Source organism: Streptococcus suis (assembly GCF_046032535.1).
In the GTDB taxonomy this organism is placed as follows: Bacteria; Bacillota; Bacilli; order Lactobacillales; family Streptococcaceae; genus Streptococcus; species Streptococcus suis_AK.
In genome coordinates, this window is the sequence record NZ_JARQPL010000016.1 from 1 (window position 1) to 46,281 (window position 46,281).

At 38.8% G+C, this 46,281-nt stretch carries 44 protein-coding genes, 3 tRNA genes and 1 other annotated feature; of the genes, 17 read left to right on the top strand and 30 right to left on the bottom strand.

The features are described 5' to 3' along the window. Nucleotides 1-115: 115 nt before the first annotated feature. From P7J58_RS06195 to P7J58_RS06240, 10 genes are all read right to left on the bottom strand, one after another. Nucleotides 116-367: a Veg family protein gene (locus P7J58_RS06195; RefSeq protein WP_408555892.1), complete on the bottom strand. Its 252-nt coding sequence runs from the start codon at nt 365-367 to the stop codon at nt 116-118. A 3-nt stretch (nt 368-370) separates the two neighbouring features. After that, on the bottom strand, nt 371-1,726 hold the full coding sequence (gene dnaB / locus P7J58_RS06200) for a replicative DNA helicase (RefSeq protein WP_002938217.1): 1,356 nt from the start codon (nt 1,724-1,726) through the stop codon (nt 371-373). 33 nt (nt 1,727-1,759) lie between these two features. After that, nucleotides 1,760-2,212, bottom strand: a complete 453-nt coding sequence (rplI, locus tag P7J58_RS06205; protein ID WP_002941865.1) for a 50S ribosomal protein L9 — start codon at nt 2,210-2,212, stop codon at nt 1,760-1,762. 10 nt (nt 2,213-2,222) lie between these two features. Continuing rightward, nucleotides 2,223-4,184 carry a DHH family phosphoesterase gene (locus P7J58_RS06210; RefSeq protein ID WP_408555893.1) on the bottom strand — a complete coding sequence of 654 codons (1,962 nt, stop codon included), beginning with the start codon at nt 4,182-4,184 and terminating at the stop codon, nt 2,223-2,225. An 80-nt stretch (nt 4,185-4,264) separates the two neighbouring features. Beyond that, entirely contained in the window at nt 4,265-6,181 is a 1,917-nt protein-coding gene (gene mnmG / locus P7J58_RS06215) for a tRNA uridine-5-carboxymethylaminomethyl(34) synthesis enzyme MnmG (RefSeq protein WP_172037507.1), read from the bottom strand. Further along, nucleotides 6,178-6,639, bottom strand: a complete 462-nt coding sequence (locus P7J58_RS06220; RefSeq protein WP_408555894.1) for an NUDIX hydrolase — start codon at nt 6,637-6,639, stop codon at nt 6,178-6,180. Before P7J58_RS06220 ends, mnmG begins: the two co-directional genes overlap by 4 nt. Then, nucleotides 6,629-7,060, bottom strand: coding sequence for an NUDIX hydrolase (locus tag P7J58_RS06225; RefSeq protein WP_408555895.1), 432 nt, complete (start codon nt 7,058-7,060; stop codon nt 6,629-6,631). Before P7J58_RS06225 ends, P7J58_RS06220 begins: the two co-directional genes overlap by 11 nt. Nucleotides 7,061-7,076: 16 nt before the next feature. After that, nucleotides 7,077-7,529: an NUDIX hydrolase gene (locus P7J58_RS06230; protein ID WP_044774091.1), complete on the bottom strand. Its 453-nt coding sequence runs from the start codon at nt 7,527-7,529 to the stop codon at nt 7,077-7,079. Between the two features lie 129 nt (nt 7,530-7,658). Continuing rightward, complete coding sequence (locus P7J58_RS06235) at nt 7,659-8,291, bottom strand: RpiB/LacA/LacB family sugar-phosphate isomerase (protein WP_408555896.1); 633 nt, start codon at nt 8,289-8,291, stop codon at nt 7,659-7,661. 329 nt (nt 8,292-8,620) lie between these two features. Then, a complete protein-coding gene (locus P7J58_RS06240) occupies nt 8,621-8,947 on the bottom strand; it encodes a winged helix-turn-helix transcriptional regulator (RefSeq protein WP_002938209.1) in 327 nt (108 codons plus the stop codon). 125 nt (nt 8,948-9,072) lie between these two features. Between P7J58_RS06240 and P7J58_RS06245 the strand changes: the two genes are divergently transcribed. Beyond that, on the top strand, nt 9,073-9,462 hold the full coding sequence (locus tag P7J58_RS06245) for a nuclear transport factor 2 family protein (RefSeq protein ID WP_002941856.1): 390 nt from the start codon (nt 9,073-9,075) through the stop codon (nt 9,460-9,462). Nucleotides 9,463-9,504: 42 nt separating this feature from the next. Here the strand turns inward: P7J58_RS06245 and mnmA are convergent, their stop codons facing one another. Then, nucleotides 9,505-10,629, bottom strand: coding sequence for a tRNA 2-thiouridine(34) synthase MnmA (gene mnmA, locus P7J58_RS06250; RefSeq protein WP_029173413.1), 1,125 nt, complete (start codon nt 10,627-10,629; stop codon nt 9,505-9,507). 217 nt (nt 10,630-10,846) lie between these two features. Between mnmA and sdaAB the strand changes: the two genes are divergently transcribed. Continuing rightward, nucleotides 10,847-11,518 (top strand): L-serine ammonia-lyase, iron-sulfur-dependent subunit beta, encoded by a 672-nt coding sequence (gene sdaAB / locus P7J58_RS06255; RefSeq protein ID WP_044689967.1) that lies wholly within the window; start codon nt 10,847-10,849, stop codon nt 11,516-11,518. A gap of 12 nt (nt 11,519-11,530) precedes the next feature. After that, the gene (gene sdaAA, locus P7J58_RS06260) at nt 11,531-12,403 is read left to right on the top strand and encodes an L-serine ammonia-lyase, iron-sulfur-dependent, subunit alpha (RefSeq protein WP_408555897.1); all 873 of its coding nucleotides are present in this window, start codon (nt 11,531-11,533) and stop codon (nt 12,401-12,403) included. A 194-nt stretch (nt 12,404-12,597) separates the two neighbouring features. On the opposite strand, the gene P7J58_RS06265 is transcribed toward sdaAA, so the two are convergent. From P7J58_RS06265 to yfmF, 12 genes are all read right to left on the bottom strand, one after another. Further along, nucleotides 12,598-13,203, bottom strand: coding sequence for a hypothetical protein (locus tag P7J58_RS06265; RefSeq protein WP_408555898.1), 606 nt, complete (start codon nt 13,201-13,203; stop codon nt 12,598-12,600). Between the two features lie 111 nt (nt 13,204-13,314). Beyond that, entirely contained in the window at nt 13,315-13,983 is a 669-nt protein-coding gene (locus P7J58_RS06270; protein ID WP_044774075.1) for a response regulator transcription factor, read from the bottom strand. Beyond that, nucleotides 13,980-14,957 (bottom strand): ATP-binding protein, encoded by a 978-nt coding sequence (locus P7J58_RS06275; RefSeq protein ID WP_408555899.1) that lies wholly within the window; start codon nt 14,955-14,957, stop codon nt 13,980-13,982. The genes P7J58_RS06270 and P7J58_RS06275 overlap by 4 nt, the downstream gene beginning before the upstream one ends. A gap of 15 nt (nt 14,958-14,972) precedes the next feature. After that, a complete protein-coding gene (locus P7J58_RS06280; RefSeq protein WP_408555900.1) occupies nt 14,973-15,362 on the bottom strand; it encodes a hypothetical protein in 390 nt (129 codons plus the stop codon). A 121-nt stretch (nt 15,363-15,483) separates the two neighbouring features. Next, nucleotides 15,484-16,038 carry a LysM peptidoglycan-binding domain-containing protein gene (locus P7J58_RS06285; RefSeq protein WP_099876213.1) on the bottom strand — a complete coding sequence of 185 codons (555 nt, stop codon included), beginning with the start codon at nt 16,036-16,038 and terminating at the stop codon, nt 15,484-15,486. 131 nt (nt 16,039-16,169) lie between these two features. Then, nucleotides 16,170-16,964: an energy-coupling factor transporter transmembrane component T family protein gene (locus P7J58_RS06290; RefSeq protein ID WP_002938197.1), complete on the bottom strand. Its 795-nt coding sequence runs from the start codon at nt 16,962-16,964 to the stop codon at nt 16,170-16,172. Beyond that, nucleotides 16,957-17,799: an energy-coupling factor ABC transporter ATP-binding protein gene (locus tag P7J58_RS06295; protein ID WP_002938195.1), complete on the bottom strand. Its 843-nt coding sequence runs from the start codon at nt 17,797-17,799 to the stop codon at nt 16,957-16,959. The genes P7J58_RS06290 and P7J58_RS06295 overlap by 8 nt, the downstream gene beginning before the upstream one ends. Beyond that, a complete protein-coding gene (locus P7J58_RS06300; protein ID WP_002941820.1) occupies nt 17,775-18,611 on the bottom strand; it encodes an energy-coupling factor ABC transporter ATP-binding protein in 837 nt (278 codons plus the stop codon). The genes P7J58_RS06295 and P7J58_RS06300 overlap by 25 nt, the downstream gene beginning before the upstream one ends. After that, nucleotides 18,608-19,147, bottom strand: a complete 540-nt coding sequence (gene pgsA, locus P7J58_RS06305; protein ID WP_029179670.1) for a CDP-diacylglycerol--glycerol-3-phosphate 3-phosphatidyltransferase — start codon at nt 19,145-19,147, stop codon at nt 18,608-18,610. The genes P7J58_RS06300 and pgsA overlap by 4 nt, the downstream gene beginning before the upstream one ends. A 9-nt stretch (nt 19,148-19,156) precedes the next feature. Further along, nucleotides 19,157-20,014: a cytoskeleton protein RodZ gene (gene rodZ / locus P7J58_RS06310; protein WP_029179669.1), complete on the bottom strand. Its 858-nt coding sequence runs from the start codon at nt 20,012-20,014 to the stop codon at nt 19,157-19,159. A gap of 81 nt (nt 20,015-20,095) precedes the next feature. Then, entirely contained in the window at nt 20,096-21,379 is a 1,284-nt protein-coding gene (gene yfmH, locus P7J58_RS06315) for an EF-P 5-aminopentanol modification-associated protein YfmH (protein ID WP_029179668.1), read from the bottom strand. Continuing rightward, entirely contained in the window at nt 21,376-22,629 is a 1,254-nt protein-coding gene (gene yfmF / locus P7J58_RS06320) for an EF-P 5-aminopentanol modification-associated protein YfmF (protein WP_029174212.1), read from the bottom strand. Before yfmF ends, yfmH begins: the two co-directional genes overlap by 4 nt. 73 nt (nt 22,630-22,702) lie before the next feature. Here yfmF and yaaA point away from each other — a divergent pair, with 73 nt between their 5' ends. Together yaaA and recF are read left to right on the top strand one after the other, a co-directional pair. Next, nucleotides 22,703-23,086, top strand: a complete 384-nt coding sequence (yaaA, locus tag P7J58_RS06325; protein WP_029186223.1) for a S4 domain-containing protein YaaA — start codon at nt 22,703-22,705, stop codon at nt 23,084-23,086. Nucleotides 23,087-23,088: 2 nt separating this feature from the next. Then, on the top strand, nt 23,089-24,183 hold the full coding sequence (recF, locus tag P7J58_RS06330; RefSeq protein ID WP_408555901.1) for a DNA replication/repair protein RecF: 1,095 nt from the start codon (nt 23,089-23,091) through the stop codon (nt 24,181-24,183). Nucleotides 24,184-24,267: 84 nt separating this feature from the next. Here recF and guaB read toward each other — a convergent pair whose 3' ends face one another. Together guaB and trpS are read right to left on the bottom strand one after the other, a co-directional pair. After that, entirely contained in the window at nt 24,268-25,749 is a 1,482-nt protein-coding gene (gene guaB, locus P7J58_RS06335) for an IMP dehydrogenase (RefSeq protein ID WP_408555902.1), read from the bottom strand. A gap of 231 nt (nt 25,750-25,980) precedes the next feature. After that, nucleotides 25,981-27,006 (bottom strand): tryptophan--tRNA ligase, encoded by a 1,026-nt coding sequence (gene trpS / locus P7J58_RS06340; RefSeq protein ID WP_408555903.1) that lies wholly within the window; start codon nt 27,004-27,006, stop codon nt 25,981-25,983. Nucleotides 27,007-27,052: 46 nt separating this feature from the next. Beyond that, nucleotides 27,053-27,259, bottom strand: a binding site (T-box leader). A 101-nt stretch (nt 27,260-27,360) separates the two neighbouring features. Between trpS and P7J58_RS06345 the strand changes: the two genes are divergently transcribed. From P7J58_RS06345 to P7J58_RS06355, 3 genes are all read left to right on the top strand, one after another. Further along, nucleotides 27,361-28,233, top strand: coding sequence for a YitT family protein (locus tag P7J58_RS06345; protein ID WP_275601109.1), 873 nt, complete (start codon nt 27,361-27,363; stop codon nt 28,231-28,233). A 64-nt stretch (nt 28,234-28,297) separates the two neighbouring features. Next, nucleotides 28,298-29,920 (top strand): ABC-F family ATP-binding cassette domain-containing protein, encoded by a 1,623-nt coding sequence (locus P7J58_RS06350; protein ID WP_408555904.1) that lies wholly within the window; start codon nt 28,298-28,300, stop codon nt 29,918-29,920. A gap of 36 nt (nt 29,921-29,956) precedes the next feature. Further along, nucleotides 29,957-32,536 carry a YfhO family protein gene (locus P7J58_RS06355; RefSeq protein WP_408555905.1) on the top strand — a complete coding sequence of 860 codons (2,580 nt, stop codon included), beginning with the start codon at nt 29,957-29,959 and terminating at the stop codon, nt 32,534-32,536. 408 nt (nt 32,537-32,944) lie between these two features. On the opposite strand, the gene P7J58_RS06360 is transcribed toward P7J58_RS06355, so the two are convergent. Continuing rightward, nucleotides 32,945-35,659, bottom strand: a complete 2,715-nt coding sequence (locus tag P7J58_RS06360) for an SEC10/PgrA surface exclusion domain-containing protein (protein WP_408555906.1) — start codon at nt 35,657-35,659, stop codon at nt 32,945-32,947. Nucleotides 35,660-35,804: 145 nt separating this feature from the next. Between P7J58_RS06360 and P7J58_RS06365 the strand changes: the two genes are divergently transcribed. The 4 genes from P7J58_RS06365 (at nt 35,805) to P7J58_RS06380 (ending at nt 39,421) form a co-directional block, all read left to right on the top strand. Next, nucleotides 35,805-36,140: a helix-turn-helix domain-containing protein gene (locus tag P7J58_RS06365; protein WP_014638870.1), complete on the top strand. Its 336-nt coding sequence runs from the start codon at nt 35,805-35,807 to the stop codon at nt 36,138-36,140. Between the two features lie 451 nt (nt 36,141-36,591). After that, a complete protein-coding gene (locus P7J58_RS06370) occupies nt 36,592-37,836 on the top strand; it encodes a replication initiation factor domain-containing protein (RefSeq protein WP_408555907.1) in 1,245 nt (414 codons plus the stop codon). 62 nt (nt 37,837-37,898) lie between these two features. After that, nucleotides 37,899-38,237, top strand: coding sequence for a DUF771 domain-containing protein (locus tag P7J58_RS06375; RefSeq protein ID WP_408555908.1), 339 nt, complete (start codon nt 37,899-37,901; stop codon nt 38,235-38,237). A 62-nt stretch (nt 38,238-38,299) separates the two neighbouring features. Continuing rightward, nucleotides 38,300-39,421 carry a site-specific integrase gene (locus tag P7J58_RS06380; protein ID WP_014638877.1) on the top strand — a complete coding sequence of 374 codons (1,122 nt, stop codon included), beginning with the start codon at nt 38,300-38,302 and terminating at the stop codon, nt 39,419-39,421. 172 nt (nt 39,422-39,593) lie between these two features. On the opposite strand, the gene P7J58_RS06385 is transcribed toward P7J58_RS06380, so the two are convergent. Then, nucleotides 39,594-39,666: transfer RNA gene (locus tag P7J58_RS06385), tRNA-Asn, on the bottom strand. 5 nt (nt 39,667-39,671) lie between these two features. Then, nucleotides 39,672-39,743: transfer RNA gene (locus P7J58_RS06390), tRNA-Glu, on the bottom strand. 112 nt (nt 39,744-39,855) lie between these two features. Here P7J58_RS06390 and P7J58_RS06395 point away from each other — a divergent pair. Continuing rightward, nucleotides 39,856-39,929 (top strand) — tRNA-Arg (locus P7J58_RS06395). Here the strand turns inward: P7J58_RS06395 and P7J58_RS06400 are convergent. Further along, nucleotides 39,927-40,610: a YoaK family protein gene (locus P7J58_RS06400; RefSeq protein WP_029171250.1), complete on the bottom strand. Its 684-nt coding sequence runs from the start codon at nt 40,608-40,610 to the stop codon at nt 39,927-39,929. The two genes, P7J58_RS06395 and P7J58_RS06400, sit on opposite strands and share 3 nt — an antisense overlap. A gap of 24 nt (nt 40,611-40,634) precedes the next feature. Continuing rightward, nucleotides 40,635-41,114, bottom strand: a complete 480-nt coding sequence (gene rlmH, locus P7J58_RS06405; protein ID WP_023371894.1) for a 23S rRNA (pseudouridine(1915)-N(3))-methyltransferase RlmH — start codon at nt 41,112-41,114, stop codon at nt 40,635-40,637. A gap of 191 nt (nt 41,115-41,305) precedes the next feature. On the opposite strand from rlmH, the gene P7J58_RS06410 reads away from it, so the two are divergent. The 4 genes from P7J58_RS06410 (at nt 41,306) to dnaN (ending at nt 46,175) form a co-directional block, all read left to right on the top strand. Beyond that, a complete protein-coding gene (locus P7J58_RS06410) occupies nt 41,306-42,484 on the top strand; it encodes a S1C family serine protease (RefSeq protein ID WP_180273318.1) in 1,179 nt (392 codons plus the stop codon). Nucleotides 42,485-42,544: 60 nt separating this feature from the next. After that, entirely contained in the window at nt 42,545-43,309 is a 765-nt protein-coding gene (locus tag P7J58_RS06415; RefSeq protein ID WP_099833035.1) for a ParB/RepB/Spo0J family partition protein, read from the top strand. Nucleotides 43,310-43,511: 202 nt separating this feature from the next. Continuing rightward, entirely contained in the window at nt 43,512-44,885 is a 1,374-nt protein-coding gene (gene dnaA / locus P7J58_RS06420) for a chromosomal replication initiator protein DnaA (RefSeq protein ID WP_024376047.1), read from the top strand. A 153-nt stretch (nt 44,886-45,038) separates the two neighbouring features. Continuing rightward, nucleotides 45,039-46,175: a DNA polymerase III subunit beta gene (gene dnaN / locus P7J58_RS06425; protein WP_099833037.1), complete on the top strand. Its 1,137-nt coding sequence runs from the start codon at nt 45,039-45,041 to the stop codon at nt 46,173-46,175. Nucleotides 46,176-46,281 lie beyond the last annotated feature (106 nt).

Here is a 46,281-nt window from a genome sequence, read left to right on the forward strand (position 1 = left end):
GGAACTGAGGTGCAGGCTGTACTAGAGTACGGCAAGCCGAAAGTGACGATGTATCAAAGTTAATTCAAATGACTATAAATCATACAAAAAAGCCTGCAATCACAGGCTCCCATTCCTAATCCAAATAATGAATCAAAATCTTTTCTGTCAAAATGTCTGAGTAAGTATAAGATTCCACAAAGGTATTGTTTGAATCTTCAAATTCAACGATAAAGAGAGACTGATAAACCTCCACAATACGCCCCTGCTTATTCTTCTCACGCTTACGGCCATTTTCAAGGGTCAATTCAACGATCTGTCCCTCATGGTCCTTAATATCTTGTTTGATTTGCTTCATTTTAGCAACATCTGTAAATGCATCACTCATTCTCTATCCATCCTCCCTCTTGGAAATACTTGCAAATTTATTGTATTCTTTTTGGAACATCAGTTCCACGGTACCACGCGCACCGGAACGGTTTTTCTCGATGATGACTTCAACCGTATTGTTTGGAATGCCACCATCCTCTTGCTCACCGCGCTCATAGTAATCATCACGATACAAGAAGGCAACGATATCGGCATCTTGCTCGATAGACCCTGACTCACGGATATCAGACAAAACAGGACGCTTGTCCTGACGCTGTTCAACGCCACGAGACAGCTGACTGAGGGCGATAACTGGAACTTTTAATTCCTTGGCCAAAATCTTCAACTGACGGGAAATCTCAGAAACCTCTTGTTGTCGGTTTTCCCGACCTGTTCCCGTAATCAATTGAAGATAGTCAATCAAAATCAAGCCTAGATTGCCCGTTTCCTGAGCCAACTTGCGTGACCGCGAACGAATCTCCGTAATCTTGATACCTGGTGTATCATCAATGTAAATGCTAGCCCGTGCCAAATTAGCCTGAGCCACCATATACTTATTCCACTCTTCCTGCGTCAAATGCCCCGTACGAATAGCCCTCGAATTGATAACTCCCTCTGAAGCGAGCATACGGTCAACCAAGCTTTCTGCACCCATCTCCAAAGAGAAGATAGCAACTGTCAAACCCAGTTTTGTACCGATATTTTGCGCAATATTGAGAGCAAAGGCCGTCTTACCAACCGCAGGACGAGCCGCAAGAATAATCAACTCTTCCTCATGCAGACCCGTTGTCATAGCATCAAGAGCAGGATAACCAGTTGCAATCCCTGTAATATCCGACGTCTGCTTAGCACGAGTTTCAAGGTTGTCAAAGTTGATATTCAAGACATCATCAATCCGCTTGAAACCACTTCGACTGGCTCCCTCACTGACATCAATCAAAGCTTTTTCAGCATTGGCAATAATGTCATCTGAACCATCCGCACCCTCATAAGCCTGATTAACTGCATCCGTCAAACGGGCAATCAGTTTACGGAGATTAGACTTTTCAGCAACAATCTTGGCATAGAATTCCGCATTGGCCGCCGTCGGCACGGAACTAATGATTTCAGCCAAATAGGCCAAGCCACCAATATTTTCCAAATCACCATGGTTCACTAAATAGTTACGCATGGTAGTTGCATCAATTGCCTCATTTCTATCAGAAAGAGCAATCATAGCTTTAAAAATTAGCTTATGAGCATGTTTGAAAAAATCTTCAGCTTCGATGTATTCACGAACGAAGACCAGCTTGCCTTCATCAAGGAAAATAGCTCCCAAGACCGACTGTTCAGCCAGAATATCCTGCGGTTGCACCCGCAATTCATCCAACTCTGCCAAGATCTCACCTCCTCACTGATAATGATAACTCTTCTAAGCTTCTTTAATGCTCAAATTGATAACACCTGTCACATCTTGATAAATTTTGACTGGTACATCAATCAAACCAAGGGCGCGAATTGGGTGGTCTAATTGGATATGACGTTTGTCAATCTTAATACCAAATTGTTTTTCCAATTCTTCAGCAATTTTCTTGCTGGTAATAGAACCAAAGGTACGACCATCTGGACCAACTTTTTCGACAAATTTCACTAAAGTAGCTTCCTCAGCCAACTTAGCCTTGATAGCCTCTGCTTCTGCAATCATCTCTGCATGAGCCTTTTCCTTAGATTTTTCCTGACCACGAAGGGCGCTAATCGCTTGGTTTGTTGCTTCCTTAGCCAAATTTTTCTTAATCAAGAAGTTTTGGGCGTAACCTGTTGGAACTTCCTTAATCTCACCCTTTTTACCTTGACCTTTAACATCTGCTAAAAAGATTACTTTCATATCTGTTCTCCTAATTTCCATTTATTTCTTCGCGGATTTTATCCGTCAACTTTTCACATACTTCTGCGATTGTCTGGTCATATACCTGAGCGGCAGCTAGGTTAAAGTGGCCACCTCCACCCATTTCTTCCATAATGCGTTGAACATTGATTTTACTATGACTCCTTGCAGAAATAGATACATACCCTTTTGTATTTCTTGTTACAACGAATACCGCCTCAATTCCTGCCATGTCCAATATTGTATTGGCAGCCTTGCTCGGAATAATATTATCATATTCTTTAGTATCATCTGCACACGCAATAACAACATTGGACTCAATTCTCTGCCCACTTAAAATCAGTTCATTGATTTGACGATATTCCTCAAAATCTGTCGCAGCAATCTGCTGGATTTCCAAGCTATCGCTACCACGAGTCCGCAAGTAACTAGCCACATCAAAAGTACGACTAGTCACACGAGAGGTGAAATTTTTTGTATCAAGCATAACCCCAGCCATCAATAAACTAGATTGAATGCGATTAAGTTTATGGTGTTTGTCATTCTGGAACTGAATTAATTCCGTTACTAACTCACTCGCAGAACTAGCACCACTCTCTATATAAGTCAAAACTGCATTATTTGGGAAATCCGTATCGCGACGATGATGATCAACCACCACAACCTGGGTAAATTGTTCATAGAAATCCTTATCCAAAGTCAAGCCAATCTTTGAATGATCTACCATGATTAACAACGACTGGAAAGTGACCATCTTCATGGCTTCCTCAACCGTTAGCAAATTAGAACAATTTTCATCACTCAACTTCTTGATAGCACGTGCAATATCTGGTGCCATTTCATCTGGATTATACACCGTATAGGCATTGTTCATAATATTTTGAGCAAAGTACTGCATGCCGACCGCGGATCCAAGCGCGTCCATATCTAAATTACGATGCCCCACCACAAAAACAGCATCAACCGATTTGAGTTTATCTGATACAGCAGTCATCATAGCACGAGTCCGCGTACGTGTTCGTTTAACGGAAGAAGCCGAGCCACCGCCAAAGAAAAGTGGCTGTTTACTCTCATCATTTTCCTTGACCACAACCTGGTCTCCACCACGAACCTCAGCCATATTGAGATTTTGAAGCGCAACCTGTCCGATTTGGTGATGATTTTCATTACCATACGCCAATCCCATACTCAAAGTCAAACCTAAATCTAACTTTTTAGCCTCCTCGCGGAACTTATCAATAACTGAAAATTTATTCTCTATCAATTTTTCCAATACAGCATAATCTGTAAAGAAATAGAATCGATCCATTGTGCCGCGTCGGTAGTAGATACCGTAATCATGGCAAAATTCCGAAACAAATTGAGCCAAGAAGGAATTGACTTGGCTAATCTGTGAATCAGATACCGTGTCCTCGAGTTCATCATAATTATCAACTGAAATAATCCCTATAACAGGACGGCTTCCGATCAAACTATTTGTCGCTGAATACTCTGTCGACGCATCAAAAAAGTAAAATAACCCTTGATCAAAATCAACGTTAACAGCGTATCTCTTGCCTGAAAAGTTTGCATAAATTCGCTCCTCATCCAGACCAACGTCAATAATTTCACGTAGTTTTTTTTGATCAAACTCACCATTTTCTTGAGCAAAAATCAGCTCAGCAAAGGGATTAAACCATTCTACCTGATTACTATCTGGTTGAACTTTGATAACTCCCACTGGCATTTTATCCAAGAGCATCATCAAACCAGAATTGGCCTGATTATTGAGATATTCAATCTGTTCTATCTCACTAAATTCATAAGAATGTTTTTGATAAATAAACAGCGCAATCAACACTAATAGGCTGATGAGTAGCGCAAAAACTGTACTGGCACCAATTGGAAAAAATCGGTGGACAAGAGCCACCAACCCAAATAAAATGACACCTATCATGACAAAGTGAATTGTCGAAAATCGAAATCTTTTCATCACTAACCTCTGCCTGCCATTCTACCATAAATCACAAGAAATTGCTAGTTTTCGCTAGCACGCATAAGAAAAGAACAGCCTTAGTGACTGTCCTTTGATTTGTTTTTAGAAATGGAACGACTGCGTCCTTCCAGATAAACCATGAGAATGGAAATATCGGCTGGATTGACACCGGAAATCCGACTAGCTTGGCCAATGGTTTCTGGTGAAATCAGCTTGAATTTCTGACGAGCCTCGGTCGCAATGGAATCAATATCATCCCAGTCAATGTCGGCTGGAATTCGTTTTTCTTCCATGCGTTTCATCTTCTCCACCTGATCCAAGGCCTTGGCAATATAGCCCTCGTACTTGACCTCTGTTTCAATCAACTCAATGGTCTTGGCATCCAAGTCCTCTGCCGCAGGGCCGATAAAGGCTACTGCATCTGCGTAGGTCACATCTGGACGACGCATGAATTCCTTGGCAGTCAAGGCATCTGTCAGAGGTTTGAAGCCCATAGCTACGACTTTTTCATTGGTTTCCTTGATTGGCTTGAGTTTGATAGACTCCAAGCGTTTCATTTCGTTGTCAAACTGGTTTTTGTGAATCTGGAAAACCTGCCAGCGTTCATCATCCACCAAGCCTACCTGACGACCAATCTCCGTCAGTCGCATATCGGCATTGTCATGACGCAAAATCAAGCGGTACTCTGCCCGACTGGTCAAGAGACGATAAGGTTCCACCGTTCCCTTGGTCACCAAGTCGTCAATCATAACGCCGATATAACCGTCACTTCGTTTCAAAATCAATTCAGGCTTGCCCTGTACCTTGAGGGCGGCGTTAATACCAGCGACAATTCCCTGACCAGCTGCTTCTTCATAACCTGATGTTCCGTTTGTCTGACCTGCTGTAAAGAGCCCTGAAATCTTCTTGGTTTCAAGCGTCGCCCGCAACTGATGAGGCATAACCATATCGTACTCAATGGCGTACCCTGTCCGCATCATCTGGGCATTTTCTAAACCTTTAATAGAGTGAATCAAGTCCTGCTGCACATCTTCTGGCAGACTGGTTGACAGCCCTTGAACATAGATTTCATCGGTATTGCGACCTTCTGGCTCTAGGAAAAGCTGGTGGCGTTCCTTATCCGCAAAACGAACAATCTTGTCCTCAATGGACGGACAATAACGGGGACCAATCCCCTTGACAATACCTGAAAACATAGGTGCTCGGTGAAGATTGCTATTGATAATCTCGTGGCTGGTCGCGTTGGTATAGGTCAGCCAGCAAGGAATTTGATCCTGCAAATAGTCCTCATCCTTGGACAAGAATGAAAAGTGATTTGGCTTTTCATCACCTGGTTGAATCTCCGTGTCTTCGTAGTTAATGGTACGAGCATTGACACGCGGTGGTGTCCCTGTCTTGAAACGACCGATTTCAAGACCCAATTCTTTCAGATTATCCGCCAACGTGATAGAAGCCAGACTATTGTTAGGCCCTGACGAATACTTGAGGTCACCGATGATAATCTCACCACGCAAGGCTGTACCCGTCGTCACCACAACTGCCTTGGCTGAGAATTTCTGGTTGGTAGCCGTACGGACACCAATCACCTTGCCCTCTTCCACCAAAATCTCATCAATCATGGTTTGACGCAGGGTCAGATTTTCCTGACGCTCCACCGTCCGCTTCATCTCTGCTGCGTACTCTGCCTTATCTGCCTGAGCCCGCAAGGCACGAACAGCTGGCCCCTTGCCCATATTGAGCATTTTCATCTGGATATAGGTCTTGTCAATGTTGCGGCCCATTTCGCCACCCAATGCATCGATTTCCCTTACCACAATCCCCTTGGCAGAGCCACCAATGGAGGGATTACAAGGCATAAAGGCCACCATATCCAAGTTAATAGTTGCAAGCAGGGTTTTACAGCCCATCCGACTGGCTGCCAATCCCGCTTCTACACCCGCATGTCCCGCACCAATCACGATGACATCATAGTTTTCTGCAAATGTGTGTGTCATGTTGTTTTCTCCTTCATGTTCATAATGTGTTTAACTTGTCCATTCCAAATTGGTAATTCCTGTGTCAGAAAAGCAGGCACGACATCAAGGTTTACAAGCTTGTCAACTTCAATCCATTCACAAGGTTGCTTCAACTTATCTTCAATCATCTTCTCAGGCAATTCTCCAATAGGCTCTACGATAAAATGAAATTCGATATTGTGAAAATCTATGCCTTCATGTGTAAATTGATTTTCAACGGCAAAAGCTAGTTGATTGACACGGCTGTCAACCCCTAATTCTTCTCTGACTTCTCGAACAACCGCATCTTGCGCAGTTTCGTTGACTGCAATCGCACCACCAATGGTATAATAACGCCCCTTAGAGTCCTTGGTAAGAAATATTTTCCCATCTTTTATAAACAATGCAGTGGCCCGAATACCGAAGACCTGATTGTCAATTTTAGTCCTAAAATCCATTCTTCCTTCTCTTTTCTAAGATTTCATCGAGATATGGAACTAAATTTTTCTTATTTTTATCGCTACTAGTAATCCATAGAAAATCAGTATGCTCTTCTGGATCAAGAAGAATTGTTTTGGGCTGTTCAGGAAGAGTCACTTCATAGACCAGCCTTGTAAACACCGTCTGCTTCTCTTCATCAAACTGACTATCTTCATGGATAATGGTCAGATTTTCCTTGGCTATCGAAATGCCTGTTTCTTCATAGCATTCTCGAACAGCAGCATCACGAGGCAATTCATTCTCCTCGACACGACCGCCTGGGATATCCCAATATCGAGGAAAAACATTGGGTTTGCCACGCTTAATCTGAGAACGCTGAATTATCAAGTGGCTATCTGCAACAGTCAGTAAAACATGGGCAATCAGTTTGACAGGCATAGTTTCCTCCGCTACTTTAGTTGTCTTTGTTCATAAAATGCTTTAGTTGTCCGTCCCATTTGGCTAGCTCGGTCTTAAGAAAGGCTGGATTGAGATCCAGTTTCTCTAAGTCCGCAAAAGTAACCCATTCACACTGGCGAACAGAATTCCCTTCTTCCAGATTGGTAGCTGGATTAGACAGTGGGGTAACTATATAGAGAAATTCAATCTGATGATAGGATTTCTCCTGTAAGGTGAACTGATTTTCAACGATAAATGCTAGTGGTCCAACCTCCACATCAATTCCGATTTCTTCTTTCATTTCCCGTTGCACAGCCTCTTCGGTTGTTTCGCCAAGCTGAATAGCTCCACCTAAGGTGTAATATTTCCCCTCAGGCGACTTAACAAGATATAACTTCTCATCTTGTACCACCAAGCCCGTCGCACGAACACCAAAAATCTGATTGTCAATTCTGGTCCTAAAATCCATCTTCTCTCCCCAATAGTAAAAAATAGCCAAAACTCTCGAAAATTGCAGGACAAAAAAGCCTACAATTCCCATGAGCTTTGACCATCATAGTTCTTGTTAAAAATATTGTATCAAATCTGCTTCTAAAGTTCAAACCTTATAAGCCGTTAACTTTTCTAAAAGGAGTTTATTCGTCCCGTTTTGATAAATATAATCAAAAAATGTTTTACGTCTTAAAATTTTAGTCAATAGATATTCATTAAAGTTTGGTAAAATTTCCAAAAAAGAGCGTGTTGTCAACTGATGAAGATGCACTAATTCAGTTGCTTCCTTCTTTTTACGTTCAGCATCTTGAACTGGATAGCCTGTATTAAATTCTCCATCAAATAGTTTTTCCAAGGTGTATCGCAAATTCAACTCACCAGACCAACCAAAATTTAAGCCTAGTGGTAAAGAAACTACATTGCCGTTGTTAATCCGACCAAACAGATAGGCATCCTGAGGTGTTTGCACAAAGCCACAACGTAAACCTGGCAAACTATTGCAAGCCATCATCATTCCTTGTCCAGAAGAACACCCCGTTACAACAAAATCAGCTGCATTTGTTTCAATCAACAGACTAATCATAACAGCCACTTCCACATAAGAGTAGTTTTCTATTTCTTCTGGAAACACACCTAGATTAACGACATCATGGTGTCCATCCACTACCTCACAAACTGTGTCAAACAAGAGCTGGTTGATCTCAGTTCTTGTACTAGCTTGAATAACTACAACACGCATTTTCCCCTCCTTTACACATCTGTCAATTAGATTGACAAGCTACTCCTCAATCAAAAATCGAAGACCTTTCGATTTCAAGAACAGTTTTACATCATCTGTCATCAATAACACTATTCCATCAATCGTTTTTAGATTAGGAAACTGACTCAGTTCTGATTCTGAAATTTTTGTAATATCAAAAAGGTCATCTTCTCTCCCCAATCACAAAAAATAGCCAAAACTCTCGAAAATTGCAGGACAAAAAAGCCTACAATTCCCATGAGCTTTGACCATCATGATGATTGTTACTCTTATTCTATCAAAAGATTTGTAGAATTTCAAATCTGGTGTTACGTTAACGTTTCAATATACTCTAAGCCCCAAGCCTCAACAGCATCCAGAACCGAACGAAATTTTTCGCCCATTTCAGTCAAGCTATACTCTACACGAGGGGGGACTTCTGCATAGACCGTGCGACTAATAATGCGATCCTCCTCCAATTGTCTAAGGTGCCTTGTTAACATGGTTTGAGTAATACCTGGAATCAGTCGCTGTAGTTCATTGAAACGTTTCGTTCCTGTACTGAGTTGGTAGATAATCACCAATCCCCACTTACCAGTCAAGACTTTTTGCGTTGTTGCAAAAGGACAAATACCATATTCACTAACTTTTTTCAAAAAAATTCTCCTTTATTTATCACAATAGTATCACTTTTGATACCAACAAATACAAAAGTACCTACTTGCATAATTGATTGATTGGACTATAATTGTACTATATCAAAAAAATTGGAGGACATCAAATGTCAACAAACTTGGAAATTTTTAATGCCTATAACAATGCTCTCATCGCTGGTGATTTTGCAGCTCTTTTTGAAACTATGGCGGATGACATTATCTGGCATCAACCCGGAAATCATTCAACATCTGGTGCTAAAATTGGTAAGGAAGTACTCGGAGCACATCTAGCAACTTTCGCCGAAAAAACAAATGGAACTTTCAAAGTAGTGACAAACTGGGTGTCAGATAATGATACTCTTGTTGCCGCTAACGTAACATTCCTCGGTACTCGCACAGACGGTGAAGAACTAAACATGAATGGTATCGATCTTTTCCGTATGGAAGATGGCAAAATCAAGGAAGTTTGGCTCTTCTCAGCCGACCAAAAAGCCGAAGATGCTTTCTGGGGATAAGATAAAAAGCTTAGCATGAGGGTGCTAAGCTTTTATTTTTGATTAAATATACTGACAAGCCTCTCCGTCTTTATAGGCCATGTCAATCATACCGCCGCCTAAGCATTCTTGTCCATCGTAGAAAACAACGGCTTGTCCTGGTGTGATTGCCCGTTGTGGCTCGGCAAAGATGACTTCTGCCTTGTCCCCTTTTACCTTGACAGTCACTTGACTGTCTGGTTGACGGTAGCGGAACTTGGCTGTGCATTCAAGCGTGAATTCTTCAGGCATATCACGTGTAAAGTGCACTTGACTCGCCTGTAAAGAAGTTGACATCAAGGAGTCATGATAGAAGCCTTGTCCGACATAGAGGATATTTTTGGACAAATCTTTTCCGACCACAAACCAAGGCTCATTGTCCCCACCGATTTGTCCGCCGATACCAAGCCCGCCCCGCTGACCAATGGTATAGTACATGAGGCCTGTATGCTCTCCCATGTCACGACCGTCAACGGTCATCATCCGACCGGGCTGGGCTGGCAAATATTGCCCCAAAAATTCTTTGAAGTTCTTTTCACCGATAAAGCAGATGCCTGTCGAGTCTTTCTTTTTAGCAGTCGCCAAGCCTGCTCGCTCTGCTATTTCCCTCACCTGAGGCTTTTGTAAATGGCCGAGCGGAAACATGGTTTTCTGCAGCTGTTCCTGTGAGAGTTGGCTGAGGAAGTAGGTCTGGTCCTTGCCATTATCTGCCCCACGCAGCATATGGACAGTGCCGTCCTCGTCGCGTGATACCTGAGCGTAGTGACCTGTCGCCACATAGTCCGCACCCAAGTTCATAGCGTAATCCAAGAAAGCTTTGAACTTGATTTCCTTGTTACACATGACATCTGGATTAGGTGTGCGGCCTGCCCGATACTCTGCTAGGAAGTACTCAAATACGCGATCCCAGTACTCTTTTTCAAAGTTGACAGAGTAGTAAGGAATGCCGATTTGGTCTGCTACTGCAGCCACATCCTTGTAATCTTCTGTTGCTGTACAGAAGCCATTTTCATCCGTGTCATCCCAGTTTTTCATGAAGATACCGATCACATCGTAGCCCTGCTCCTTGAGCAAGAGAGCCGTAACTGATGAATCCACACCGCCACTCATACCGACAACGACACGCGTTTTAGAATTGTCAATTGACATAGTTTTCTCCCATCTTTTCGTAGAAATAACGATTTGAAGGTCGTATTCCAAAATTTTTTCAAAAAACGATTTGAAGGTCGATTTTGAACAACTTGTATTATACCACACAAAAGGTGAGATCGACAGGAATTTGACATGGGAAAGCCCATTCATTTAGGCATATTCCCTAACCAGAAAATTTGGTATAATAAGGGTAAGAAAAAATACGAGGCAAATTATGAGCAACTTAAAATTTCAATCGGTCTTTGATATTATCGGGCCTGTTATGATTGGTCCTTCCTCTAGCCATACGGCTGGGGCGGTCCGCATTGGGAAAATTGTGTCTTCCATCTTCGGCGATGAGCCAACAGAGGTTGAATTTCAACTTTACAACTCCTTTGCCAAGACCTATCGTGGTCACGGTACAGATGTAGCCTTGGTAGCAGGTATTCTGGGCATGGATACGGATGATCCCCGCATTCCTGACTCTCTTGATATTGCAAGAGAACGAGGTATTAAGGTTTACTGGCGTGTCAACAAGGACAGCAATACCCCTCATCCCAATACCACACGAATCATTATTAAAAATGACAAAAAGTCCATATCAGCAACGGGCGTTTCGATTGGTGGGGGCAATATTCAAGTAACGGAGCTCAACGGCTTTTCTGTCAACCTCAATATGAATACTCCGACAATTATCATCGTTCACCAAGATGTTCCAGGTATGATTGCCAAGGTAACTGACATCTTATCAAAATACAATATCAATATTGCCCAAATGAATGTGACACGTGAACAAGCTGGCGAAAAAGCCATTATGATTATCGAAGTGGATGCCCGCCAATGTGAAAATTCCATCGCAGAAATCGAAAAAATTCCCCACTTGCACAATGTTACCTTCTTCAACTAGAAAGAGAAAGACATGTTTTATACTATCGAAGAATTAGTTCAGCAAGCAGACAACTTTTCTGGTAATGTAGCTGAACTCATGATCGCGACTGAAATTGAGTTGACAGGTCGTAGCCGCGAAGAAATATTGACAATTATGTCAAGAAACTTGACAGTTATGAAAGCCTCCATCGTAGATGGACTTACTGAAAGCAAATCCGTATCTGGTTTAACAGGAGGCGATTCTGCCAAGTTAGATGCCTATATGAAATCTGGTAAAACCCTGTCAGATTCCGCTGTCCTATCCGCCGCAAGAAATGCCATGGCCGTTAATGAATTGAATGCCAAAATGGGCTTAGTCTGTGCCACTCCCACTGCTGGATCTGCTGGCTGTTTGCCTGCCGTTCTTGGTGTTGCTATTGATAAGTTAAACTTGACAGAAGAGCAACAACTTGACTTCCTCTTTACAGCAGGAGCCTTTGGTCTGGTCATTGCCAACAACGCCTCCATCTCAGGTGCAGAAGGAGGCTGTCAGGCAGAAGTCGGCTCTGCCTCTGCTATGTCTGCCGCAGCCCTGACACTGGCAGCAGGTGGAACTCCCTACCAAGCCAGCCAAGCCATCTGCTTTGTCATCAAAAATATGCTGGGTCTGATTTGCGATCCCGTCGCTGGTCTGGTAGAAGTCCCATGTGTTAAACGAAACGCCATGGGAGCAAGCTATGCCATGGTAGCTGCTGATATGGCACTGGCAGGAATTGAATCAAAAATTCCTGTAGATGAGGTTATCAATGCCATGTACCAAGTTGGCTCTGCCCTACCAACCGCCTTCCGTGAAACTGCCGAAGGAGGCCTTGCAGCTACACCGACGGGTCGTCGCCTGGCTCAAGAAATTTTTGGGGAAGATTGACAATAATGTAAACCAAAAAGGGAGCGGGAAAGAACTCGACTGGTCAAAAATAGTTCGTCTTCCCGCCCCCGCACAGTTGATTAGGTCAGATTTGGAGTATAAAACACGAACAAATCTGCCAATCAACCACTGCGCTGAGATGTTGACACGAACCCTGAGAAGCGAGGTTAAGCTTTTTGCCCAGCCTCCTTTTCTTATTGTTTCGTGAATGTTAGTTTCTCTAAGGTTGTATCATTGGCATCAATTTCTGTCAAGGTTAGAGTAGTACCATTCAGGGAATATGTATCTGCTTCACCGTCAATGTAGGCAAGTTTTTTATCTAAGTCAAAAATCACTTGTTCTATATCCTGGTCCCCATCATTGTCAACTTCTGTCAAGGTTGCTTGATTCCCTTTTACAGTCAACGTGTAGGTGTCATTTCCAGATGTTGCTGTATAAGTACCATCTAGCTCAGAGGTGTCAACTAACTTTACACCGTAACTTGTTGCTAGTTGACTAGCAGAAGTTGTATTTACTGATGAGGCTGATGATGCATTAGCTTGTGCTGTTACCTGTTGATTGTCATCATCATCTGCAATTACAACTTGTCGCTCTATTTGATTTTCTAATGCCTCTAGTTTATTTTCATAGACTTCTGCTACGACAAAACCAGCCGTCACAAGTACCAAGGCACCTGCTGACAATAAGATAATCGATTTCTTACTCATGCCTGTAACCTTCTGTTTGACTGATTCCCAGACACCTGTTTTCTTATTTTCTGCCACTTCAATAATTTCTTGTTGTTGATTATTATTTTCCATTTTGTCCTCTTTTTAACTTGTTTTCTTCAGCTCTTGCTGATAAGTCTATTATAGAGGATAGGTTTTAACACTTTGGAGAAACTTTCTAAACAAATTCTAAACACTTATAAATTAATCATTAAGACGATAGCCTGCTCCCCAGACAGTCTCAATCAAATCCGCTCCCAATTTATCTCGGAGCCGATTGACATGAACAGCAACTGTCGCACTATCTCCAACATAGTCATATCCCCAAATGGTTTCAAACAAGTGATCTTTAGAGAATACTCGGTTGGGGTGTTTTGCTAAATAAACCAGCAATTCAAATTCACGATTGGGCAATTTGATTTCCTGACCATCCAAAGTCACCTTCCAATTATCCAAGAAAATAGTCATATTCCCAACTGTTAATTCATTCTGATCATTATCCTTTTGAAAACGCTGGTAGCGAGCCAAATGAGCCTTTACACGCGCCACCAACTCCATGGGATCAAAAGGTTTGCTGATGTAATCATCCGCTCCCAAGCCTAGCCCTCTCACCACGCCCATGGTTTCTTGCTTGGATGTAACCATCAAAATAGGGAAGTCCACCTTATCCCGTAAATCACGACAAAGATCGTAGCCAGTTTTATTTGGGAGCATGACATCCAGCATTAAAAGAGCATAATCCTCTTTTTTGAGTTGGTCCTCTACAAGACCACCGTCATGTACCAAATCTACTTGGTAGCCCTGCATTTCCAGATAATCTCGCTCCAAATAAGCAATCTCTACATCGTCTTCTGCGATTAAAATCCGTGTCATTTCATATCCTTTCTAGGTAATCTGAAGATAAATCGAAGTCCTGGAGTTGCCTCAACAGACACTCGACCTCCCAAGCGTTCGATAATATTTTTTACAATCGCTAACCCCAGACCATGGCCTTCTACTTGCTGTCTGGTATCGTCTGCCCTGTAAAATTCTTCAAAAATCAAGTCAAGTCTATTCTTTTCTACACCTTTTCCGTTATCTGTAAAAGTCCAAACAACTTCTTGCTCTTGCATTTGTCCAGTAATACTGATTATCAGGGGCTTTACAGCGGCATATTTTCGTGCATTGTCCACCAGATTATCTAGAATTCTACGAAATTGAATTGGGTCAATCTCAACTGGTAATCCATCCGATACTTCCAAACTAAACCGAATGTCCTCATCTACTAATTCCTCAGTTTTCTCGCTTACATAGGACTGTAAAAAGATAGCCAAATCAAGCTGGACTTTATCAAATGGCATTTTATCTGTCTGCAATTGTGAAAAAGCAAATAATTTTTCCAGTAATTTCTCCATCACCTGAGATTTTTGATAGATAACAGTCAAATACTGATTACGTTTTTCATCCGTATTGGCAATACCATCCAAAATTCCCTTGGCATAACCTTTGATAGAAGTCAAGGGAGTCCGCAAATCATGCGAAATATCTGCGACCATCTGGGTTCGATTTTGTTCATACAGTTGATTTTTCTCACGGGCATCTAACAAAGAAGTCTGCATTTGATTGAACCCTTGGGTCAATTCTTCAAATTCCGTATCTCCCTGATAGGTCAAAGACACTGTATAATCTCCCTGCTGGATACGCTCTACACCGCTATGCAATTCATCCAAAGGCCGCATAACAACACCTAAGAGACGGTGAGTAAAGAAGAAATTAAGCACCACTATGATGACAATACCTGCCCCACCAACCAAGAAAAGTTGCAAAAGAAAGGCTTGAAATTCCTGACTTTCCTGTTGTTCTTCCATATCCTCTAACAAGGCTTATAAATAATAAACTTGCCCATCCGTGGCGAGTTTACGGCTAATCACAATTTCTCCATCTACATAGGAGATGTGAGTGGTTGATGATACTGGCACTCCAAATATCTCATCCGCATCATCTTTCAGATTTGAAAAGACAGTCTCACCATTACTTCCTACATAGAGTCGTGCATCATTCGATGCTAACTCATCTGCCAATACTGCAAAATCTGATCCCGAAAACTTTTCCAAACTCTGTTGACTACTTGCTGTCTTCTGGCTAGTGGACTGCCATGTTTCTTGGTTACGATAAATACTATTCACCACATAGACACTAACTCCTAACATGGCTATCAATGACAGGACCAGCATGATCATATTTAATCGAAAAATTCGTTTTTGTAATTTCATAGTTCTTCTTTTCTAGTCAATTTTTTCACAATTATAAACAAAACAACCTTATCTGTAAAGCTAGACAACTTTCAACAATAGAAAAAAGTCCAGCATCGTGCTAGACCTCTTCTAATTTATCTTAGTACCAACCATTTGCCAACCAGAAAGCCTTGGCTGCAGACCATGAACCATAGCGACTAGCAACATAAGCATCTGCTACACGCTCTTGGTTTTCTGGTGAATAATCACCATTCAAGTAAGTATTTGTCAACTGGTAACGACCAATGTAGATACCGTTACGGGCATCATAGCTACCGCTTGATTCCTTCATTGCAATCCATTCTTTTGCTGCTGCATCTTCAGCACTCAAATTTGAAGAATAGGTGCTAGTTGTTACTGTTGCAGTAGAAGTTGATGTTGATTGAGTTTGTTCAACTGAACTCTCTACTGCCTTCACTGTCACATCTCCCAATTCGATAACTTGACCGACATGGATAAAATCTAAGTTGGTAATCTTATTCTGCTCTGCTATTTTTTCAACAGTAGTATTGTGTGTTTCAGCAATTTCAGACAGGGTATCACCAGACTTTACAGTATAGGTTTCTGCACTGACTACACCCGCAGTCAAAAGGGAGATTCCCGCTACCAAACCAGCAATAGTTGTTTTTAAGTTTTTCTTTAATGTAATGTTCATAATAGTCACATTCCTTTCTGTCATGTGTCTATCATACCCTCTAACTATTACTTAGACTTTGTGAAATTGTTACAAATATTACATTCAAATTGAAATTAGACAATAAAAACGCTATTTCTAGCGTTTTTTACTCATTTTTTCAATATAAATAAGAGTCCAGCTAAAGCTAACATAACTAAAATTGCTAACGTATCTGCTAACTTCCATTCCAAAATCCGATACTTGGTTCTCCCATCGCCGCCCTGATACCCACGCGCCTCCATCGCCGTTGCAAGAGCATCTGCCCTCTTAAAACTTGATGCGAATAAGGGAATCAAAATAGGAATAACTGACTTTACCTTCTGAATAAGATTTCCCTCATTAAAGTCCACTCCACGAGCTCTCTGAGCATTCATAATCCGAGTGGTATCATCCATCAAGGTCGGTACAAAACGCAAGCTCATGGACAACATCAAACCAATTTCATGCACAGGAACTTTAAATTTCTTCAAAGGTGCAAGCCCCGACTCAATACCATCAGCCAAGCTAAGGGGTGTCGTCGTCAAGGTCAATAGGGTTGAGAAGAAAATAATCAAAACAAAGCGAACAAAAATAATCGCCGCCTGTTGCAACCCTTCTACAGATAATTTAAAAATCCAAAATTCCCATAGAATGGTCGCTCCAGGTGTAAAGAAAACCTGGAAGAAAGTTGTAAATAGAATAATTCCTATCATCGGTTTCAAACCATTAATAAAAAATGATAAGCGAATACGAGATAAAACAACCATTCCTAAAACAAATGCTATCAACAAGGCATTGGTGACCAAATTATTGGCCCAAAAAATCATCAATAGAAATCCAAACATTGCTAAAAGCTTACTTCTTGGATCCAAACGATGAATAATTGAATCCCCAGGAATATAGCGACCTAAAATTAATTTATCCATGTGTCACCATCCCCGTAAATTCTTCAATTGTAATAGGAAGACGTTCAAATACAAAACCTCTTCTCTCCAAATTAGCTGCAAACTTAGTAATCTTAGGCACTCCCAACTGAATACTCTCTAAAAAATCTACCTCTTGAAAAATATCGACTGGTTTACCAGAACGGACCAGCTTTCCCTTTTCCATAATGTAAACAAAATCAGCATAGTTAGCCACATCGTCCATCAAATGAGTTACCAAAACGATTGTCATGCCTGATTCATGAAGCTTTTTGAAAATATCCATCAATTCCTGACGACCCGCAGGATCCAATCCAGCCGTTGGTTCATCCAAAACTAAGATACTAGGCTCCATTGCTAGAATCCCAGCAATCGCTACCCGACGCATTTGACCACCAGATAGTTCAAAAGGACTACGCTCAAACAAGCTTTCATCAATTCCAACCAAGGCCAACTTTTCACGCGCAATCGTTTCAGCCTCTTCCTGAGAAACTCCGAAATTTTGTGGACCAAAAGCAACGTCTTTTAAGACCGTTTCATCAAACACTTGACTTTCAGGAAATTGGAACACCAGCCCAACTTTCTTCCTGACTTGCTTAATATCCTTATTTTCAGACGTCGCTGTAATCACAACATCATCAATGACTACTCTTCCTTCTGTTGGTACATTTAATCCATTCAAGAGTTGTAAAATCGTTGATTTACCCGAACCCGTATGCCCAATAAGGGCCGTGTAAGAGCCATCAACAATCTCCAAATCCACACCAAAAAGCGCACGCCCCTCAAAAGGAGTGCCAGCTTGATAGGTATAGCTTACTTCTTGGAGATCAATTCCCATAAAGTTTCCTCTAATTCTTCCTCTGTAAAATAGCGGAGCGGTAAATCAAGTCCAGTCTGGCGCAAAGATGAAGCCAGTTCTGTCGTAAACGGTCTATCCAAGTCTAAATCTACCAAATCTTCTCGCATAAATAGTTCATTTGGAGTGCTAATTGATTCAACCTGTCCATTTTTCATCACGATAACTCGATCACTCAATGCAACCTCATCCAAATCATGTGTTATAGAGATAACCGTCATACCATGACGCTCCTTAATTTCACGGACAATCTTAATCAAGTCGAGACGACCTTCTGGATCCAACATAGACGTAGCCTCATCCAAAATAATAATTTTTGGACGCAAGGCAACCACTCCAGCAATCGCCACCCTCTGCTTCTGACCACCAGATAAACGAGCAGGCTCACGTGTTTTGAAATCAGTCATTCCAACTAATTCCAAAGCTTCGTCAACTCGACTACGCATCTCCTCCAAAGGGATTCCCTGATTCTCTAAACCAAATGCAACATCATCTTCAACTGTAGCGCCTACAAATTGGTTATCTGGATTTTGAAAGACCATACCAATCAAGCGCCGCTTATCCCATACATTATCAATGGTTAAGGCATCACCGTCAATATAAATATCACCGGATTCAGCTTCCAACAAACCATCAATCAAACGAACTGTTGTTGATTTACCCGAACCATTATGTCCAATAATAGACAACCATTCTCCCTGTTTCACGTGAAACGAAACATCATTTAGAGTATATTGCTCATCCTCTTGGTTGTATTTATATTTTAAATTTTTTACTTCAATAATATTCATCATTTAAATGTATCTTTAAACAAGAAGGACGCACCCTTGAAATAATCATAACCTGAATATAGGGTGAAGAAAAGTGCAATATAGAGTGTTATTTGCCCCACGACGTTCCAGTGTAAGAGCAGGAAAATCACTGAAAACATCTGTGAAAATGTTTTAATTTTTCCCGGCATAGCCGCAGCTAGAACTGTTCCTCCATTTTCCACCAAGAGTAGACGAAGACCTGTCACTGCCAATTCACGACAAATAATAATTGTAACTACCCAAGCTGGAGCAAAGCCAAGCTCTACAAGCATGATAAATGCTGTCATCACCAAAATCTTATCTGCCATCGGATCCGCAAATTTTCCAAAGTTTGTTACAACCTGCCATTTACGAGCCAAGTAGCCGTCTAGATAATCCGTAATACTTGCCAAAGCAAAGATTAGTGCTGCTAAGACATGACTAATTGTTGAATCCCAAACGGTCAGTAACAAGATAAAAATTGGGATTACCAAAATCCTACCTATCGTCAATGCATTGGGAATATTTTCTTTTTTCATATAAAACCTTTATTGTTCAAAATTTATTGTAATTGAGCCTGTATCTGCTGTCAAGGCTGATAGATCTAGCTTTTTGCCACCTACAGTTACCTCTACTCCTTTGACAACACCAAGAACAAGTGTAGTAGAAGTCACTCCTTCTTCAATAGTAGTAGTTACTGTTGGATTATCAGGTGTTAGTGTAACGCCCCCCTCTAACAAGGTGTCAGAAAGGCTGATCCAACTCGTTGTATTTTTTGCTGTTACAGTTACTTCTACTGGATAAGTCACTGTTTTAAGGGTCGCAACAATGTTAGAACCTGATCCTGAAATAGTCACATTTTCTGTAGCGGAACTACTTGAACTCGTTGAATTTGACTGCGCCTGCTCAGTCGAACTCGTCTCTGTGCCACTACTTGCTTCAGATACAGATTGCTCAACTATACTATATGACGTTGTAGTAGGCGTAATAGATGCTCTATTTTGAAGCCTGCTATGAACAATATAAGTCACAAAAATAATAATCAAACCCGTCGCGAGTAATAAGTAAATCAACGGAAGATAAGAGTTCTTTTTACGTTTACGAACCTTATAGCTTCTTTTCAATTCTGAAGAGCGTAGTTCTTCTTCTCCATCTTCATAATATTTCACTAAACTATTGGTCTCGTAAGCATCCAGTAGAACATCTGCATCTAATTCCAAAGCCTCAGCATATGCTTTTAAAATAGAATGAACATCATCTGAGTTTGCAATAAAATCAAAATCATTGTACTCAAGTGCCTGCAAATATTTAGCTTGGATTTTTGTTATCCGTTGTAAATCAACAAATGTCCAGCCCCGTCCTTCTCTGGCTGTTCTAAGTACTTCCCCTATACTCTTTTGTCTCATAATACTCTCTCTCTATCGCTCATCATGTACAGTATACTATTCTAACAAAATTCCAAGGAAATTTCGACGGGTTGCGCCCACTTATTTTGGAAAAATCGTGAAATCTGTCATATCACAGTGATCAATAAAGCGACGACCTGCCTCTCTGATGTCATCTAACTGAAGACTTTGTATCATTTGAGGTATATCAAAAACATTTTCATATTCTGAATACTGAGAAACAAAGTGACTAGCTGTAAACTCAAGAGAATTTAAGCTACGAATAAAATCTCCATACATCTCGTTTTTCAACAATTGTAAATGATCCTCTGTCACATCTGCATCATCCTCAAATTTCCTAAGTGCTTTCATCAGGATACTAGAAAGCGTAATGGGTTCTTGAGTATCTCCCGAGATAATCAAATAGTGGTATTCAGGTGTAACCTCTAATTGGAACTGGAAAGAAGAATCAATTTTTCCCTGCTCGTATAACTGTTGATATCGTTTTGAAGTCCAACCAAACAACATGGCAAATAAAAATTGTAAACTGAGCCGATATTTCTGAATAGTCTCCTTATCAACCTCGTCATTTCCCCGTAAACCAACAGCCAATTTTGGGGTAGATACTTCAAATTGCTCTGAGAGATGTTCCTGTATCGGCAACTTTTGGACACCTGCCAATTCAAACGACTGAGCTGGATTATCCATCTGAGCTACTTGATAACTTGAAATTTGTTTCCAAACTGCCTCTAAATCAAAATTACCAATAACGAATAAATTCATGTTACTTGGATGATAGAACACTTCAAAATTCTCATGTAAATCATCCGCAGTAATTGTAGCAATTGATTCAACTGTCCCTGCTATATCATAGGCCAAAGGACTTTCTGGATAAAGCGATGATAGAATTCCCGTAAACAAGCGATAATCTGCATCATCTTGATACATCTCGATTTCTTGTTCAATAATCCCCTGTTCTCTTTCTACATTATCTTCTGTAAAATACGGTTCTCGAACAAAAGATTGTAAAAGTGATAGAGACTCCAATACTTTCTGAGTCGTTGAAAATAAGTAACTAGTCTGTCTAAAACTGGTATAAGCATTTGCGCTTGCTCCCAATTTAGCAAACTTATTCATAATATCCTCTTCATTCTCAGTTTCAAACAGCTTATGTTCTAAAAAATGTGCAATCCCTGCAGGATAAACAACGTTATTACCATTAGCCAATGTAAATCGAGTATGAATACCCCCAAAATTTGTCGTTAGAATTCCATATGTCTCATGGAAATCTACTTTAGGAAGCAAAATAACTGTCAACCCATTGTCAACTTTTCCATAAAAGACAGATTCTTTCATGTAAGGATACTTCTTCTCAACTAACTTCATTCTTCTGTCCCCTCCATAAAGTAAACAGCCTGTAAATTAATCATCTGTCCTACTCGAATGACATCGTCTATTGATACCGATTTGATAGCCTCAATCCAATCTAACCAACTTAAATTTCTATTTCCTAAGGTAACTTGATTATATACTTGTTCTATCAAATTATTCTGCCTATCTTGAGCCAAGGTTGCTGAATGAATCAACATGTTTTTTGTCAACTCTAATTCTTCTTCTGTAAACTTACCACATTTTAAATCAAGTAGTTGTTTACTAATTAACTTCATTACCCTGAGTCTATTTTCACGGCTAATTCCAGCATAGACCTTCAGCATTCCTGAAAAAATAGAGACCTGACTGCCAATTGTATAGGCCAAACTTTCTTTCTCACGAACATTCATAAATAACTTCGAATGGGAAAAAGCACCCAGTAGACCATTAAATACCATCAAAGCCGGATAGTTTACATCGTTGTAAATCACTTGTAAATGATATGCCAATTCCAAAATGGACTGCCTTGCCTGTTTACGCTCGATTTTTTCTTGCGTGATATTTGAATATTCCTGATGATATTCTAACTCTAATTTGGGATTTCTATAAGTAAAACCAAAATCTTCAAGTTTTCTTTTAACTTGTTCTCTGTCAACCTTCCCTAAGACAAATATATCAATTTTATCCATACGCAACATATTCCGATAAATCTGAAAGGTTGATTCTGCTGTTTCTTTTTCAACCAAATCAAGCCTACCGACGCGTGGAATTTGAAGAGAGGGATCTTTATAAAAAAGCTTACTCATTTCAACATCTGCATGATAAAAATTATCTTCTATCTCTGACTGAAGAAAATTGATTAAATTCGTTTTTTCAACCTCGAAAATCTGGTTATCAAATCCTCGCCCCTTTTTCAGTGGTCTAAATATACACGTATATAAAAAATCAAGAATCTCCACTGTAATATCCTCATTTTCTGGCAAGTGACGAGGACTGACATATGAAATTGTCACATCTACACAGTGCACCCTACCACGTTTCGAAACTGAGGTCGAGAACTGAGCACCATACAATTCTGCCAATCTTCTCCGAACAGCCTGAGCAGTCTGAAATTCTTGGTTACCCATTTCAAAAATATTTGCAACTAACACACGACCAGCAACTGTAGCCTCACTCATTTCAGCTGCAAAGCGAATACGTATACGATTTGTCGTAAACTGATCTGTATCAATAAAATGAAGATCTACTCCCTCTTGTAATTTCATCGTCTTCCTCTTTCAAACATTGTACCTTCCATTATACCATTTTGTGATATAATATTCTGTAACGAGGTGACTTATGGAATTTAAATTATTTGATGACTACATCACATTACAAGCATTATTAAAAACGACTGGTATTCTCCATTCAGGAGGTGCCATTAAAGGTTTCTTGGAAGAAAATACCATTCTTTTCAATGGAGAGGATGAAAAAAGACGCGGTAAAAAAATCCGTGTCGGAGATGTTATCACACTCCCAGACCACAACACCAGCATCACAATCGTCGCTCCTAGTGCAGAAGAAATACAGCAACACCAAGAGGATCAAGCTGAAAAAGAACGTGTGGCTGCAATCGTTAAAAAGTTAAATCAAGAAAATAAAAAGAACAAGAAACAGGTAAAGACTCCTAAAAAAGCAACTAAAAAGACTGAAAGAAAACCTGTTCGTTTCCCTGGTATGTAGACATGTGGCTAGAACGATTAGAGTTACAACATTTTCGCAATTACAACCAATTAGATATTGAGTTCCACAAAGGGCTCAATGTCTTTTTAGGTGAAAACGCCCAAGGAAAAACCAATATTCTAGAATCTATCTATGCTTTAGCTTTAACACGAAGTCATCGAACACGAACAGATAAGGACCTACTACAGTTTCAAGAAAAGGAATTATCTATTTCGGGTTTACTCCATCGCGCAAGCGGTAAAGTTCCACTTGACATTCACTTGACAGATAAGGGGCGAGTGACCAAGGTCAACCATCTCAAACAAGCAAAACTTTCTAATTACATTGGACATATGAACGTCGTCCTATTTGCTCCAGAAGATTTACAGCTGATAAAAGGTGCCTCTGCTTTGAGAAGAAAGTTCATTGATGTCGAGCTAGGTCAAATCAAGCCGCTCTACCTCTCTGACCTATCGAATTATAACCACGTTTTAAAACAAAGAAATACTTACCTCAAATCTACAGATAAGATTGATGAGAACTTCCTATCCGTGTTAGATCAGCAACTTGCTGAATATGGTAGTCGTGTTATCCAACATCGTATTGACTTTTTAAAGAAATTAGAGGAATTCGGAAATAGAAAAGTTCAAGATATTTCAGATAAGAGAGAGGAACTAACTATCGAATATCAATCCTCAATTAAGTTTACTACTTCTGTCAATTTAATTGACATATTCTTGACGGAATTGGAAAGGTGTCGCAAACGTGATTTATTTAAGAAAAATACAGGAGTTGGACCACATCGAGATGATGTAGCTTTCTTTATAAATGGAATGAATGCCCATTATGGTAGCCAAGGACAACACCGCAGTCTCGTTCTGTCACTCAAACTGGCTGAAATCGAGCTGATGAAAGAAGTCACACGAGAGTACCCAATTCTACTCTTAGATGATGTTATGAGTGAGCTGGATAATAATCGTCAAATCAAGCTACTAGAAACTATTACGGATACGACTCAAACATTTATTACAACGACATCTTTAGACCACCTACACAAGCTACCAGATAGTTTAAAAATCTTCCATATTGAGTCTGGTAAGGTTACTGAGTCGGAATAACCGGTATTTACACAAATATTTACACATTTGTAAACCTTATTTACACAACAAACAAGACCCTGTCAAGCAGGGTCTTGTTTTTGTTTATTGTACTGAATAGTTTGGAGCTTCGTTTGTGATTTGAACATCGTGTGGATGGCTTTCTTTCAAACCAGCACCTGACATTTCGATGAACTGAGCATTTTCATGCAATTCAGTCAAGTTACCAGCACCTACATAGCCCATACCTGAGCGAAGGCCACCAACCATTTGGAAAATCATATCTGCAACAGAACCTTTATAGGCTACACGTCCTTCAATTCCTTCTGGAACAAGCTTATTAGCTTCATTGACAGATGCTTGGAAGTAACGGTCTTTTGAACCTTGTTTCATGGCTGCGATAGAGCCCATACCACGATAGGTCTTGAACTTACGACCTTGGAAGATTTCTGTTTCGCCTGGTGCTTCGTCCGTTCCTGCAAACATAGAACCAAGCATAACGGCGTGACCACCCGCAGCAAGTGCCTTGACAATATCTCCTGAATACTTGATACCACCATCAGCGATAATGGTTTTGCCAAATTCACGCGCAACTCCAGCCGCATCGTAGATAGCTGTCACTTGTGGTACACCGACACCTGCGATGACACGTGTTGTACAGATGGAACCTGGTCCAATACCGACCTTGACAACATCAACGCCTGCTTCATAAAGGGCACGAGCTCCCTCAGCTGTGGCAATGTTACCGGCAATCAAGGTACGAGTTGGGAAGTGTTCTCGAATTTCTTTGATCTTACGAAGAACACCTGCTGAGTGACCGTGAGCTGTATCGATGACAATCGCATCTGCACCTGCTTCAAAGAGAGCTTCTGCACGTTCAAAAGTATCAGATGTGACACCGACAGCACCCGCAACCAAAAGACGACCAAATTCATCCTTCGCAGCATTTGGGAACTCAATCACTTTCTCAATATCTTTGATGGTAATCAAGCCTGACAAACGACCATTTTCATCAACCAATGGCAATTTTTCAATACGATGCTTGTGAAGAATAGCCTCAGCAGTCGCCAAATCTGTTCCAACTGGCGCTGTTACCAAAGCATCGCTTGTCATGTTTGTCGAAATTGGCTGTGAGTAATCTGAAATGAAACGCATATCGCGGTTGGTAATAATACCGACCAACTTACGATTTTCTAATGTTTCAACGATTGGCACACCTGAAATACGATAAGTAGCCATCAATTTCTCAGCTTCTGCGATTGTGTGCTCAGGAGTTAAGAAGAATGGATCGATAATGACACCATTTTCAGAACGTTTTACCTTACGAACCTCATCAGCCTGCTCTGCTATGGACATATTCTTGTGGATGACACCCAAGCCACCTGCACGTGCCATTGCAATAGCCATTTTACTATCTGTTACAGTGTCCATGGCAGCAGAAATAATCGGAAGATTAAGGGTCAAATTTGGTGCTAATTGTGTTTTTAAATCAATATCATGTGGTAATACATGACTTTCAGCCGGAATAAGTAATACATCATCAAAGGTAAAGCCTTTTTTCAAAAATTTAGTGTCCCAGTTTGACATGTTCTTCCTCTTTTCTTACTTAATATGTAGCGTGATTGCTATTTGTATTTTAATTATGATAACATTTTGAAATCATTTGTCAATCATTATTCGCTTTAATATCATCATTCCTAAAAATTCAGAAAATTCTATTCAGTTTTATCTATAAAAATCGAACGTTTGTTTTTTACTTCGCTGTGATTTAAATGAAAAAAGCAACATTTTTTCAACATTGCTCTTTTATTGTTAACCTTATTTAAAGTAGTTGATTCCCATGGCATCCTTTACTTGATCAAGGGTAGTGGCGGCAACCTGACGAGCCTTGCGACTTCCTTCTTCAAGCATAGCATAGACCTGTCCCATATCCTGTGCAAACTCCAGACGGCGTTCACGGATTGGTCCTAATTCTCTCTCTAAAATGTCCAGCAAATAACGTTTGGTCTTCACATCGCCCAAACCACCACGTTGATAGTGCTCCTTCATAGCCTCAATCTCAGCCTTATCTTCTTCGCGCCCAAAGACGTCAAGATAGTGGAAAACCATGTTTCCTTCAATCTTACCTGGGTCTTCAACACGGATGTGGTTGGGATCAGTGTACATGGACATGACTTTCTTCTTGAGCGTATCCATGTCATCTGCCAGATAAATACCATTTCCAAGTGACTTAGACATCTTGGCATTGCCGTCCAAACCTGGCAAGCGACCAGCTGCCTCATTTTCAGGATAAATGCCCTCCGGCTCCACCAAAATGTCCGTCTGGTAAGCATGGTTAAAACTACGAACGATTTCACGAGTCTGCTCAATCATAGGTTTCTGGTCATTTCCTACTGGAACAAAGTTTGCCTTGAAGGCTGTAATATCTGCCGCTTGAGAAACAGGATAAACCAAGAAACCAGCTGGAATTCCTTCGCCAAATCCCTTCTGAGCAATCTCGGTTTTTACAGTCGGATTGCGTTCTAGACGTGCAACAGATACCAAGTTCATATAGTACATGGTCAACTCTGCCAATTCAGGAATTTGACTCTGGATGAAAATCGTTGTCTTAGCTGGATCAAGTCCAGCCGCTAGATAATCTAGTGCTACGTTTCCAACGGATTCAACAATTTTCTGCGGGTCTTTAGCATGGTCTGTCAGGGCTTGCTGGTCTGCTAAAAAGACAAAAAGTTCATGTTGACCTGCATCCTGTAATAAAACACGATTTTTCAACGAACCAACATAATGTCCAATATGTAATTTGCCTGTTGGACGGTCTCCTGTTAGGATAATCGGTTTACTCATAAAATGTTCTCCTTTTACATAATAAAAGCCCACGCACAGAAAACTGTGCGAGGGCGTCAAGGACACGGTGCCACCTCACTTATAAGCATTAAATAAGCTTACATCTTTTTGCACATAAGGCCTGCTAGCCGAATCCTTATTTATTCAGATTCTATTCACTCAGTCCATTCATAAGCGACTCTTGTTTGTTTCCACCAACCACAAACTCTCTAAAAATTATCCACTTACTACTCTTCTGATTGATTCCTATTATAACCGCAAAAAATTAGAAAGTCAAGCTGACAAAGCCTTGACGATACTGTCTAAATTAGGGATAATAGAAATTGCTTTTATAACACTAACCAAGGAGAATATATGAAAGAACGTATAAAGGACTTTATCTCTGTCACACTCGGATCAGTTGTCATGGCCATTGGATTTAACAGTTTTTTTCTAGAGAATAATATCGTATCTGGTGGTGTCGGAGGTTTAGCAATCGCACTCAATGCTCTTCTGGGGTGGAGTCCGTCTGACTTTGTCCTCTACTGTAACATCCCTTTATTAATCATCTGTTGGTTTTTCTTAGGAAAATCTGTATTTATCAAAACTGTCTATGGTGCTGTCATTTATCCTCTTTGCATCAAGTTGACAGCAGGTTTACCCAACTTGACAGAAAATCCTCTCCTAGCTGCTATTTTCGGTGGAATTATCCTAGGTTTTGGACTTGGTCTTGTTTTCCTTGGAAATTCTTCTACTGGTGGGACAGGTATTCTTATTCAATTTATTCACAAGTACACCCCTTTATCATTAGGTCTGACAATGGCTATTATTGATGGTATTATCGTTGGTCTTGGATTTATTGCCTTCGATACTGATACTGTTATGTACTCGATTATTGCCCTAATGACCATTACTTATATTGTCAACCGCATGATGTCTGGTACCCAATCTTCTCGAAATGTCATGATTATTTCTCAAAAATCAGAAGAAATTAAAGACTATATTACTAAAGTTGCTGATCGCGGTGTGACAGAACTTCCAATTATCGGTGGCTTTACAGGGGTTGACAAGCGCATGTTGATGACTACCATCTCTATTCCAGAAATGCAGAAACTGGAGACAGCGGTATTAGAAATTGATGAAACTGCCTTTATGGTTGTTATGCCTGCGAGTCAGGTGCGTGGACGTGGCTTCAGTCTTCAAAAAGACCATAAACATTATGATGAAGATATTTTGATTCCAATGTAATTCATTGAAAATTCAAGTTCTTTCTAGTACAATAAAACTAATAGACAGAAATAGAGGAGAAACTATGCTTACAGTATCAGACGTGTCGCTTCGCTTTAGCGACCGCAAATTATTTGACGATGTCAATATCAAATTTACAGCAGGAAATACCTACGGTTTGATTGGTGCAAACGGAGCCGGTAAATCTACATTTTTGAAAATTCTTGCTGGTGACATCGAGCCATCAACAGGTCATATTTCACTTGGACCAGACGAACGCCTTTCTGTGCTACGTCAGAACCATTTCGACTATGAAGATGAGCGCGTGATTGACGTTGTTATCATGGGGAACGAGCAACTTTACAGCATCATGAAAGAAAAAGATGCTATTTACATGAAGGAAGATTTTTCTGATGAAGATGGTGTCCGTGCTGCTGAATTAGAAGGTGAGTTTGCTGAACTTGGTGGCTGGGAAGCTGAAAGTGAAGCTTCTCAATTGCTCCAAAACCTCAACATTTCAGAAGACCTCCACTACCAAAACATGAGCGAATTGACCAACGGTGAGAAGGTTAAGGTTCTCTTGGCTAAGGCACTTTTTGGTAAACCAGATGTTCTTCTTTTGGACGAGCCAACCAACGGTCTCGACATCCAATCCATCAACTGGCTCGAAGATTTCTTGATTGACTTTGAAAATACAGTTATCGTCGTGTCCCACGACCGCCACTTCTTAAACAAAGTATGTACCCATATGGCCGACCTAGACTTCGGTAAAATCAAGATTTTCGTTGGTAACTATGACTTCTGGAAACAATCCAGTGAATTAGCAGCTAAACTACAAGCTGACCGTAATGCCAAAGCAGAAGAAAAAATCAAGGAATTACAAGAATTCGTTGCCCGTTTCTCTGCTAATGCTTCTAAGTCTAAGCAAGCTACTTCACGTAAGAAAATGTTGGACAAAATCGAGTTGGAGGAAATTATTCCTTCTAGCCGTAAGTACCCATTTATCAATTTCAAATCAGAACGTGAAATCGGTAATGACCTCCTAACAGTTGAAAACTTAAAAGTTGTCATCGATGGTGAAACGATTCTTGACAATATCAGCTTTATCCTGCGTCCAGGTGACAAGACTGCTCTTATTGGTCAAAACGACATCCAAACAACTGCTCTCATTCGTGCTCTTATGGGCGATATTGAATATGAAGGTACTGTCAAGTGGGGTGTCACTACTAGTCAATCCTACTTACCAAAAGACACTACTCGTGATTTTGATACCAACGAATCTATCCTTGATTGGCTCCGTCAATTTGCCAGCAAGGAAGAAGATGACAATACCTTCTTGCGCGGTTTCTTGGGCCGTATGCTCTTCTCAGGTGATGAGGTTAACAAACCTGTCAACGTCTTATCAGGGGGCGAAAAGGTGCGCGTGATGCTGTCAAAACTCATGCTTCTCAAATCAAATGTCTTGGTCTTAGATGATCCAACCAACCACTTGGATTTGGAATCTATTTCCAGTCTGAACGATGGTTTGAAAGCTTTTAAAGAGTCCATCATCTTTGCCAGCCATGACCACGAATTTATCCAAACACTTGCTAACCACATCATCGTCATTTCTAAAAACGGTGTTATCGATCGAATCGATGAAACTTACGATGAATTTTTGGAAAATGCTGAAGTACAAGTAAAAGTACAAGAACTTTGGAAAGCATAATAAAAAGGCGATTTATTCGCCTTTTCTTTTAAATCTATGAAAAAAATATTTACAAAAACATCCATTTATTATCTCCTATCTTTCCTTATTCCGCTGACCATTATTTCTATCGTCTTAGCATTTCAAGGAATCTGGTGGGGAAGTGATACAACAATATTGGCCAGTGATGGCTTCCATCAGTATGTTATTTTTAATCAAACATTACGAAATACTTTACACGGAGACGGCTCTCTCTTTTACACATTTTCAAGTGGTTTAGGACTCAATTTTTATGCTCTATCCTCCTATTACCTAGGTTCATTCCTGTCTCCAATTGTATTTTTCTTTGATTTACAATCCATGCCTGACGCTATCTATCTTGTCACTATTGTCAAATTTGGATTGACTGGGTTGTCAACTTATGTCAGCCTAAAGGGTATCCATAAAAATTTGAAAGAAGAATGGGCACTGTTACTCGCTACTAGTTTTTCTCTGATGAGTTTTAGTACAAGTCAATTAGAAATAAACAACTGGCTAGACGTTTTTATACTCCTCCCACTAATTCTTCTTGGATTACATCGATTATTAAAAAAACAGGGTCCGATTCTCTACTACATAACATTAACATGCTTGTTTATCCAAAACTATTACTTCGGGTATATGGTGGCTATTTTTCTAACATTATGGACATTGGTTCAATTATCATGGATAGATAGTCAGAGAATCAAAAGATTTATCAACTTTACAATAGTGTCAATTTTATCTGCTCTAAGTAGCATGTTCATGTTGTTACCAACCTACTTGGATTTAAAAACTCACGGTGAGACATTTACAAAAATTGTCAACCTAAAAACCGAAGACTCTTGGTATCTGGACTTCTTTGCAAAAAACTTAGTTGGTAGCTTTGATACAACAAAATTCGGTTCTATTCCCATGATCTCTGTTGGTCTCGTTCCATTAATACTCGCTTTACTATTCTTCACATTAAAAGAAATAAAACCAACTGTCAAACTCTCCTATGCTCTATTCTTTACATTCATTATTTCAAGTTTCTACCTACAACCACTCAATCTTTTTTGGCAAGGTATGCATGCGCCAAACATGTTCCTCTATCGTTATGCATGGGCTCTATCAATAACCGTTATCTATTTAGCAGCAGAGACATTGGTACGACTACGTCAAGTAAGTATTAAAAATTTTACCCTGATTGTTTCATTTTTACTCATTTGCTTTGCTTCTACCTTTATTTTTAGAGATCATTATGAGTTTCTAATGGATGTAAATTTCCTACTCACACTAGAATTTCTAATAGCCTACTTCATTCTTTTTGTAGCAATGATTCGCTATAAATCATCCTTAAAATGGACTAATATTGTTTTATTGTTCTTCACTTTCTTAGAACTTGGATTACATAGTCATTATCAGGTTCAGGGGATTTCTGATGAATGGCATTTTCCTAGCCGATCAAACTATGAAGAAAAATTGACAGATATTGACAGTATTGTAAAGTCTACAAAGACTACAACTGATTCATTTTATCGTATAGAACGTCTATTACCACAAACTGGCAATGATAGCATGAAATTCAATTACAACGGTATTTCTCAATTCTCCTCCATTCGAAATCGTGCTTCCAGCTCAGTACTAGATAAGCTCGGTTTCCGTTCAGACGGTACCAATTTGAATCTTCGTTATCAGAATAATACAATTATTGCTGATAGCCTATTCGGAATCAAATATAATTTAGCTACTACGGACCCAAATAAGTTTGGTTTCACACTGAATCAGAGTCAGTCTACTATTAATCTTTACGAAAATAGTTTTAATATAGGGTTAGCCCTATTGACTGAAGGGATTTACAAAGATGTCAATTTTACAAATCTGACTCTCGATAATCAAACAAATTTTCTTAATCAACTAACAGGGTTATCTCAAAAATACTACCACACTTTATCAGATGTTGTTTCACAAAATACAGTTGAACTGAGCAATCGAATGACTGTCAACAAAGTTGACAATGAGGATACTGCAAAGGCAACTTTCTTAGTAAATATACCTGCAAATAGCCAAGTATACTTAAATTTGCCAAATTTAACATTCTCAAATGAGAATCAAAAAAAGGTTGTCATTACTGTCAATAATCAGTCAAGTGAGTTTACACTAGATAATGCTTTCTCTTTCTTCAATGTGGGGAGCTTTACTACAGATGTACAAGTTCAAGTCGATGTATATTTTCCTGAAAATAATCAAGTTTCTTTTGATAAACCACAATTTTATCGATTGGACTTATTAGCTTTCCAACAGGCTATTTCCATTCTCCAAGAAAAACAAGTAGTAACAAAAACTGATGGTAATAAAGTAACCGTTGATTTTGTAACCGATAAAGAAGCCTCGCTCCTCCTTACTTTACCCTATGATAAAGGATGGAATGCAACCATTGATGGTAAACCTATCAAAATCCAAAAAGCGCAAGAGGGTTTTATGAAAGTGGATGTAAGTCCAGATCAAACTAAACTAGTTTTAACCTTTATACCAAATGGTTTCTATCTAGGTTTACTGATTTCTTTGGGTGCAGTTTTTGTATTTTTCTCCTATCAATTCATTAGATACTATTATTCTAAGAACCGAGAATCCTAAACTTTCTCGGTTTTTTCTTGTAAAAAACAAAAAACCTTGATTTCTCAAGGTTTCCTATGCTTTATCTACTCCGCCAACAGATAATTATACGTTAAAATAAGTTAAAATATATAACAAAAATAGCGATAATCAAGGGTTTGTTACTTATCTAGGGAGTAATAAAAAGCGGGAATTTGACCAAATTTTGACCAAATGATTTTTTCCAAAATATTTAAGTTTTTTTCTGAATTATACAGAATTTTTATAAAAATACACTCTGACCAAGTTTTGACAAAGAAGCGTTTCGGAGTGACTAAAAATTTTCAAAATCTATTAACATTCCTAAAAATTGTTGGAATAGCGCAGTCTTTCCGAAATTTTTTGGAATCCAAAAAATCTTCCTACAATCAAGTAAGAAGATTTTTCTTTTTATCTTGTTTTTCTACGTTTGCCTGTCGTGCTTAAGCCAAGACCTAATAACATACTTGCTCCAAGTAAACCAAGCAATGATTCTTTTGAACCTGTTTGTGGTAGGGATTTATACTTCTCAACCCGTGAATAAGTAATGTTATTGCCCACTTGTGTTATGCCAGGCTGTTTAATAACTTTTGCAGTTGCCTTTTTCCCATCCACATAATCAACAATCCTACCAACCTCATCAACAACTGGAGTTGCAATACCCCCTGCATTGTTGATAGCTTCAGCCTTAGCCTTCAACTCAGCCAAGCGTTTAGCCTCAGCCTCAGCACGGTCTTGTTCCGCCTTCAGGTTAGCCAACTCCTCGTAGCGAGCAGTTTTCTCAGTTGCATTAGCTTTAAGGGTTGCAAGTAACTCCTTAGCAGTCTCATACTCTGCACGAGCAACTGCAAGGGCTTGATTAGCTTCAGTAAGCTTAGCATTCAAGACTGTAAGAACTGCCCCCTTGTCAACCAAAGCTTTAGCAAGTTCATTGTATTTAGCAGTAGCTTTTTCAGAGTTAGATTTAGCTGTGCTTTGTTTAGCAATAGCATCAGTAAGAGCAAGTTGTGCAACCTGGTCAGCCTTCTTAAGCACTTCCAGAGTTTCTTTTTCTTGTGTAAGTACCCTTTGAGCTTTTTCATCTGCTGAGCGAGCCTCTACCAGTTCAGCCTTAGCTTTAGAAAGGGCATTAGCTTTGTCAATAGCACTAGCCTTAGCTACGGCAAGAGTTTCTTTAGCAGACTGCAAGGACGCCTGGTCTTTTTCAAGTTGAGTTTCAGCATCTTTTACTGCTTGTTCAAGAGCATGAATATCTACTGTACCTGACTTCAAGTCAGAAAGTTGTTTTTGAGCATCTGCAAGGGCTTGTTGTGCATTAATATATGCAGTGTTTGCAGTTTGGTAAGCTACATTTGCTGTTTGGGCATTAGCCAAAGCAGTATCATAAGCCGATTGAGCTGCTGCGACTGCTGATTCATCTACTACTGTTTTAGTTGTAGTATTAGTAGCAACAGGGGTAAATACAAATGTTGTAAAGAAACTATTAGGCTTGCCCTGAGCATACTCATGAGCCAAATCTACCCCCAGAGCAACGTTTTGAGTACCGTCTAAACCTAGAATAGAGAAAGCACTAGCATAAGTTGTAGAGGAGGTTGTAGACTCTGAAGAACCCATCAAAGAATTTACGATACCTTGATACACCAGTAACTTCAAGTCCCCCATAGTGAGATTATTCACATCTACAGAAGAAAAAGTAGGAATTAGCTTGCCTTGAACTGCTGTAGAAGTTCCACCAGTTACGCCAATCTCTGTTTCAGAAGATGCTAAATTCTCTGAGAGCGGTTTAGTGTAAGTGGTGGTATTTTTCTCACCATTCCAAGTATTTACAGTATAGAAATACTGTTCTTTTTGCATCAAAGCTACTGCTAAAGCAACAGAAGTATCTGTAACGGCAAGCTTTGAAGTTCCCAACTTAGCACGCAAATCGTTAATAATAGTTGCTGCATAAAGAGAAAGTTCCTTACTTTGTTCAGTAGTAAGATTGTTAAAGTCCACGATTACAGTAGAATCTGTATCCTCTGAGCCATAAGGTACGAACTCACCCTCTACAAAACGAGTACCTGTTGAATTGTAATTACGGAGTGTAGTTGCAGAAACACCTGTCTCTTCAGAAGTATAAGCCGAGTTAATGGCAGAACGTACACCTGAAGTAGTACCTGTTCCCTCATAAAGAGCCTTAATTGCATTAAGATAATCATCAGACAACTCTGGAGCATATCCCACAGAATCCTTAAAATAAGATGTTTCTGTAGTACCTGTCGTTACAGTAGTACCCGCCTTGACAGTATCTAGAGCTGATTTAGCAGTAGATACTTCTTTATCAGCATTTGACTTAGCTTTAGTTGCATTTGCCAAAGCACTTGCAGTTGAGTCAACATCAGCTTCCTTAGACGCTACTACCCCTCCTTGTGTTGCGATAGCTTGTGCTTTGTCGGTTTCAGCCAACTGTGCAGACTCAAGAGCCTGTTTAGCTTCTGCTAAGTCAGTAGTGTCTTTAGCAACATTTTCAGTAAGAGTATCTACATCTTTCTGAAGTTGAGTTGTATCTGTAGTACCTGAAAGGTCTGCTACCTTCTTCTCAGCATCAGCAACCGCACTTGCAGTTTTTTGAGCATTAGCATCAGCATCAGATACAACACCCTCTTGAACAGTTACCGCTTCTGCTGTTGCATTTGCAGAATTTTTAGCAGTCTCTACAGTTTCATTAGCTGTAGCCAACGCATCAGACTTAGCATCGGCATCAGTTTTAGCATCTGCTACTACCTCAGGTGTAACCTTGTTAGCTTCTTCAATTTGAGTATTCAAATCAGAAACCTTAGATTCACCTGTAGCAATAGTTTCTTCCAAACCACCTACAACTGCTTCTTGTTCTGTAACTGCTTGGTTAGCTTGGTCTGCTTCAGCCTTGGCTTCAGATACCTGGGCATCAGTTACCTTGGTTTCAACAACCTCTTCACTTGCACCAGACTCAGCAACCACCTCAACCGAAGTAGACTCAGCACGAGTAACAACCTCCTCGGCACTCACTACCCCACCTACTAGCATCGAAGTAGTCAATACAGACACAACCGCACCAGTACGCAATTTCTTAATGGTACCGTGACCATGAATATCAGATTTAAGCATAATATATAAACTCCTAAATAGCTTTTTAAAGATATTATACCATATTTTATAGCATTTAAAAGCTATTTTACAAAAATATTCGCTTTTGGAGTAGTTCTTTAAAGATATTAAATACAGTAGTATAGGTTCTAAAAGAGGTATCAACATGAAAACAACAAATTTAAGGGCATATATCGGTAAACGGATTCGTATTCTCAGAATCCAAAAAAACATGACCCAGCAACAACTAGAGGAGTATGCCGACCTCCCTTTAAAATACGCCTATAAACTCGAAAACTTAGAACCAAACATAAAAATCCAAACACTTGAAAAAATCATGTCTGCTCTTGATACAGATGTAGAAACATTTTTTGATATCTCGCTAAAAGAAAACAACCCTCTGACCAATCAATTACTGTCCCTGCTTGCTGAGCTCCCTAAAGATAAACAAGAGCGACTCTTAAAACTTATGATAAATTTAATAGAAGAAGTTGAAAAATAAGCCAAGTCGAAAAATGACTTGGCTTTTTACATGCTCTAATCTATGTAATTAGTCGAAAGAAACCATCTCTATGCTTTTCTACGATGAAAAAGAGAACATCATAAGAAATAATTCCCGAGGGGTAGGATATATGAAAATCGATGGAAAAGAGAGCCGTCACATCATAGTACCTAGTTATAACATGCAACCGCTAGAAAATTTAATTCTGGAAGTTGTGCGACGTTCAGACCGTTATTTTTAATTTGATGAGGCTGTTGCCCCGTAGCCTTCAAGCGAAGGATTGGCTTACAGCCTCGCCAGCTTTAGCTGGCTAACGGGGATATGTAAAGACCCCCGTCCCATAGTAATTACCCCTTATCACTAGATATAGTCCACTTTTACCATGTAGTTAACTAAAACAAAATCTACCGCCTAGTTAACTTTTCGTACTTGGGCGGAGAGAGGATAATTTATGACACACGAAATTGAAGTAATTCTTAATAATAACAATGAACGAAAAACAGTTATTATGACAAGCGTTGACGAAATAACATTTGTTATCAAACCCACAGAAGATACAGTCGGTGATTATCCAGATAATTGGCATCAAATTGCTTCAACGCTATCTGAGATAATAGCTAATAAACTATCTCTGCCTATTCTTTTTGGAAATTATATTCCATTAAAAACACCTCCAGCAGGCTATACAGATGGATTCACCTTTCAAGACTTGCCTTACTATTTTGCAATTGCTTGGCATCAGACTAACTTTACAACGGGTATTATATTAAAGTTCAGTGCATCTGCATTGTCGCAATATAAATCTAGTTATCAAGACTTAAACAGTAAATCAATTGACGTCCACAACATGGCGCAATTACTGGACGAGGATTACTATGAATTACGTCTTTCACGTATTGACTTTGCCGTTGACTATTTTAACTATAAGTTAACTGTCAATGACCTCTACCAAGGTTTGAAAACAAAGCAATACATCATTACCAATAACAAGGGACGTAAAAATATATCAAAAATTAGTGCTCAAGAGGTAAATGGATATGCTCAAACTGTTTATATTGGTAGCAAGAAAAAGAATATTAACGCTTTACTTCGTATCTATAATAAGTACCAGGAGCAATTAGATAATCAAGGACGGTATATGCACCTCACAAAATTCTGTGATTCTTGGATTCGTATGGAGGCTTCCTATAAAGGAACTTATAGTAATCAAATCCTAGCTCTGCTACTAACATTAGAAAGCTCTGAAGACTTGAGCAAGCTAATTGTCAATAAAATACTTGATAAGTATTGCTTCTACGAATCAACTAATGGAGAAGCTCTTGATGTAACAAGTGATTTAATGAAAAATATGGGAGACTTTCCAGCACTAGAATCATTATCTTCAAGGAATAATGACCTGATGGCAACAATATTATATTTAATGAAAGGTAGTGGCTTCTATCCACTTCTATGGAAAATAGAAACAATATGGGGAACAGAAGCACGTAACCACTTCATCATCAGACTAATTCAAGAGTATGAGGCCAACTACACCCCAAACACAGATGTAGGAATATGGTTATCTAAGTTTGGTGACAAACTCTCTAATCTTAATTTTAAAGATTTACTTGAAGATGCTTTTCAAATTTTTTATCAAAAAAACAACATCAACCCTAAAAATTCCGCCAAGAACAATAAGAATGATGTTGCCGATTAACTGAGATAAGACTAGGCTTATCCCTAGTCTATTATCTCATAATTTAGAAGGGAGATAAAGTCATGGAAATAAATAAATTTACTATTGACTTAGCAAATATCACTATTAAGCTTCCTGATTCGAAGATTATTGTAGATAAAGATGAATATGAAAGACTGAAGAAAAGTGCTGTAGCAGGTCAGTATATGACTATGAATGATGTCCTAGAAATGCTCTCTGTATCTCGTCCATGGCTACTTGAAAATGTCCTATATAAGCCGATTATTCGCAAACAAATTGATATTGAACAAAACCCAAACGGATTTGTAAAATATCCTCAGAATCGAGGAGGTCGATATTTCTTTTTAGCTACTAAAACACGTGAATTTTTCGAACAGAATTTTCTAGAAATTTTCAAATAATTATGCTATGATAACCAAGACAACCCTTGGTTATCTGCTTTTTATGAAAGTGAGGTAACTATATGGCATCCTATAGACAAAGAGGTAAGAAAAAATTATGGGACTATAGAATCTTTGATGATAAAGGAAAAGTAATAGCTTCAAATTCTGGATTTAGAACTAAAAAAGAAGCTGAACTTGAAGCAATTGAGATTGAACTTAGACTTCTAAAAGGGGCTAACATTGATAGACAAATTAGTTTACATGAACTTTGGAAAAAGTGGTATGAGCTACATATCGTGCCTTTAAATAAAAAACAGGCGACACTCAACAAACACATAAAACGTGGCAAACTAATTGAAGAGTTTTTCGGAAATATGCCTTTAGTAAATATAAAGGCTAGTCGCTATCAACTCTTTATCAATCAATTTGCCAAAACTAATGGTCGTGATAATGTTGCTCGTTTAAATTCTGAAGTTAAGAAAGTTCTAGAATTTGCTAAGCAAGACCGACTTGATTTCCATGACTTTACAATAGGTGTAAAGATAACTGGATTAGAACCAGCAAAATCAAAAGAAGATAAGTATATTCATAGTAAAGCAGATTATAAAAAATTAGTTAATTATCTTTACAATAATGTAAACTATACTGACAACTTAGTTTACTATCTTCTTTACATACAGTTAAAGACTGGTATGAGATTTGGAGAGGTGTTAGGCTTAACTTGGGATTGCATACTTTGGAAAAGCAAAGAGATTGTAACTTATAGGCGATACGATTCAGCGAAAAATGAGTTTACAGACCCTAAAACAAAAACATCTGTACGAAATATTCCTATTGATGATACTGTAATAGAAGTACTCGATAAATTGCTAAAAGAGCAAGATACAATTGATTTCGATAATCCAAATAATCTTCTATTTGTTAATCCAATTTATGGTGTACCTTCAAATAAAACTGTCAATACTTGTCTCAGTGAACTGCTTCATCAATTAAATATAACTCCAAAAGTCCTAACAGCTACTGGTATTCGTCATACCTATATCAGTATTTTACTGGCTGAAGGAATTGATATTTGGACACTTTCGAAAATCGTAGGTCACAAAGATACAAAGCAAATTATAGAAACTTACTCTCATCTTATTAAGGAAAAAGAGGAAGAAGAAACTGAAAAAATTAGAAAAATCATGTCAGCAAACACTTGACCATTTTTTGACCAAATTTTCCTATTGTATGATTATTCATGTCGCTTTTTCACGATTTTTTCATTCTTATCCAATATGCAGTAAAAGCTGAGATAGTTCTAAATTCATTGACCAACTTTTGACCAAAACAACAAAAAACCTTGATTTCTCAAGGTTTCCTATGCTTTATCTACTCCGCCAACAGGGCTCGAACCTGTGACATCATGATTAACAGTCATGCGCTCTACCAACTGAGCTATGGCGGAAGAAATAGTCCGTACGGGATTCGAACCCGTGTTACCGCCGTGAAAAGGCGGTGTCTTAACCCCTTGACCAACGGACCATTTTTAGAACAATAACTAGTATAATACATGTGACTTTGTTTGTCAATACATTTTTTTGATTTTTTATTGTATTGACAGAGTGCTTTGTTTAATGTAAAATAAAATGGTTAAGGTTCCATAGCTCAGCTGGATAGAGCATTCGCCTTCTAAGCGAACGGTCGCAGGTTCGAATCCTGCTGGAATCATTTAGACCTACCTCGAGTAGGTCTTTTTTCTTGCCATAATTCATAATTAATATATAAAACTGGCAAAATCAGACCAATAAGGGCATATTCTTCAAATTGGAAGGATAGGTGAGTAGATATAATGACACCTAGCATAAACCCTATAATGGTCAATAAGATGTTTCTACCTGTTTTTCTAAGTTCTGAATCTTTTTCAATAACTCCTTTAAACCAGAGGTAAGCAGCATTTTTGACATTCCCTGTCATCATCACATTGGCATACGGAGCACCTCGTAACCTTCTAAATGTTTCTACTTGAATAGAGGCTACGAAGGCTAGACTAGCAATTGTAAAAGACGCAGGCATAATAGGTGAGAGAATGATAGTTAGTAAAATAAGAACTAACATCATTACACTACTACCAAAGTGCCAAGACCATGTTTGTTTTTCAAAATACCTTCTTGCTAAGTAGGTAAAAAATTGTCCGAATACAAAAAATAAAATGGGAATGGAAAAATTAACTACCTGCGCAAAGTCACCTTTAGCTAAAAAATAAGCTAGGGAAATAACATTTCCAGATTGTACACCAGCAAAGCGACCACCCTGAGTCACAAAAGTAAAGGCATTTAAATAACCACTGATAAACGTTAATGAACAAGCAATTCTCAATCCCTCAAAAACACGATAATCTTTTTGATTCATTTTCACTCCTTGTTTCACGTGAAACTACTTATGATATGGGCTTCCCTGCTGAATCATAAATGCACGATAAATCTGCTCGATGAGAACTAATTTCATTAGTTGATGGGGAAGTGTCAACTGTCCAAAACTCATCAACAAATTAGCTCTTTTTTTAATACAAGAATCGAGACCCAAACTACCACCGATGATAAAAGTTATATCTGAATACCCATTTACTGCAATGTCAGATATCTTTTGACTAAATTCTTCCGATGGAAATTGTTTGCCTTCTATCGCTAAGGCAATGACAAAATCTCGCTCTCCAATTTTAGACATAATTCTATCGGCTTCTTTTTTTAATATTTGTTCATTCTCTGCCTGACTGGCTTTATCTGGTGTTTTTTCATCAGGAAGCTCAATCATATCCAACTTAGCAAATCGTCCCAATCGTTTACTATATTCTGCAATACCTTCTTTGAGGTACTTTTCTTTCAATTTTCCAACGGTAATCAATTTTATTTTCATAAAATAATTGTAACATATCCACAAGCGTACGACAGAAAATATTTTTAGAAAATCAGGATATGGCTACAGTTTTTCACATAATTCACAGAGTTATCCACAGGTTGTGGATTGATTTTTGAAAACTTTAAGCTATAATTAAGAAAGCAAGAGTAATCTTAAGGAAAATTAAAGAAATAGAAAGGATTCTTTATATGAAAAAATATTTGAAATTTGCGATTTTATTTGTAATTGGATTTTTTGGAGGTCTTATCGGGGCCTTATCAGCATCTTTCTTCCAACCACAGGTTCAACAAGCAAATTCTACTATCACTAGTGTCAGCAATGTTCAATACAATAATGAAACTTCCACCACAAAAGCTGTAGAGAAAGTACAAAATGCTGTTGTGTCTGTTATTAATTACCAAAAGTCAGCCAACAATAGTCTTGGTGCTATCTTTGGAAATATTGAATCATCTGACGAACTAGCCGTTGCTGGAGAGGGATCTGGTGTTATCTACAAAAAAGATGGTCAATATGCCTATATTGTGACAAATACGCATGTTATTAATAACGCAGAAAAGATTGATATTCTTTTAGCATCTGGAGAAAAAATCAGCGGTGAACTCGTTGGTTCCGATACCTATTCTGATATAGCTGTTATAAAAATATCAGCAGATAAAGTCACTGCTGTTGCTGAATTTGCTGATTCCGATACAATTAAAGTTGGAGAAACTGCTATCGCAATTGGTAGTCCTCTAGGTAGTGTCTACGCCAATACAGTTACTCAAGGTATTATTTCCAGCCTAAGTCGGACAGTTACTTCACAATCAGAAGACGGACAAACAATCTCAACCAATGCTATTCAAACCGATACAGCTATCAACCCAGGAAACTCTGGAGGACCGTTGATTAATATCCAAGGACAAGTTATTGGTATCACCTCTAGCAAAATCACCTCAAGTTCTGTAAGTAGCTCAGGTGTGGCTGTGGAAGGGATGGGATTTGCTATTCCTGCAAATGATGCCGTAGCTATTATCAATCAACTTGAAAAAGATGGAAAAGTTAGCCGACCTGCTCTTGGAGTTCATATGGTTAACTTGACGACCTTGTCAACTAGTCAATTGGAAAAAGCTGGATTATCAAATACGGAATTAACATCCGGTGTCGTAATTGTCTCTACACAAAGTGGGCTACCTGCAGATGGAAAATTAGAAACTTTTGATGTTATTACTGAGATTGACGGAGAAGCTATTCAAAATAAGAGTGACCTCCAGAGCGCTCTCTACAAACATCAAATTGGAGATACAATCACTGTAACTTATTACCGCAACAATCAGAAACAAACTGTTGACATTAAGTTGACACATTCTACAGAAGAACTTAGCGAATAATTGACAAATAAGACTTTACACAATTGTAAAGTCTCATTTTTTTTGCTAGAATAAGGATATATGGAAGAATTACGTACACTAAATATTTCAGAAATCCATCCCAATCCCTATCAGCCAAGAATTCATTTTGATGAAAAGGAGCTACTTGAGCTCGCTCAATCCATTAAGGAAAATGGCTTAATTCAACCGATTATTGTAAGAAAATCTTCTATTATCGGATACGAATTATTAGCTGGAGAAAGAAGGTTGCGAGCTAGTCAATTAGCTGGACTGACTACAATACCAGCAGTGGTAAAAGAACTGACTGATGATGATTTACTCTATCAGGCTATCATAGAGAATCTGCAGCGTTCTAACTTAAATCCGATAGAAGAAGCAGCCTCTTATCAAAAATTGATTAGTAGAGGGTTAACACATGATGAAGTTGCTCAAATCATGGGAAAATCAAGACCATATATCAGTAATTTATTGCGCCTACTAAATCTATCATCTCAGACTAAACAAGCTGTAGAAGAAGGAAAAATTTCACAAGGGCACGCGCGACAATTGGTGTCATTTTCAGAAGAAAAGCAAGCCGAATGGGTTCAACTCATTTTATCAAAAGATTTAAGTGTGCGTACGCTTGAAAAATTAATAGCTGCAAATAAGAAAAAACACACTAAGCTTAAACAACGCGACCAATTTTTAAAAGAACAGGAAGATTCACTCAGTAAAACTCTTGGAACAGCTACAAAAATTCTCAAGAAGAAAAACGGGAGCGGAGAAATTCGAATTAGCTTTAATGACCTCGATGAATTCGAAAGAATTATCAACAATTTAAAATAGACTTGTTTACAATTTATTTTTATAAACACTCTTTTCCACACTAAAATCATTACAAAAAGTCAGGACCAGCAAAGGTTCTGACTTTTATTCACATTTTGTGGAAAACTTTTCTTAACAGTGTGGATTTTTAAAATTATCTGTGGAAAACTTTTTTTTTTTATGGTACACTATTCTAACGAATATAATGTGAAAGGGGGAAAATATGAACCAAGAACAACTTTTTTGGCAACGATTTATTGAATTGGCAAAAGTAAATTTTAAGCCATCTATTTATGATTTTTATGTCGCTGATGCAAAATTACTCGGAATCAACCAGCAAGTTGCCAACATTTTCTTAAATCGTCCATTTAAAAAAGATTTCTGGGAAAAAAACTTCGAAGAGTTAATGATTGCCGCTAGTTTTGAAATCTACGGAGAGCCTCTTGCCATCCAATATCAATTTACAGAGGATGAACAGGAGATTAAGAACACTACGAACGCAAGAAGTTCAGTGGTTCACCAGGTACAGACACCTGAATCAGCTACTCCTCAAGAAACTTTTAAACCGGTTCATTCTGATATAAAATCCCAGTACACCTTTGCTAATTTTGTACAAGGAGACAATAATCACTGGGCAAAGGCTGCAGCTTTAGCTGTATCTGATAACCTAGGTGAGCTCTACAATCCATTATTCATTTTTGGTGGTCCTGGTCTTGGAAAAACTCATATTTTAAATGCGATTGGAAATAAGGTTCTAGCCGATAATCCCCAGGCAAGAATAAAATATGTCTCATCGGAAACATTCATCAATGAATTTTTAGAACACCTCCGTCTCAATGATATGGAAAGTTTCAAAAAAACCTATCGCAATCTGGACTTACTTCTAATTGATGACATTCAGTCTCTCCGTAATAAAGCAACAACACAGGAAGAATTTTTCCATACTTTTAATGCGCTTCATGAAAAAAATAAGCAGATTGTACTCACAAGCGACCGTAATCCCGATCACTTAGACAATTTGGAAGAAAGACTAGTAACACGTTTCAAATGGGGGTTAACCAGTGAAATCACTCCACCTGATTTTGAAACACGTATCGCAATTTTACGTAACAAGTGCGAGAACCTGCCTTACAACTTTACAAATGAGACGCTATCCTATCTAGCTGGGCAATTTGATTCGAACGTACGTGACCTTGAAGGTGCCTTAAAAGATATCCATTTGATAGCCACTATGCGTCAACTGTCTGAGATAAGTGTCGAGGTTGCTGCTGAGGCTATTCGATCAAGAAAACAAACAAATCCACAAAATATGGTTATTCCTATTGAGAAAATCCAAACCGAAGTGGGAAATTTCTACGGTGTCAGCTTGAAAGAATTAAAAGGTTCTAAGCGTGTTCAACATATCGTTCACGCGCGACAAGTTGCTATGTTTTTAGCACGTGAAATGACAGACAATTCCCTTCCAAAAATTGGGAAAGAATTTGGTAATCGAGACCATACAACCGTTATGCATGCATACAATAAAATAAAAACTCTCCTCTTGGATGATGAGAATTTAGAAATAGAGATTACCAGTATAAAAAATAAACTTCGTTAACCTGTGTATAACTTTTTAAAAAACTTTGTTTTTTTCCACAAGTTGTGAACAAGTTAATTTCCGCAGTTTTATTGGTCTTTCATCACTTTTCCACAGAATCCACAGAGACTACTATTACTATTAACCTTATAGATAATAAATAAAGGAGAATCCATGATTCAATTTTCTATTAATAAAAATATATTTCTACAAGCACTTAGTATTACTAAACGGGCAATCAGTACAAAAAATGCTATTCCAATTCTTTCAACAGTAAAAATTACAGTAAATAGTGAAGGGATTACTTTAACTGGTTCAAATGGACAAATCTCGATTGAACATTTTATTTCTATTCAAGATGAAAATGCAGGACTTTTGATCAGTTCTCCAGGTTCCATTCTCTTAGAAGCTGGTTTCTTTATTAATGTCGTATCCAGTATGCCGGATTTAGTCCTTGACTTCAATGAAATTGAACAAAAGCAAATCGTTTTGACAAGTGGCAAGTCTGAAATCACATTAAAGGGAAAAGAAGCAGAACAGTATCCTCGTTTACAGGAAGTTCCAACTTCAAAACCATTGGTGTTAGAAACCAAAGTATTAAAACAAACAATTAATGAAACAGCATTTGCAGCTTCTACACAAGAAAGTCGTCCTATTCTTACGGGTGTTCATTTTGTTTTAACAGAAAATAAAAATCTAAAAACTGTTGCAACAGATTCACACCGTATGAGCCAACGGAAATTGGTCCTTGATACATCTGGTGATGATTTTAATGTTGTCATTCCAAGTCGTTCTCTCCGTGAATTTACTGCAGTTTTTACAGATGATATTGAAACAGTGGAAGTCTTCTTTTCAAATAATCAAATCCTTTTTAGAAGCGAGCATATTAGCTTCTATACACGCTTATTAGAAGGTACCTACCCTGATACAGACCGCTTAATTCCAACTGAGTTTAAAACAACTGCAATTTTTGATACTGCAAATCTTCGTCACTCGATGGAGCGTGCTCGTCTTCTTTCAAATGCAACCCAAAATGGTACAGTAAAACTAGAAATTGCTAATAATGTTGTATCGGCCCATGTAAATTCTCCAGAAGTTGGACGTGTGAATGAGGAATTAGATACTGTAGAAGTATCAGGTGAAGACTTAGTAATCAGCTTTAACCCAACTTACTTGATAGAAGCATTGAAAGCCACAACTAGTGAACAAGTGAAAATTAGCTTTATCTCTTCTGTCCGTCCATTTACATTGATTCCAAATAATGAAGGGGAAGATTTTATTCAATTGGTTACACCAGTTCGTACCAACTAAATAATATTAAGAACGGCTAAACTAGCCGTTTCAGACTGAAGACAAAGTCCTTAGAATTGATTTTCTAAGGGCTTTTCTTCGTATTTAGGAGTATAATATAAGAAAA

Excerpts from the sequence above, each read along its gene's own strand:
- P7J58_RS06195 (WP_408555892.1), bottom strand. The coding sequence starts at position 367 with ATGAGTGATGCATTTACAGATGTTGCTAAAATGAAGCAAATCAAACAA.
- rplI (WP_002941865.1), bottom strand. The coding sequence starts at position 2,212 with ATGAAAGTAATCTTTTTAGCAGATGTTAAAGGTCAAGGTAAAAAGGGT.
- P7J58_RS06210 (WP_408555893.1), bottom strand. The coding sequence starts at position 4,184 with ATGAAAAGATTTCGATTTTCGACAATTCACTTTGTCATGATAGGTGTC.
- mnmG (WP_172037507.1), bottom strand. The coding sequence starts at position 6,181 with ATGACACACACATTTGCAGAAAACTATGATGTCATCGTGATTGGTGCG.
- P7J58_RS06220 (WP_408555894.1), bottom strand. The coding sequence starts at position 6,639 with ATGGATTTTAGGACTAAAATTGACAATCAGGTCTTCGGTATTCGGGCC.
- P7J58_RS06225 (WP_408555895.1), bottom strand. The coding sequence starts at position 7,060 with ATGCCTGTCAAACTGATTGCCCATGTTTTACTGACTGTTGCAGATAGC.
- P7J58_RS06230 (WP_044774091.1), bottom strand. The coding sequence starts at position 7,529 with ATGGATTTTAGGACCAGAATTGACAATCAGATTTTTGGTGTTCGTGCG.
- P7J58_RS06235 (WP_408555896.1), bottom strand. The coding sequence starts at position 8,291 with ATGCGTGTTGTAGTTATTCAAGCTAGTACAAGAACTGAGATCAACCAG.
- P7J58_RS06245 (WP_002941856.1), top strand. The coding sequence starts at position 9,073 with ATGTCAACAAACTTGGAAATTTTTAATGCCTATAACAATGCTCTCATC.
- mnmA (WP_029173413.1), bottom strand. The coding sequence starts at position 10,629 with ATGTCAATTGACAATTCTAAAACGCGTGTCGTTGTCGGTATGAGTGGC.
- sdaAB (WP_044689967.1), top strand. The coding sequence starts at position 10,847 with ATGAGCAACTTAAAATTTCAATCGGTCTTTGATATTATCGGGCCTGTT.
- sdaAA (WP_408555897.1), top strand. The coding sequence starts at position 11,531 with ATGTTTTATACTATCGAAGAATTAGTTCAGCAAGCAGACAACTTTTCT.
- P7J58_RS06265 (WP_408555898.1), bottom strand. The coding sequence starts at position 13,203 with ATGGAAAATAATAATCAACAACAAGAAATTATTGAAGTGGCAGAAAAT.
- P7J58_RS06270 (WP_044774075.1), bottom strand. The coding sequence starts at position 13,983 with ATGACACGGATTTTAATCGCAGAAGACGATGTAGAGATTGCTTATTTG.
- P7J58_RS06275 (WP_408555899.1), bottom strand. The coding sequence starts at position 14,957 with ATGGAAGAACAACAGGAAAGTCAGGAATTTCAAGCCTTTCTTTTGCAA.
- P7J58_RS06280 (WP_408555900.1), bottom strand. The coding sequence starts at position 15,362 with ATGAAATTACAAAAACGAATTTTTCGATTAAATATGATCATGCTGGTC.
- P7J58_RS06285 (WP_099876213.1), bottom strand. The coding sequence starts at position 16,038 with ATGAACATTACATTAAAGAAAAACTTAAAAACAACTATTGCTGGTTTG.
- P7J58_RS06290 (WP_002938197.1), bottom strand. The coding sequence starts at position 16,964 with ATGGATAAATTAATTTTAGGTCGCTATATTCCTGGGGATTCAATTATT.
- P7J58_RS06295 (WP_002938195.1), bottom strand. The coding sequence starts at position 17,799 with ATGGGAATTGATCTCCAAGAAGTAAGCTATACCTATCAAGCTGGCACT.
- P7J58_RS06300 (WP_002941820.1), bottom strand. The coding sequence starts at position 18,611 with ATGATGAATATTATTGAAGTAAAAAATTTAAAATATAAATACAACCAA.
- pgsA (WP_029179670.1), bottom strand. The coding sequence starts at position 19,147 with ATGAAAAAAGAAAATATTCCCAATGCATTGACGATAGGTAGGATTTTG.
- rodZ (WP_029179669.1), bottom strand. The coding sequence starts at position 20,014 with ATGAGACAAAAGAGTATAGGGGAAGTACTTAGAACAGCCAGAGAAGGA.
- yfmH (WP_029179668.1), bottom strand. The coding sequence starts at position 21,379 with ATGAAGTTAGTTGAGAAGAAGTATCCTTACATGAAAGAATCTGTCTTT.
- yfmF (WP_029174212.1), bottom strand. The coding sequence starts at position 22,629 with ATGAAATTACAAGAGGGAGTAGATCTTCATTTTATTGATACAGATCAG.
- yaaA (WP_029186223.1), top strand. The coding sequence starts at position 22,703 with ATGGAATTTAAATTATTTGATGACTACATCACATTACAAGCATTATTA.
- recF (WP_408555901.1), top strand. The coding sequence starts at position 23,089 with ATGTGGCTAGAACGATTAGAGTTACAACATTTTCGCAATTACAACCAA.
- guaB (WP_408555902.1), bottom strand. The coding sequence starts at position 25,749 with ATGTCAAACTGGGACACTAAATTTTTGAAAAAAGGCTTTACCTTTGAT.
- trpS (WP_408555903.1), bottom strand. The coding sequence starts at position 27,006 with ATGAGTAAACCGATTATCCTAACAGGAGACCGTCCAACAGGCAAATTA.
- P7J58_RS06345 (WP_275601109.1), top strand. The coding sequence starts at position 27,361 with ATGAAAGAACGTATAAAGGACTTTATCTCTGTCACACTCGGATCAGTT.
- P7J58_RS06350 (WP_408555904.1), top strand. The coding sequence starts at position 28,298 with ATGCTTACAGTATCAGACGTGTCGCTTCGCTTTAGCGACCGCAAATTA.
- P7J58_RS06355 (WP_408555905.1), top strand. The coding sequence starts at position 29,957 with ATGAAAAAAATATTTACAAAAACATCCATTTATTATCTCCTATCTTTC.
- P7J58_RS06360 (WP_408555906.1), bottom strand. The coding sequence starts at position 35,659 with ATGCTTAAATCTGATATTCATGGTCACGGTACCATTAAGAAATTGCGT.
- P7J58_RS06365 (WP_014638870.1), top strand. The coding sequence starts at position 35,805 with ATGAAAACAACAAATTTAAGGGCATATATCGGTAAACGGATTCGTATT.
- P7J58_RS06370 (WP_408555907.1), top strand. The coding sequence starts at position 36,592 with ATGACACACGAAATTGAAGTAATTCTTAATAATAACAATGAACGAAAA.
- P7J58_RS06375 (WP_408555908.1), top strand. The coding sequence starts at position 37,899 with ATGGAAATAAATAAATTTACTATTGACTTAGCAAATATCACTATTAAG.
- P7J58_RS06380 (WP_014638877.1), top strand. The coding sequence starts at position 38,300 with ATGGCATCCTATAGACAAAGAGGTAAGAAAAAATTATGGGACTATAGA.
- P7J58_RS06400 (WP_029171250.1), bottom strand. The coding sequence starts at position 40,610 with ATGAATCAAAAAGATTATCGTGTTTTTGAGGGATTGAGAATTGCTTGT.
- rlmH (WP_023371894.1), bottom strand. The coding sequence starts at position 41,114 with ATGAAAATAAAATTGATTACCGTTGGAAAATTGAAAGAAAAGTACCTC.
- P7J58_RS06410 (WP_180273318.1), top strand. The coding sequence starts at position 41,306 with ATGAAAAAATATTTGAAATTTGCGATTTTATTTGTAATTGGATTTTTT.
- P7J58_RS06415 (WP_099833035.1), top strand. The coding sequence starts at position 42,545 with ATGGAAGAATTACGTACACTAAATATTTCAGAAATCCATCCCAATCCC.
- dnaA (WP_024376047.1), top strand. The coding sequence starts at position 43,512 with ATGAACCAAGAACAACTTTTTTGGCAACGATTTATTGAATTGGCAAAA.
- dnaN (WP_099833037.1), top strand. The coding sequence starts at position 45,039 with ATGATTCAATTTTCTATTAATAAAAATATATTTCTACAAGCACTTAGT.